Consider the following 57,421-nt stretch of genomic DNA (forward strand, 5'->3'; position numbering starts at 1 on the left):
GTTTGTGTCCAATCGATGGCCGCTTCTGCTTTCTCAATTTTGTGTGCATAAGTGACGCCTTCCAGCGCTTGCTTTTCGGGCTTGAATTGGCCCACTTGCTCAAGCGCTTTCACAATCAAGTGCGCACCCATTTCAGCCAACTTGTCGTGCAAGCTGGCCGTGGTGTCTTGCGCGCTGATAGCGCATGTTTCTGCCAACAACATGTCGCCGGTATCCAAGCCCGCATCCATTTGCATGATGGTCACGCCCGTTTGAGTGTCACCGGCTTCAATAGCGCGGTGAATGGGCGCAGCGCCCCGCCAGCGGGGGAGCAGTGAAGCGTGGATGTTCAGACAGCCATGACGAGGTGCATCTAGCACCCACTGAGGCAAGATGAGACCATAAGCCGCCACCACCATGACATCGGCTTGAGCAGCATCTGTGAATTCTTTGGCAAGCTTTGCGTCATCTGGATATTTACCATCCAACTTCAGACTTTGAGGCTGCACCACGGGCAAACCGTATTGCAGTGCCAATTGTTTCACGACAGAAGCTTGCAGCTTCATGCCTCTGCCAGCGGGTCTGTCGGGCTGTGTGAAAACACCCACGATGTCGTGGCCCGCCGCATGCAAAGCCGCCAATGCGCTGCGAGCAAATTCGGGCGTGCCCGCAAAAATCACGCGCATACAAGTTCTTTCAGTGAAGGTTTAAGCGTCTTCTCTTTGCGCTTTGAGCATTTTGGTCTTGATGCGATTGCGCTTCAAAGGCGATAAGTATTCAACAAAAACTTTGCCCATCAAGTGATCTAGCTCATGCTGCACACACACCGCCATGAGACCCTCTGCGTGCAACTCGCGAACTGTGCCATGTTCATCCGCTGCTTTGACTTTCACGGCCACGGCGCGCTCAACGCCATCGTAAATACCTGGCACGGACAAACAGCCTTCTTCGCCTTTCACCCGCTCTTCGCTGAACCAAGTGATTTCTGGATTCACCAGCACGGTGGGTTGGTTGTGCTCGTCTGTTGTGTCCATGACCACCACACGTTGGTGCACATCGACTTGCGTGGCAGCCAAGCCCACGCCTTGCGACTCGTACATGGTCTCGAGCATGTCAGCCACCAGCGCGCGCAGCTTGTCATCAAACTCCGTAACGGGTTTGGCCACCTTGTGCAGGCGGGGGTCGGGATAGCAAAGAATATTTAAAAGTGCCATGGTGATATGTATTCAGCAATACCTCTATTTTCGCCAATTTGAAGAAGCCTTGCCCAAGTCCTAGATCGTAACCAAAATCTGCACCCCAGCCATCGCTGCGGTGTGAAGGACAACAAATGGTTTCGACTCGAGAAAATCTCAATGCTTGGCTGCGTTTAAGCCTCACGCCTGGCGTGGGCAACATCACAGCTCGGTCTTTGCTGTTGGGGTTTGGCTTGCCTGAAGCCATCTTTGAGCGAAGCGCCCTCCAATTGCAAGCGCTTGTGAGTGAGGCAACCAGCCTGCAACTGTGCCGCATCCCGCCAGGCCTGGATGAAGCCGTAGAAACCACCTGGGCTTGGCTACACACTCAAACTCACTCGGGGTCTTCCAAGATCCTTCACAAGAGGCTGCTCACTTTGGCCGATCCTGACTATCCCAGTAGCCTCATGCTCACCCCCGACCCCCCTTGCTTGTTGTACGTTTTGGGACAAACACAGCACCTGCATTTGCTCAGTCCACCCACCGACCATGCACCACCGGCAATGGCTGTGGTGGGAAGCCGCAACCCAACACCGCAGGGTCGATTGAACGCGCACGATTTTTCAGCGCACTTGGCACAAGCCGGCCTGACGGTGGTGTCTGGCTTGGCCTTAGGCGTTGACACTGCGGCGCACCAAGGCGCTCTAAAAGGCGGCCATCCCAATCATCCGCTGCACACCATTGCTGTTGTGGGCACGGGGCTAGACCGCGTCTATCCCTACCAAAACCATGCATTGGCCCTCAAAATTGCGGCGAACGGCTTGTTGATCAGCGAGTACCCGCTCAACACGCCGCCCATCACCTCCAACTTTCCAAAGCGCAACCGACTCATTGCAGGTTTGTCGCAAGGCTGCCTGGTGGTGGAGGCCGCTACGCGCTCTGGCTCTTTAATTACCGCCAAGCAGGCCTTGGACTTGGGCAAAGAAGTGTTTGCCATTCCAGGCTCCATTCACACCACGGTGTCTAAGGGTTGCCACGATCTCATCAAGCAAGGCGCCAAATTGGTCGACTGCACACAAGATATTTTGGAAGAGTTAAAAAATTTGCCCAAGGTGCAAGTCTGCAAGACCAGCAGTTTGCCGCCCGATTTGTCAGACACAAGGTCTAACTTACTAGCACCATCCACCTTGCTTGAGCATCTTGGTCAAGACCCTGTGGGGTTGGATGAATTGCAAATCAGAAGCGGCTTGAGCGTTGCGCACTTGCAAGCTGAATTGTTTCAACTTGAATTGAATGGCGTACTCGGCCGCTTGCCAGGCGGCCTTTACCAACAACTCAAGCGAAAGATTTAGACCACAGCGCCAGAGTTGGGATCGTCTGGGTCTTCGTCTTTTTTGGGCGGCGCCTTAATCAGGTCTTCGCGGCTAATACCCAGCCACATGGCAATGGCCGCAGCCACAAACACCGATGAGTAAATGCCAAACAAAATACCAATGGTGAGCGCCATGGCAAAGTAGTGCAAAGTCTCGCCGCCAAACAACAACATGGAGAGCACCATGATTTGAGTGGAACCGTGCGTGATGATGGTTCGGCTGATGGTGGACGTGATGGCGTTGTCGATAATTTCCACCGTGCTCATCTTGCGATAACGGCGGAAGTTCTCGCGAATTCGGTCAAAAATCACCACCGATTCGTTCACCGAATAACCCAGCACCGCCAGCACCGCAGCCAGCACTGCCAAGGAAAATTCCCATTGGAAGTATGCAAAGAAGCCCAAAATAATGATGACGTCATGCAAGTTGGCAAGGATGGCTGCCACCGAAAACTTCCATTCAAAGCGTACCGCCAAATACAGCATGATGCCAACCACCACAAAAGCCAGCGCCTTCAAGCCGTCGGTGACCAACTCTTCGCCCACTTGTGGCCCCACAAACTCAGAGCGGCGTAAGGTCGCTTCTGCGTTTTGCGCTTTCAATGCCGTCATCAAGGCTTCGCTTTGTTGCGCAGAGCTCACGCCCTTTTGGGCAGGCAAGCGAATCATCACATCGCGCGCAGTGCCAAAGTTTTGAACCTGTACTTCGGTGTAGCCCAAGCTTGACACCACGCCACGCACCTTGGTGAGGTCGGCTGGCTGGCTGTAGCTCACTTCCATGACCGTGCCGCCAGTGAACTCCACCGACAAATGCAAACCACGGCTGAACAAAAAGAACACGGCCAACAAAAAAGTGATCAAGGAGATCGCGTTGAAAATCAACGCGTTCTTCATGAACGGGATGTCTTTGCGGATTTTGAAAAATTCCATGATGCTGTTCGCTTTATGCTTTGTGGTCAGGTGTCACTACAGGGGCTGCTGAACCATCAGGGCGCCATACCGTGCCAATTGACACTGACTTGAGTTTCTTCTGGCGGCCGTACCAAAGGTTAACCAAGCCGCGCGAGAAAAACACCGCCGAGAACATGCTGGTCAAAATGCCCAAGCAGTGCACCACGGCAAAGCCTCGCACGGGGCCAGAGCCAAATGCCAGCAAAGCAACGCCTGCAATCAGGGTGGTGATGTTGGAGTCAAAAATGGTGGCCCAAGCACGGTCGTAACCAGTGTGAATGGCGGCTTGTGGCGAAGCGCCCAAACGCAACTCTTCTCGCACACGCTCATTGATGAGCACGTTGGAGTCAATGGCCATGCCAAGCGCCAGCGCCATGGCAGCCATGCCTGGCAATGTGAGTGTGGCTTGCAACATGGAAAGCACCGCCACCAGCAACAACAAGTTGACGCCCAAAGCAATGCTTGAGAACACACCAAACACCATGTAGTAAATGCTCATGAAAGCAACAATTACCAAGAAACCCCAAATCACGCTGTTGAAACCTTTGGCAATGTTTTCAGCACCGAGGCTTGGGCCAATGGTGCGCTCTTCAATGATTTCCATGGGCGCCGCCAACGAGCCCGCACGCAATAGCAATGCTGTGTCATTGGCTTCGCTGGTGGTCATGCGACCCGAAATTTGAACACGGCCACCCCCAATTTCTGAGCGAATGACTGGGGCCGTGACCACTTCGCCTTTGCCTTTTTCAAACAGCAAAATGGCCATGCGCTTGCCCACGTTTTCTCGCGTGACATCTTTAAAGATGCGCGCGCCCTTGCCATCCAAGGACAAGTTGACCACGGGTTCTTGGGTTTGATTGTCAAAGCCAGGCTGGGCGTCGGTCAGGTTGTCGCCAGTCAGGATGACTTGCTTTTTGACAATCACGGGTTGACCGTTGCGTTCTAAATATCGCTCAGAACCAAACGGCACCATGCCATTGGTTTGCTCTGCCGATCGCGCTTCGCTGCTTTCATCGACCATGCGCACTTCCAAGGTGGCCGTGCGACCCAAAATATCTTTGGCCTTGGCGGTGTCTTGCACGCCTGGCAATTGCACCACGATGCGGTCCAAGCCTTGCTGCTGAATCACGGGTTCCGCCACGCCCAACTCATTGATTCGGTTGTGCAGGGTGGTGATGTTCTGCTTAAGGGCCTGCTCTTGAACACGTCGCGCAGCCTCGGGCTTGATGCTCGCAGTGATTTTGAACTCGCCTCCCTGGGCGGCCTCGGTCACTTGGAGGTCTGCAAATTGATCGGCCAACACTCGCTTGGCCGCTGCCACTTGCGCTTGATCACGCAAACGAATTTCGATGTTCGATTCGCTGCGAGAAATGCCACCATGTCGCACATCTTTTTCGCGCAATGTGGTGCGAATGTCACCTGCCAAGGAATCAATTTTTTGGGTCAATGCGGCTTTCATGTCGACTTGCAACATGAAGTGCACACCACCGCGTAAATCTAGACCCAAATACATGGGCGCAGCATGCAAGGCGGTAAGCCAAGCAGGCGAGCGTGACAGCAAATTCAAAGCCACCACATAACTATTGTCAGAACCTTCAGGGATGAGCGCTTTTTGAATGGCGTCTTTGGCCTTCAACTGCTGTTCGGTGCTCTCAAAACGGGCCTTGATGGAGTTACCCTCCAAGATGAGTCCCGCAATGGGTACATTGGCCGCTTCGATGGCGTCTGAAACACGTTTGAGCGTCGTCTCATCCACCTTGGCCGTGACCTTGGAAGAGGACACCTGAACAGCTGGCGCTTCGCCAAAAAAGTTAGGCAAGGTGTACACCACGCCTAGCAACAAAGCGACCACAATGATCGCAAATTTCCACACCGGATAACGGTTCATGATGGCAGCCGCTTCAAAGAAGAGAACAAATCGAAAGCGTTTTCACGCGACCCTAGCAAGCACTGACTTGGCGCAGTGCAAGAAGAGCAAAATTATTTCATTGAGCCCTTGGGCAAAACCTGAATAACGGCAGAGCGCTGCATTTGGACTTCAACACCACCGGCAATTTCAATGGTCAAAAAGCCGTCGCCCAACTTACTCACTCTGCCCACAAAACCTCCAGCAGTGATGATCTCATCGCCTTTGGCAAGTGCATCGATCATGGTTCTGTGCTCTTTTTGTTTTTTCATTTGCGGCCGAATCATGACGAAATACAGCACCAGAAACATCAAAAGCAGGGGCAGCATGCTCATCAAAGTAGATTGCATATCGCCACCAGAGGCGGCGGCTGGGGCAGTTTGGGCGAATGCGGATGAAATAAACATCAAAGAACTCCACGAATAAAATAAGGGGAACGACCTCAAAGCGGGCCTAAAACCGTTTTTTGAAGTCAACTCCCAATTGTAAGCGGGCTATGATGGCAACCAAAGACCTTGTCCAACTCGGGAGACGACCTTGAGCAGCCTATCCCATGACCATGACCATGACCATGACGATGACCATGACCATGCGCACCCCCACGATCACGTCCATTCCTCATTGAGCGACATGGAAGTGAGGGTTCGAGCCCTAGAAACCCTGCTGACTCAAAAAGGCTACATCGACCCCGCTGCCATAGACCGCATCATTGAAACCTACGAAACCGAAGTTGGCCCTCACAACGGCGCTCAAGTGGTGGCCAAAGCTTGGGCTGAGCCTGAATTCAAAGCTTGGCTGTTGAAAGATGCTACGGCCGCCATAGCCTCTTTGGGCTTTACGGGTCGACAAGGGGAGCACATGGTGGCTCTGGAAAACACCTCTGACCAGCACAATATGGTGGTTTGCACCCTGTGCAGCTGCTACCCCTGGCCAATTTTGGGCTTACCGCCCGTTTGGTACAAAAGCGCAGCCTATCGTTCACGCACGGTTCTTGAGCCTCGCAAAGTTTTGGCTGACTTTGGTGTGACTTTGCCTGAAAGTACCCGAATTCGCGTTTGGGACTCCACTGCCGAACTTCGCTATTTAGTCTTGCCCAAGCGCCCCGATGGCACCGAGCATCTGTCGCAAGCTGAACTCGCCAGCCTGGTCACCCGCGACGCCATGATTGGGACGGCCCTCGTATGAACGGTGTGCACGACATGGGGGGCCAACAGGGATTTGGTCCGGTCCTCATAGAAACCCACGAGCCCTTATTTCACGCGCCATGGGAAAGTCGAGCCATGGCGGTCACTGTGGCCATGGGCGCCAGCGGGCAATGGAACATCGACCTGAGTCGCGCGGCGCGCGAGTCCTTGCCGCCCGCCATCTACTTGTACAGTAGCTATTACGAGATTTGGATCCGCGCCCTTGAAAAACTCATGTTGGAACGCGGCATGGTGACGCATGCCGAACTCGCCACCGGTCAACAGAGCACCCTCCCCGTCCAAGTAAGCAAGGTTCTTACCAAAGAGAGCGTGGACGCTGCCTTGAAAGCAGGCAGCCCCACCGAGCGCCCCATTGATCAGCCCGCCTTGTTCAAAGTTGGCCAAAAAGTGCGCGCACGCAACATGCACCCACAGGGCCATACCCGATTACCGCGGTATGTGCGCGGCCATGTAGGCACCGTGGTCAGTTTGCATGGCGGTCATGTGTTTCCAGATGGCCACACTTTGCATGCCTCACCGCCTTTCAATGTGCCTGTGCAATGGCTTTACACCGTGGTCTTTGATGGCCCTACCCTGTGGGGCGAACACAGCGATCCCACTTTGGAGGTGACGGTAGACGCTTGGGAATCTTATTTAGAAGCAGTTGTCTAAAACCTTCCGAACGACAGCCATGCAAAACACCCACCTCACCCTCGAAGAAATTGCCCGGCATTGCGGCGGCCAAATGCCACTTCCCGTGCAAGACGGCAAGGGCACCGTCTTCGCAGAGCCTTGGCAAGCGCATGCTTTTGCCATGACCTTGCAGCTGCACGAAAAGGGTTTGTTCACATGGCCAGAGTGGGCCGCGGCACTCACTCAAGAAATTAGCAACGCGCAGCAGGCCGGCGATGCCGACACAGGTGCAACGTATTACTCCCACTGGCTGAATGCGCTAGAAGCCATGGTGTTGGCAAAGCAATGGGGCACGGCAGAACAAATACATGATTTAGAGCATGCGTGGGAAGATGCCGCCGCCCGCACACCACACGGCCAGCCCATTGTTTTAGAAATTCAAGGCTCTGGCGTGTCGGTGTCAAATTGACCGCGCATCAATTTCTGCTGCGCCAATTAGGCCCGCTATGATGCGCCCAGCTTTCGGAAATTAAAACTTGCGATTCCCCTTTCTTCCTGTAGCCGCCCTGATGGGCAGTTTGATCACGCTTTGTGCGGGCACCTCGCTGGCCAAAAGTTTGTTTCCTTTCGTGGGCGCAGAAGGCACCACCACTTACCGCCTGATTTTTTCGACCCTGTTGTTGATGGCCTTTTGGCGACCCTGGCGCCGCACTTGGACTTGGTCTGAAGCTCCCATACTCATTTTGTTCGGCGCTACCTTGGGCGTCATGAACTTGCTGTTTTACAACGCCCTGAAAACCGTGCCCTTTGGTTTGGCCATTGCCATTGAGTTCACAGGCCCACTGGCTGTGGCTTTGTGGTCCTCCAAAAAACCACTCGACTTTGTGTGGATTGTTTTGGCCGTGATTGGCATGGGTTTGATATTGCCATTGGGGCCGCAGGGTATAGACAATCCAGCGGCTCTTGATCCTGTTGGCATTGCTTACGCATTGGGCGCTGGCGTTTGCTGGGCCCTGTACATCGTCATTGGGCAACGCGTGGCCGATCGCATTGGCGCTTTTGCCACGCCCATGGGCATGTTGGTGGCAGCACTGGTGGTTACGCCATTTGGCATTGGTGTTGCAGGCTCGTCCTTGCTGAATATGGAATGGATGCTCATAGGCTTGGGCATTGCATTGCTCTCAAGCGCCATTCCCTACAGCTTGGAAATGTATTCGCTCAAACACTTGCCCAAACAAACCTTCAGCATCTTGCTCAGCTTGGAGCCTGCTGTAGGGGCATTGGCCGGCTGGTTGGTGTTATCAGAGCAACTCAACCTGCAACAACTGTGCGCCATCGGCTTGATCATGGCCGCTTCGATGGGAAGCGCCATGACCGCGGGTCAGCGCCAGATCACAAATTAGTGGGCTGCATCAAATATCGATGTTGCCCGCGCGCAGCGCGTTGCTTTCAATGAAGTTGCGACGTGGCTCCACCTCATCGCCCATCAGCATGGTGAACACGCGATCGGCTTCAATGGCATCGTCAATTTGCACACGCAACAAGCGGCGCACAGTGGGGTCCATGGTGGTTTCCCAAAGCTGAGCGGGGTTCATCTCGCCCAAGCCTTTGTAACGCTGACGGCTGGTAGTGCGCTCGGCTTCTCCGATGAGCCAATGCATGGCTTGGCGGAAATCGCTGGTTTTTTCTTCTTTTTGTCTTTCGCCTTCACCGCGCATGACCTTGGCACCTTCGCCCAGCAAGCCGCGGAAGGTATTGGCAGCCTCAGCCAAAGCGCCGTAGTCGGCACCGTGCACAAAGTCTTGCGTAATGACACTGCTCTTGATGTTGCCATGATGGCGACGGCTGATGCGCAGCAATGGTTTGTCGGTGCGGACGTCAAATTCGGCACTCACTTCGGCGGGGATGCCAGTGGTGTTGAGTTCGCGCAACTTGGCTTGCAAAGCAGGTGCACATTCAGCGGCGTTGTCGAGGTTGTCGAGGTTGAGGGCCACGCCATCGGCAATGGCGCGCAGTGCTTCGGCGTCCATGAAGTTGGACAAGCGGTGAATGACTGCCTCGGCCACTTGGTGCTTGCGCGCCAAAGACTCCAAGGTGTCGCCGCTCAAAACTTGAGGTGATGCACCACCGGTGGCAATGCTGGCCTCTTTCAAAGCAATGCGGAGCAAGAAGCTGTCGAGTGCGGGTGCATCTTTCAAATACAACTCTTCTTTGCCAGCTTTCACTTTGTAAAGCGGTGGCTGCGCAATGTAGATGTGGCCGCGCTCAACCAAGTCTGGCATTTGGCGATAGAAGAACGTAAGCAGCAAAGTGCGAATGTGCGCGCCGTCCACATCGGCGTCGGTCATGATGATGATGCGGTGGTAGCGCAGTTTGTCGACGTTGAAATCGTCGGTGCCGCTCTTGCCAGAATCGGCAGTGACCTTGCCAATGCCAGTACCGAGCGCAGTGATGAGCGTGACGATTTCGTTGCTGGTGAGCAATTTTTCGTAGCGTGCTTTTTCGACGTTCAAGATCTTGCCGCGCAGGGGCAAGATGGCTTGGAATTTGCGATCACGGCCCTGCTTGGCAGAGCCACCGGCGGAGTCACCCTCCACGATGTAAATTTCGCAAAGTGCGGGATCTTTTTCTTGGCAGTCGGCCAACTTGCCTGGCAAGCCCATGCCGTCGAGCACTCCTTTGCGGCGCGTCATTTCACGGGCTTTGCGCGCAGCTTCACGAGCGCGTGCAGCTTCAACAATTTTGCCGCACAAAATTTTGGCATCGTTGGGGCGCTCTTCCAAAAAGTCGCCCAGCGCTTTGGCCACAATGTCTTCAACGGGTGCGCGCACTTCGCTGGACACCAACTTGTCTTTGGTCTGGCTAGAGAATTTTGGCTCGGGCACTTTGACGCTCAAAACGCAGCACAAACCTTCGCGCATGTCGTCGCCACTCACTTCGACTTTTTGCTTTTTGGCAATTTCGTTTTTCTCAATGTACTTGCCAATGACACGCGTCATGGCTGCGCGCAAACCGGTGAGGTGAGTGCCACCGTCGCGCTGTGGAATATTGTTGGTGAAGCACAAAACGCTTTCGTTGTAACCATCGTTCCATTGCATGGCCACTTCGACACCAATGCTGGTGCCAGGAATGCCGCCGTATGAATCGGCAGGGCGCTCGCCCATGGCGATGAAGGCATTGGGGTGCAATACTTTTTTGTTGGCGTTGATGAAGTCGACAAAACCTTTGACACCACCGGCGCCAGAGAAGTCGTCTTCTTTGCCGCTGCGTTCGTCTTTCAGGCGAATGCGCACACCGTTGTTCAAGAAGCTGAGTTCGCGCAGACGCTTGGCCAAAATTTCGTAATGGAAATCGTGGTTCTGCGTGAAGATGTCGGTGTCGGGCAAGAAGTGCACTTCGGTGCCGCGTTTTTCTGTGGCGCCCGTAACTCGCATGGGCGATACTTCCACGCCGTCGACCGTTTCGAGCAAACGGTTTTGCACAAAGCCTTTGGCAAATTCAATTTGATGCACTTTGCCTTCGCGGCGCACCGTGAGGCGGAGCCACTTGCTGAGCGCGTTGACGCAGCTCACGCCCACGCCGTGTAAACCGCCCGATACCTTGTAGCTGTTTTGATTGAACTTGCCGCCTGCGTGCAATTCTGTGAGTGCAATTTCTGAAGCCGAGCGCTTGGGCTCGTGCTTGTCGTCCATCTTCACGCCGGTGGGAATGCCGCGGCCGTTGTCGGTGACGCTGATGGAGTTGTCGGTGTGAATGGTGACCACGATGTCATCGCAATGACCGGCCAATGATTCGTCGATGGAGTTGTCAACTACTTCAAACACCAAGTGGTGCAGGCCAGTGCCGTCGGACGTGTCGCCAATGTACATGCCAGGGCGTTTGCGAACGGCCTCCAAGCCTTCCAAAATTTGGATGGAGCCCTCGCCGTAACCCTCAGAGGCACCCGCTTGATTGGTATCAATGGTGGGTTGAAGCGTGGTGAACTCTTCTGCGGTGGGCTTGTTTTCTTCGGTCATTTTTACTTTTCTCAATCTCTTGAATGGCCGAAACCCGCGAATCAACGCGGGTTTCGAAAGGCTCTTCTTGGGGTGTTTTGATTCACCTTCAAGCAGTTCAAGCCTTAAATGCGCATGGGCATCACCACGTATTTGAACTGGTCGTTTTCTGGAATGGTGATGAGTGCAGAGCTGTTGGCATCGGCCAAATCAATGCGCACCATGTCTTGGCCCATGTTGGTGAGCACATCGATGATGTAGGTCACGTTGAAGCCAATCTCAATGCTGTCACCGCCGTAGTCAATGTCGAGTTCGTCCACGGCTTCTTCTTGCTCGGCGTTGGTAGACGCCACGCGCAAAGTACCAGGGTCCAAATTGAGGCGAACGCCTTTGAATTTGTCGCTGGTAAGAATGGCGGTGCGCTGCAAGCAAGACAACAAGGCTTGACGGCCCAGCGTGAGGTTATTGCGATGGCCTTTGGGAATGACACGGTTGTAATCGGGGAACTTGCCTTCAACGAGCTTGGTCACAAACTCCATGCCGCCAAAACTGAACTTGGCTTGGTTGTTGGCAAACTGCATGTCGATGGCGCCTTCGGCATCGCTGAGCAAACGTTGCATTTCGAGCACGGTTTTGCGGGGCAAGATCACTTCTTGTTTGTTGGGCACATCGGTGTCCAAGGTGGCAGAAGCAAAAGCCAAACGGTGACCATCGGTGGACACCAAAGACAACTGCTTGCCTTCGGCCACAAACAAAATACCATTGAGGTAGTAACGAATGTCGTGCACGGCCATGGCAAAAGACACTTGGCTGAGCAACTGCTTCAACGTTTTTTGCGGCACGCTGAACACAGGGCCAAAGCTGGCAGCTTCTTGCACCAAAGGAAAATCTTCGGCGGGCAATGTTTGCAATGTGAATTTGGATTTACCGCCCTTCAAAATCAGTTTGCTTTGGCTTGATTCCAAACTGACGGTTTGATCGGCAGGCATGGTGCGCAAAATGTCGATTAGTTTGCGAGCACCCACCGTGGTGGTGAAATCGCCGGCATCGCCATCCATTTCGGCGGTGGTGCGAATTTGAATTTCAAGATCGCTGGTGGTCAACTGCAATGCTTTGCCAGTTTTGCGAATCAGCACATTGGCCAAAACAGGCAATGTGTGACGCCGTTCGACAATGCCAGAAACGGATTGCAAAACAGACAGCAATTTGTCTTGGGTGGCCTTCAGTACGATCATGTCTTCCTCTGTTTTTTGGGGTCCCAATTTGGATTTTGGGAGCCTCTAGATTTTCGCTGATTTTTGGGCCCAAATTGCAGTTTTGCCACCCTTAATTCAGCATTCTTTTGGCTCAGCCTTTCAGCGTCTGCTCCAAGACGTGCAATTGCTGATTCAGCTCAGTCAATTGCTGGCGCTCGGCACTGATTTTGCGCACCGCATGCAACACGGTGGTATGGTCGCGGCCGCCAAACAACTCACCAATTTCTGGCAAGCTTTTTTGGGTCAACTCTTTGGCCAGGTACATGGCAATCTGGCGCGGTCGCGCAATGCTGGCGGGGCGTTTTTTGGAATACATGTCGGCAACCTTGATCTTGTAGTAATCGGCCACCGTTTTTTGGATGTTTTCAACGCTGATCTGGCGGTTTTGAATGGACAGCAGGTCGCGCAGGGCTTCGCGAGCCAGTTGGATGGAAATTTCCTTCTGGTTAAAGCGCGAATACGCCAAAATTTTGCGCAAGGCGCCTTCGAGTTCGCGCACGTTGGAGCGCACGTTTTTGGCCACAAAGAAAGCCACTTCTTCGGGCATGACGGTGCCTTCGCTGATGGCTTTGTTGATCAGAATGGCCACGCGCATTTCAAGCTCTGGGGGCTCAATGGCCACCGTGAGGCCCGAGTCAAAGCGCGACACGAGGCGCTCATGAATGTCAGCCAATCCTTTGGGATAGGTGTCGCTGGTCATCACAATGTGCGACTTTTTGGCCAGCAATGCTTCAAAGGCGTTGAAAAATTCTTCTTGGGTACGATCTTTGTTGGCAAAGAACTGCACATCGTCAATGAGCAGCAAATCGAGGGAGTGATAACGGTGCTTGAATTCGTCAAAGGTCTTGCGCTGATAGGCTTTAACCACATCCGAGACAAACTGCTCTGCATGAATGTAGAGAACTTTGGCGTCGGGCCTGTCGGCCAGCAATTTGTTGCCAACCGCATGCACCAAGTGGGTCTTGCCCAAACCCACACCACCATAAATAAACAGGGGGTTGTAAAGGTGACCTGGCATGGTGGCCACATGCATGGCAGCAGCGCGCGCCATGCGGTTGGCCGAGCCTTCTACCAAGGTGTCAAATGTGAGGGCCGTGTTCAAACGATGGCGATGCCCATCTGCCGGCAATTCATCGGGTGCATCAGCAACTTCTGGTCGAGCCTCTAATGCGGCCTTTGCCATTGAAAACGCAGTTTTTTCTTGTGCTTCTCTGGTAGCAAGCGCTAACTCAATTTGAATTTTTTGGCCATGCAAGCGAGATAAAACGTCAGCCAGTTTGGCGCTGTATTGCGCTCGAATCCAGTCGAGTTTGAATCGATTGGCCACAAACAAAGTGACCTTGGAGAGGTCGTCCGAAACTTGCGCTGTGAGGGGTTTGATCCAGGTGTTGAACTGCTGTTCAGGCATTTCCTGGGCCAGCTCATCGAGGCAAACTTTCCACAAAGCTTGTCCTGCTTCATCGGCATCGGAGGGGTGCTGTCCGTTGCTCATTGGCAGGCGCCTTGGGTGTGGACAGTTGCTGGTTTCATTCGACTCAAAAGTAACTTTATCAAGAGTTTATCCACATGCGAGGTGGACATGTTGCGGCCATCATAAACCAGAATTTTCAAACTGGCGCCTGGTTTTTTCAGGAGATTCCCCTATGCGGGTTTGCCAGCCCCCAGAAAGTTTGCGATAATCGCGGGTTCCCCCCAAAACAACCATGTGGTATGGGGGATCCGATACTTGGGATGACTCAAAATGAAACGCACTTACCAACCTTCTAAAACACGCCGCGCCCGTACACACGGCTTTTTGGTCCGCATGAAAACACGTGGTGGCCGCGCTGTGATCAATGCGCGCCGTGCCAAGGGCCGCAAGCGTCTGGCCGCCTAAGCTCAGACATTGCGCCCAGACTTTGCGCCCAAACTTTGTGACGGCAATTTCCACGCCTCATAGCGCATTGTCTTTCCTGCCCGATTGCCAATTTGCCTGTGTCAAACCGCTTGGCAGTTGAGCAATCCCAACTTGGCAGTGGTGTGCAGCGACTCAAAACCCGCCCCCAATTTCAAGCTGCCCTCGCTGGTGGCATGGTCTCGCGCACCCCGCATTTCGCTTTGCACCGACTTAATTTGCCAGATACCACCGTCACGGCCTCAAGCGCTCTGGCTGATGGGTTGGTTGTTGGGTCAGCAGAGTCTCTGTTTCAGCCCAAAGCGGTATGGTTAGGTGCCATGGTGCCCAAACGATGGGCCAGACGTGCCGTCACGCGCAATGCCATCAAAAGACAAATTTATGTCATCAGCGCGCAGTACGAAGTTCGCATGCCATGTGCTGCCCATGTGGTTCGACTGCGTGCTGGGTTTGATCGCACGCAATTTATCAGCGCCACTTCTACCCTTCTTAAGCAAGCCGTCCGACTTGAACTAGAACAATTGTTCGAACGCGCAGCGAGGCCCGCATGATTCAACAGCTGTTCATCGGCATTGTGAAAGGTTATCGCCTTTTGCTCAGCCCTTGGTTAGGATCGGCATGTCGGTTTGAGCCCACCTGCTCCGCCTATGCCTTGGATGCTTTAAAGCAGCATGGCGCTGGCGCTGGCAGTTATCTCACCCTCAAACGCCTAGGCCGTTGCCACCCATGGTGTGATGGCGGTCATGATCCGGTGCCAGACCAGGCGCCTCAATGGCTTTCGCGTCTATTGCATCACCCCTTAACTCACCCCTCTTCGAAAAAGTCTCCATGAACGATATTCGCCGCACCTTTTTATGGGTCATTTTTGGCTTCTCCATGGTTCTACTCTGGGACCAATGGCAAATTTACAACGGAAACAAAGCCACGTTCTTCCCTGCGCCGCCTGCCGCAACGGCTGAGAAACCAGTTACAGCCCCAGCCTCAGCAGCCAAAGACTTGCCCGTTGCATCGGTGGCCAATCCAGCGGCCAACACAACGGCCGGCCCCTCACAAGTGCCCAGCTCTGCAACCATGCCAGTGGCCACGGCTCAACAACGCATTGAGGTGAGCACCGATGTTCTCAAACTCAGCTTTGACACAGAAGGTGGCTCGCTGGTGCGCTCTGAATTCTTGAAATTTGGCGACACCATTGACCAGCAAAAACCTTTTGTGCTGCTCGACGAAAGCAAAGCGCGGGTCTATTTGGCACAAACTGGCCTGATCGGTGGCCCTTTTGCTTCTCACAAAACACCCATGCAGTTCACTGGCGAGCGCGAGCTCAAAGCAGGTCAGAATGAATTGAACTTGACATTTGAGTCTGCCGACACGGGCGGCTTGAAGCTGATCAAAACATACACCTTGACGCGCGGCAGCTACGCCATCAAGGTTTCTCACAAAGTCGTTAACACAGGCACAGCGCCCGCGGCTCCACAGCTGTATGTTCAGCTTGTGCGCGATGGCAACAAGCCCGAAGGTGAGTCGGCTTTTTACATGACCTTCACTGGCCCCGCTATTTACACAGATGCTAAAAAATTCCAGAAGATTGAATTTAGCGACATCGAGAAAAGCAAAGCCGAGTTTGAAAAGACAACCCAACAAGGCTATGTGGCCATGGTGCAGCACTACTTTGCTTCTGCTTGGTTGTTGCCTGAAAACACATACCGCGAAAACTTTGCACGCAAGGTCGATACCAACTTGTATGCCGTTGGCATGATCACCCCCTTGAATGAGGTTGCACCTGGGCAGAGCAAGTCAATGGACGTCACTCTCTTTGTGGGACCTCAAGAAGAGAAAATGTTGGAGTCATTGGCACCAGGCTTGGAGTTGGTCAAAGACTATGGCTGGCTTACCGTTTTGGCAAAACCACTTTATTGGTTACTTGATCGCCTGTTCAGCATCTTGCAAAACTGGGGTTGGGCCATTGTGGCGCTGGTGTTCTTGATCAAGCTGGCCTTCTATTGGCTCAATGCCAAGGCTTATTCCAGCATGGCCAAGATGAAAGCCATCAACCCTCGCATCATGGAAATGCGCGAGCGTCTCAAAGACAATCCTCAGCAAATGCAACAAGAGATGATGCGCATTTACCGCGAAGAGAAGGTCAACCCTATGGGCGGTTGCTTCCCCATCATGGTTCAGATTCCCGTGTTCATTGCTTTGTACTGGGTGCTCTTGTCTTCCGTTGAAATGCGCAACGCGCCATGGATTGGCTGGATTCATGATTTGTCAGCGCCCGATCCTTACTTCATCTTGCCCGTCATCATGACGCTGTCTACTTTGCTGCAAACGGCACTCAACCCAGCGCCACCCGATCCCCTTCAAGCCAAGTTGATGTGGTTCATGCCACTCATCTTTAGCGTGATGTTTTTCTTCTTCCCATCGGGCCTGGTGCTGTATTGGATTACCAACAACATCTTGTCTATTGCACAGCAGTGGATGATCAATACCAGAATGGGTGTACCGCCGCAGTTCAATCTGCCAAAATTCAAGTGAGTGCCCGTCTCACCAACACAGGATTGAATGTCCTGCTTTGAAATGACGCCAACAGGGCCGCTCTAGCGGCCCTGATGCTTTGATCGATTGCCTTTTAAATCCAATTCATCCTTATAAGTTCCAATAAGCTCCATTAGATTGCTGCCATGTTGTCTCGCCACCAAGATCCCATCATTGCAATTGCCACAGCACCTGGCAGGGGCGCGGTGGGCATCGTGCGTGTGTCAGGCCCTCAGCTGAAAGTTTGGGCAGAGGCGTTTTGTGGCAAGCCTCTTCAGGCGCGCCAAGCGCACTACTTGCCAATCAACGATGCCAAGGGCGAGCCCATTGATCAAGGTCTGGCCATTTTCTTTCCGGGTCCCCATTCCTACACGGGAGAGGATGTGCTCGAGTTACAAGCCCATGGCGGGCCGGTGGTCTTGCAGCTGCTTTTGGCCAGGTGCATCGAGTTGGCACAAACGCCCCACCCCCACACTGGCCAAGCCCTGCTTCCAGAACTGCGCTTGGCGCAACCCGGCGAGTTCACACAGCGCGCTTTTCTCAACGACAAAATTGACTTGGCACAGGCCGAGGCCATTGCCGACTTGATAGACGCTTCGACCAGTGCCGCAGCACGCAGCGCCAGCCGTTCGTTGGCTGGCGATTTCTCCAAAGAAATTCACACCCTGCGTGACGGCTTGGTGCACTTGCGCATGTTGGTAGAGGCCACTTTAGATTTTCCCGAAGAGGAAATTGATTTTTTACAAAAGGCCGATGCACAAGGACAGCTTGAGCGACTTCAAGCACAGCTCAACAAGGTCTTGTTGCGAACACAACAAGGGGCCTTGTTGCGTGAGGGCATCAAGGTGGTGATTGCCGGGCAGCCCAATGCCGGCAAAAGCTCTTTGCTCAATGCCTTGGCGGGCGCTGAGTTGGCCATCGTGACGCCCATTGCAGGCACCACGCGCGATGTGGTGCAGCAAACCATTCAAATTGAAGGTGTGCCTGTTCACATCATTGACACAGCGGGACTGCGCGAAGGCGAGGGCATTGATGAGGTTGAACAAATTGGCATTCAGCGCGCATGGGCCCAAATTGCAGATGCCGATGCTGTACTGTTTTTGCATGACCTCACTCGCCAGACTGCGCCAGCTTATGTTCAAGCCGATCAACAAATTCAAGATAGCCTGTCTCAGCAGTTACCCAAGAGCGTCGCTTTGTTGCATGTCTGGAACAAATTTGACTTGGCACCGTCTGCTCAAAACTCAGCTGAGTTGGGTAGTCAGGCGCATCCAAGCCATGATGTTTTTCTGTCTGCCAAAACCGGTCACGGCATTGAACAGCTTCGAGCCAAGCTGCTTCAAACAGCAGGCTGGCAACCTGCCAACGAAGGTTTGTACTTGGCTCGAGAACGGCATGTTCAAGCGCTTCAACGCGTGCAATCTCACCTTGAAATAGCCGATGGCCATTTGCGTACACAGGCGCAATCTTTGGATTTGTTGGCCGAAGAGTTGCGGTTGTCGCAAACGGCATTGAATGAAATCACAGGCGAGTTCAACGCTGACGATTTGCTGGGCGTAATTTTTTCCAGCTTTTGTATCGGAAAATAAAAGATGGCCAAGTCACCCGCAATCGATCGTCCCGCCCCCAAGAGTCCCAAGTCTTTGAGTGGGCTGTTGCCTTTTTTAAAACCCTATCGATTGCAAATTGGCCTGGCCATGGTGTTTTTGGTGTTGGCTGCCGCTTCCACCTTGGTGTTTCCAATTGCGCTGCGGCAATTGATCGACAACGGTTTGCAACACCCCGATCCTGGCGAGCAAGCCATGGCGCTGCGCGGCAATTTCATGATGTTGTTTGGCGTGGCCGTGGCATTGGGTTTGTTTTCGGCCGCACGATTTTTCACCGTGAGTTGGCTGGGTGAACGTGTCACCACCGATTTGCGCAATGCGGTTTACAGCCACGTGCTGGAACAAAGTCCTGCATTTTTTGAGACCACCCCCACGGGTGAAGTCATTAGCCGACTGGTCGCAGACACCACCTTGGTGCAAACCGTGGTGGGCAGCTCTTTGTCGATGGGACTTCGCAACGCAGTGATGGGCGTTGGTGCTTTGGCCATGCTGGTGTGGGCGCACCCCACGGTCATGTTGCAATTGGTGGTCACCGTGGTGCTGGTGGTTTGGCCGGCCACACTTTATGGCCGAAGAGTTCGGCGCTTGTCGCGTGCCAGCCAAGACCGGGTGGCCGATGCCAGCAGCATTGCCACTGAAGTTTTGAATGCCATGTCGGTGGTGAAAAGCTACACCGCCGAAACTCGCGAAGCAAAGCGCTTTTCAAGCGCGACGGAGCAAGGCTTTCAAACGGCCATCCGCCGCACACGTGCTCGCTCTGTACTGGTTGCCTTCATCATCATTGCCAACGCCGCCTTCTTGCTGTGGGGCTTGTATCAGGGCACGCAAGCTGTTTTGGCTGGCGAGCTTTCTGCTGGCCAGCTGGGTCAGGCTGTTTTGTACGTCATTATTTTTGCAGGCGCCGTGGCGGTTCTGGGCGAAACCTATGGCGACTTGCTGCGCGCTGCAGGGGCCACTGAGCGGCTCATGGAGTTATTGGGCAGCACATCGCCCGTTCAATCGCCAAACAAACCCGTGACGTCAACGCCGCCCACAACGGGCAGCACTTTGGCATTCCAATCGATCCAGTTTCATTACCCTTCAAGGCCCTCCCAGTTGGCACTTCAAGACTTCTCGGTAGACATCGCGGCAGGTCAAACAGTGGCATTGGTTGGCCCCAGTGGAGCCGGCAAAACCACACTCTTTGCTTTGCTGCTGCGCTACTACGACCCCCAACTTGGTCAGATTGTGTTGGACGGTGTGCCCATCCAAAACCTCAGCCTGCACGACCTTCGACAACGCATTGGCATCGTGCCCCAAGAACCTGTGCTTTTTTCAAGCAGTGCCATGGACAACATCCGATACGGCAAGCCAGACGCCACCGACGAAGAGGTTCGCGCTGCCGCTGTGGCGGCCTTTGCAGATGAATTCATCGTTGACTTGCCAGACGGCTACAACACGTTCTTGGGTGAGCGCGGCGTGCGCTTGTCGGGTGGCCAGCGACAACGCATTGCCATCGCACGTGCCATGCTCAAAAATCCACCGCTCTTGTTACTGGATGAAGCCACCAGCGCCTTGGACGCACACAGTGAGCGCATGGTTCAAGCGGCGTTGGAGTCTGCCATGCGCGGCCGTACCACCTTGGTCATTGCGCACCGACTTGCCACCGTTCAAAAGGCGGATCAAATTTTGGTGCTTGAGCATGGCCGCCTTGTCGAGCAGGGCAAGCACTTGGAACTGGTTGCCATGGGCGGCATTTATGCGGGCTTGGCCGCACTTCAGTTCAACGCTTGAAAGTTTTGATTGCCACAGAGACTGCGGGTCAATGTCCCTCAAAATTCACCAAAGTGAACAAGGGCAAACCAGCCTCCAGCAGTTTTTGCGAGCCGCCTAGTTCGGGCAAATCGACAATGGCAGCACCCTCAATTACTTCTGCGCCCAGTTTTTCGAGCAGCTTCATGCCTGCCATCATGGTGCCACCTGTTGCAATCAAGTCATCAATCAGTAGCACCCTTTGTCCAGGCTTGACGGCATCGGTGTGCAACTCAACGGTGGCCGTGCCATATTCGAGTTCGTAGGTTTCTTCTACCGTGGTGAAAGGCAACTTGCCTTTCTTGCGGATAGGCACAAAACCAACATTCAATTCGTAGGCCACCACGGCCCCCAAAATAAATCCACGCGCATCCAAACCGGCCACCACATCGGGCCGCATGGAAGGCGCCATGTACCGATGGACAAAGGCGTCAATCAATACTCGAAAGACTCGGGGGTTTTGAAGCAAGGGCGTGATGTCGCGAAACTGCACGCCTGCCACTGTCCAATCTGGCACAGTTCGGATGTTATTTTTCAAATAGTCATTCACTGACAAAGCCATCTCGTCAGAAGCACCCACAGCATTTCTGCCCGAAACTGAACCCGTCCTCAATCCTTGACTCATTGCCGCCACTCCACGTTCAAACCAACATCATAGTCACGCTTGGGCCATCCATCGCTAAAATAGTGCCATGTCATTTAACCCAGACCAAGCCCTCCAACTCGCCCGCGAGACTTTGGACATCGAGGCACAGGCCCTGATGGGCCTCAAATCTCGTTTGGACTCACGCTTTGCGCAAGCTGTTCAAATGATGCTCAACGTCAAGGGCCGAGTGGTGGTCACCGGCATGGGCAAGAGCGGCCACATTGGCTCCAAAATAGCAGCCACGCTGGCCTCCACAGGCACGCCCGCCATGTTTGTGCACCCCGGCGAAGCCAGCCACGGCGACCTGGGCATGATCAAAGCCGTCGACGTGGTTCTGGCCATTTCCAACAGCGGAGAAAGCGACGAGCTGGTCTCCATCCTGCCCGTCTTAAAAAGACTGGGCGTTCCCCTCATTGCCATGACAGGCGGCATGAGCTCTGCGCTGGCCAAACATGCAGATGTGGTTCTAGACAGCAGCGTCGACAAAGAAGCCTGCCCCCTCAATTTGGCCCCTACGGCCAGCACCACCGCGCAATTGGCTTTGGGCGATGCGTTGGCTGTGGCCTTGCTAGACGCGCGCGGCTTCAAAGCAGAAGACTTTGCGCGCTCGCATCCTGGCGGCTCTTTGGGTCGGCGCTTGCTCACGCATGTGGGCGATGTGATGCGCAAAGACGGCGATGTGCCAGCTGTTTTGCCTGAAGCCAGCTTTTCTGATCTCATGCGCGAAATGAGCCACAAAGGCTTGGGCGCATCGGCCATTGTGGATGCCAATCACCAAGTCCTCGGCATTTTCACCGATGGCGATTTAAGGCGCCTGATCGAAAAAGGGGTCGACCTGCGAGCCCTTCAGGCCAAAGATGTGATGCACGCCAAGCCCCGAACCGTGCAACAAGACGCCTTGGCAGTCGATGCCGCAGAGCTCATGGAGCAATTCAAAATCACCAGCGTTTTGGTGGTCAATGCCTCTGGCACTTTGTGCGGCGCACTCAACAGCAATGACTTGATGCGCGCCAAAGTCATCTAAGCCACTGGCACGCACCCTTCACCGTCATCGCACTCAAAACCCACACCATGCAAACCATTCAGCCTGCCTTGCAATTTGCACCCGAACTGCTGCTGCAAGCACAGGGCATCAAAGTGGTCTTTTTTGATGTGGATGGTGTGCTAACCGATGGTGGTTTGTATTTTTCTGAACATGGCGAAACGCTGAAGCGTTTCAACACCTTGGATGGCCACGGCCTCAAGCTGTTAAAGCACGCAGGCATCACTCCCGTGATCATCACAGGCCGAGACTCAGCGCCGCTCAGAGTGAGGCTCAAAGCCCTTGGCATTGAGCATGCTCGGTTTGGCACCGAAGACAAGCTGCCAGCTGCTGAAGATTATTTGAAGCAACTTGGCTTAGGTTGGCATCAAGCCGCCGCCATGGGCGATGATTGGCCCGACCTGCCCATGATGCAAAGGGCAGCCATGGCCTGTGCGCCCCTCAACGCCCATGCCCAAGCATTGGCCTTGGCTCACTTTGTCACAAGCCGCCCCGGTGGATCTGGCGCCGTGCGAGATTTTTGTGATTTGTTGGTGGTTGCAAGTGGGCACTACGCACAATTGCTTTCACGCGTTGGAACGTCATCGGCCGCATGATGAACCGATTGAGACTTGCCATTGATCGCTTGGCCCTTTATTTGCCGGCAGTGCTCATGGCAATTTTTGCTTTAGGCAGTTGGTGGCTGGTTCGCAGTCTGCCCACTTTCTTCAATGAAGCCGCCCCCAAACCAGTTCGCCAAGAACCAGACTATTACTTAAAGAGTTTTTCAGTCAAATCTTTTGACAGCCATGGCCGCTTGTTGCGCGAGCTCAGTGGCGATCAAGCTCAGCACTTCCCCAACACCGACACCTTAGACATTCGCAATGTGCAACTGCGTGGACAAAGTTTGGAAGGCCAGCGTGTCAATGCTTCGGCTGATCGAGCTCTTGCCAAAGGCGATGGCAGCTTGATCACCTTGTCAGGCAACGTGCAAATCACGCAAATCCCGAGCACCGCCAAGGGTCTGCAAACGCCCACGGTCATGCGCAGTCAAGAAATCAAGGCCTACTTGGATGAAGAGCGCTTGGTAAGCGACGTGCCCATCGAAATTCGGCGTGGTTCAGATGCATTTTCTGCCCAAGCCATGAAAATGAACAGCAAAACGGGTGACTATGAATTGAGCGGCAAAGTCCGCGGCGTGGTTCACCCCGACAAGCGCTGATCGCCATTGGTTCAGCACCCCTCACATTAGAAAGACATACATGCGCCCATTGGTTTTCATCACGGGTGCCTCTAGCGGCATTGGTCAGGCACTTGCGCTTCGCTACCACCAAGCCGGCTGGCGGCTTGCCTTGGTGGCTCGAAGAGTTGCAGACATGCAGGCTTGGCTCAATGACCAAGGTATTTCCGCTGAAGAGGCCAGGTGCTATGGGGCCGATGTGAGCGATGCCAACAGCATCATTGACGCAGCCAAGGCTTGCCTGGCTGCGCAAGGTGTGCCCACCGTGGTGATAGCCAATGCGGGCATCAGCATTGGCATGGACACCCAAGTGCGCGAAGATTTAGAAGTGATGCAGAAGGTGATGCAGACCAATGTGATGGGCATGGCTGCCACCTTTCACCCCTTTTTGGAGGCCATGAAAGCGCAGGCTGCCAACCCAACATCGCCCCAAAAAGCGGGCACCTTGGTTGGCATTGCCAGTGTGGCCGGCATTCGCGGCATGCCAGGTCATGCGGCCTATTGCGCCAGCAAGGCCGCCGCCATCAGCTACTGCGAAAGTCTGCGCGGCGAGCTCAAGTCGCAAGGACTTCGAGTCGTTACTTTGGCGCCCGGCTATATTCAAACGCCCTTAACTCAAAAAAATAAATTCCCAATGCCTTTTTTAATGACCGCAGACGACTTTGCATCTGAAGCCTTCAAAGCCATTGAAAAAGGTGTCAGCTTTAAGGTAATTCCTGCACCCATGGCTTGGGTTGCCCGCATTTTGCGCATCTTGCCCGATGTCTTTTTTGACCGCCTGTTTAAAAATCAGCCCAGAAAGCACCGCGCCAACCATTGAATTTCTGTGTCGCGTCTTAGCAAAAAAGGCCAGACATGAAAAAAGCCCTGCATGCAGGGCTTCTTTTTTGACTCACACCCTCAGGTGTGAGTGTGCAGGTATTGCGAGCGATTAATAACCGCCGCCGCCTTCGCGACGACCGCCACCACCGTTACCGCCACCGCCACGAGGGCCTGAGCCGTAAGGGCTGCGGAAACCAGATTCGCCGCCACCTTCGCGACGACCACCGCCACCGCCGTAGCCGCCACCACCACCGCCGCCGTAGCCACCGCCACCGCCGCCGCCATAACCGCCGCCGCCTTCACGACGACCGCCACCACCAAAGCCACCACCACCGGAACGGGGAGGACGCTCTTCCATGGGACGTGCTTCGTTGACAACAACACTGCGACCGCCCAAAGGCTGACCGTTCATGCCGCTGATAGCAGATTGAGCTTCTTCATCAGAACCCATTTCCACAAAGCCGAAGCCTTTGGAGCGACCTGTGTCGCGTTCCATCATGACTTTAGCGCTGGTTACGGAACCGAACTGGCCGAAGGCCTGCTCTAAATCGCCGTCACGAACCGAGTACGGCAGATTGCCGACGTATAGTTTTTTGCCCATTGAAAGGGACTCCTCTAAACACAGAAACAAAAGCGATGGAGCCCCAAAAACGCATCAACAAACCCAAAAACCTCGGAAGGAAGCGAAACTGACACCTGTACACCGCGAAATAGGCACACGACCTTTGGACGTGTGCTAACCCATTATGGGCCACAAAACAAAGGCTTTGGCAAGTTAATTCTCTGAAAGGCCTTTAAATACTTGGGATTAGACGTTTTTTTGTCTCATTATTTGTTTGCTCACCAGCTGGCTTCGCGGTCAGGCGTCGCACTGATTTTGTGAACGCTTAAATCTGCGCCCTCGTATTCCTCTTCAGGTGTCATCTTCAATCCCATGGTCAGCTTCAAAATGCCGTAAACCACGACACCTCCCAACAAGGCCCACGTCACACCCATCAAGGTACCGATCAGTTGGGCTTGGAAACTCACGCCACCCAGGCCACCAAAAGACTGCAAACCAAAAATACCTGCGGCAATACCGCCCCAAGCGCCACAGATGCCATGCAATGGCCAAACCCCCAGCACATCATCAATTTGCCATTTGTTTTGCGTGAGCGTGAACATGACCACAAACAAAGCACCCGCTACCGCTCCCGCAGCCAAAGCGCCAAAGGGGTGCATGAGGTCAGAGCCTGCACACACGGCCACCAAGCCCGCCAAAGGACCATTGTGAACAAAGCCTGGGTCGTTTTTACCCAGCAACAAAGCCGCCAAAGTGCCGCCCACCATGGCCATCAAAGAATTGACCGCCACCAAACCTGAAATCTTGTCGAGTGTTTGTGCGCTCATGACATTGAACCCGAACCAGCCGACGATCAAGATCCAAGCGCCCAAAGCCAAGAAAGGAATATTCGAAGGTGGGTGCGCAGAGATAGCCCCATCTTTGCGGTATCGGTTGTAGCGCGCACCCAGCAGCAGAACGGCTGGTAAAGCAATCCATCCACCCATGGCGTGCACCACCACAGAGCCCGCAAAATCATGAAACTCTTCACCTGTAGTAGCCTTGATCCAGGCTTGAACACCAAAGTGCTGGTTCCACACAATGCCTTCGAAGAAAGGGTAAACAAAACCCACGAGACAGGCCGTGGCGATCAGTTGTGGCCAAAACTTGGCTCGCTCGGCAATGCCCCCAGACACAATGGCTGGAATGGCTGCAGCGAAGGTTAGCAAGAAGAAGAATTTGACCAAGTCATAGCCATTTTTGGCAGCCAATTGCTCTGCACCCACAAAAAAGCTGGTGCCATACGCAACGCTGTAGCCCACCACAAAATAAACCACCGTGGACACCGAAAAATCGACCAAAATTTTGACCAAAGCATTAACCTGGTTTTTCTTGCGCACTGTGCCCAACTCTAAAAAGGCAAATCCAGCGTGCATGGCCAGCACCATGATGCCACCCAACAAAATAAAGAGCGCATCCGCGCCCTGTTTTAGTGCTTCCATGTTGATCTCTATTTGTTTTTGAATTAATTTGGTGCACAAAAACCATATTTGTGCGTTTCGCACCAAAATCAAGCAAAAAGCAGGCCTAACCAGATTTGGGGCTTGGCTATGATGCGTCCATGGAAGCTTTTCTCATCTCAACAGGGATCGTTGCCTTGGCTGAAATGGGTGACAAAACTCAACTTTTGTCGCTGGTTTTAGCGGCTCGGTTTCGCAAACCTTGGCCCATTGTGTGGGGCATTTTGGTTGCCACCTTGGTCAACCATGGCTTGGCTGGCGCTCTTGGCAGCTGGGTCACCACACAGCTTGGACCTGAAGCTTTGCGCTGGGTACTGGGCGGCTCCTTTTTGGCCATGGCAGTTTGGATTTTGGTGCCCGACAAGCTAGACAATGAGGCAAACGACAAGGGGCCAAGGTTTGGCGTTTTTGCAACCACCGTGGTGGCCTTCTTCTTTGCCGAGATGGGCGACAAAACACAGGTGGCCACCGTGATGTTGGCCGCTCAATTCAACAGCTGGTTTTGGGTGGTAACCGGCACCACCCTTGGCATGATTCTGGCCAATGCCCCCGTGGTGTGGCTAGGTGACGCCATCACCCGCAAAATTTCACTTAAATGGGTTCACCGAATATCTGCTGTGGTGTTTGCGGTGCTTGGCGGCTTGGCTTTGTGGGGCGGCCCCTCAAATGCAAAAAACCATGAAACGCCTATTGAGGCACCCCAAAAGGTCATCGCCAATGAGGCTGCGCCCGCGAAGCTTTAATGCACCGATAATTGGGCAAACCGCTTTTTTGGGTTAAACCCTTCATGCCATTGATCGCCACGCCTCAGTCGATGTTTTTTGAAGCGCCGCTTGCCTTGCAAAGTGGCGCCACCATCCGCGCCTATCACTTGGCCTACGAAACTTACGGCCAGCTCAACGCCGACAAATCCAATGCCGTTCTCATTTGCCATGCACTCAACGCATCGCACCATGTGGCCGGCATTTACGAAGGTCAGGCCAAAAGTGAAGGCTGGTGGGACAACATGATTGGCCCCGGCAAGCCGGTCGATACCAATCGATTTTTTGTCATTGGCGTCAACAACCTGGGCTCTTGCTTTGGCTCTACCGGCCCCATGCATGCACACCCTGACACCGGTGAAATTTATGGCGCCGATTTTCCGGTTGTCACGGTCGAAGACTGGGTCGATGCGCAGGCCAGGCTGCTAGATGCTTTGGGCATTCAAACTTTAGCAGCCGTCATGGGCGGCAGCTTGGGTGGTATGCAGGCTTTGTCATGGACATTGCGTTATCCCGATCGCGTGACCCATGCGGTGGTGGTGGCCAGTGCGCCCAACCTCACAGCAGAAAACATCGCCTTCAATGAAGTGGCAAGGCGCGCCATCGTGACCGATCCAGACTTTCATGGCGGCCACTTTTACAAACACGGCGTGGTGCCGCAACGCGGTTTGCGCATTGCCCGCATGATTGGTCACATCACCTATTTGAGCGACGATGTGATGAACGAAAAGTTTGGCCGCGAACTGCGCGATGCCGTGACACACAATGCCACCGGCTACCGCTATTCAACCCAAGATGTTGAGTTTCAAATCGAAAGCTACTTGCGCCATCAGGGCGACAAGTTCAGCGAATACTTTGATGCCAACACCTACCTTTTGATCACTCGCGCGCTTGATTATTTTGATCCCGCTCGCACCTTGGGTGGCAACCTCACCCGTGCATTGTCCAAAGCCACTTGCAAATTTTTATTGGTAAGTTTCACCACCGACTGGCGTTTCTCGCCAGCGCGCAGTCGTGAAATGGTTCGCGCTTTGCTCGACAACAAGCGAGATGTGAGCTACGCAGAAATTGATGCGCCGCATGGTCATGACGCCTTTTTGTTGAACGACGAGCGTTATCTGAATGTGGTGCGCTCTTACTTTGACAACATGGCGCAGGCGCTTCATGCCGGAGGCACCGCATGAGTGAGCATGTCAACTTGAAAGCCATTGCGCGATTGGTGCCCGAAGGTTCGCGGGTCTTGGACCTGGGCTGTGGCGATGGTGCCTTGCTAGATTATTTGCAAAAAAACCGCGCCTGCTCAGGCTATGGCGTTGAGATTGACGACCTCAATATTCAAGCGTGTGTCAAACGCGGCGTCAATGTCATTCAGTTGAATTTGGATGAAGGCCTCAGCATGTTTGCAGACCAATCCTTTGATGTGGTTTTGCAAATTGACACCCTTCAACATTTGCGCAATGCTGAAGTGATGCTGCGCGAGACGGTTCGTGTAGGCCGCACAGGTATTTTGGCGTTTCCAAATTTTGCGCACTGGCCCAACCGCCTAAGCATTTTGAAAGGCCGGATGCCCGTCACCAAACGATTGCCTTTCCAGTGGTACGACACGCCCAACATTCGAGTTGGCACCTTTGCCGATTTCGCTCAACTGGCCTTGCAAAATCATTTGAAAATCATCGATAGCTTTGGTTTGCAAGAAGGCCAAGAGGTCAGGTCTTGGCCCAACCTGATGGCAGGCACCGCTGTCTTCAAATTGCAACGCTAATTTGCTCACCAAACCCTCTTCAGAAAGAACACCATGTCGCTCCCTCACACCATGCATTTTGTTGACCATGGCACCGGCGGAGGACCAGAGGTTTTAAAGCCCAGTACCTGCGCAACACCCACGCTCAAAGCGGGTGAAGTCTTGGTCAAAGTTGCATACGCTGGCGTCAATCGCCCAGACTGTTTGCAACGCAGCGGCCGTTACCCGCCGCCGCCTGGCGCTTCAACCATCGCTGGCCTCGAGGTTTCAGGTGAAGTGGTGGCCTTGGGGGAGGGCGTGACCCAATGGCGTTTGGGCGACAAGCTGTGCGCTCTCACCAATGGCGGCGCTTATGCAGAGTTTGTGGCAGTGCCTGAAGGTCAGGCCTTGCCCATTCCCAAAGGCTTTTCGATGTTGCAGGCAGCGGCATTGCCTGAAAACTTTTTCACCGTTTGGACCAATGTTTTTCAACGTGGAAAATTGAAATCGGGCGAGACCATTTTGGTTCATGGCGGCTCTTCTGGCATTGGCTTAACGGCCATTCAACTGGCCCATGCTTTTGATGCCAAAGTATTTTGCACCGTTGGCAATTCAGACAAAGTGGCTGCCTGCTTGAAAGCGGGTGCGCACACAGCCATCAATTACAACACCCAAGATTTTGTAGAAGAAGTGCTCCAACTCACTGAGCAAAAAGGTGTCAATGCCATTTTGGACATGGTGGGTGGCAGCTACATGCAACGCAATTTGCGTGCACTGGCCATTGAAGGCCGCTTGTTGCAAATTGCCTTCTTGCAGCCCTCCAAGGTTGAAGTCGATTGGGTCTCCCTCATGACCAAACGCCTCACGTTCACGGGCTCCACCTTGCGACCACGCAGCGCACAAGACAAGGCGCAAATTGCGTCCGAGTTGCATGCGCAAGTTTGGCCCTTGCTGGAGGCAGGCAAGGTGAAGCCCATCATTCACCAAGTTTTCGATTTGAAAGACGCCGCTCAAGCGCACGCGCTCATGGAGACGTCACAACACATCGGAAAAATCATGCTCACGGTTGCAGGAGAGTAAATTCATGTCGTCCCATTTATCAGTTGGCGTCATTGGCTTAGGTGCCATGGGCATGGGCATGGCGCAATCTTTGCGCCGTGCAGGGCATGTTGTGAATGTGTTTGATGTTCGCTCTGAAGTCGCGCAGAAGTTTGCTGCAGAAGGCGGCTTGGCATGCGCTTCTTTAGAAGCCATTGCAGCAGCCTCTGACGTTTTGATCTCAGTGGTTGTCAATGCGGTACAAACCGAGTCTGTGCTGTTTGGTGATGGCTCGCCACAGTCTGGTTGTGCGCATCACCTCAAGCCTGGCAGCGTTTTTGTCATGTGCTCTACGGTCGATCCTGCTTTCTCAGTGGCCCTGGAAAAAAAGTTAAACGACAAGGGTCTTCTCTACATTGATGCACCTATTTCTGGTGGCGCGGCCAAAGCAGCCTCTGGTCAAATGACCATGATGACGGCAGGTCGGCCTGATGCCTATGCCAAGGCAGAGCCATTCCTTAACGCCATGGCCGCCAAGGTTTATAAGTTAGGCGACAGCGCGGGCGGAGGCAGCAAAGTCAAAATCATCAATCAATTGCTGGCCGGTGTGCACATTGCCGCTGCCGCAGAAGCCATGGCCTTGGGCCTGCGTGAGGGGGTTGATCCCGACGCACTTTATGAAGTGATCACGCACAGCGCCGGCAACAGTTGGATGTTTGAAAATCGCATGGCTCACGTGCTGGCTGCTGACTACACGCCCTTGTCTGCGGTCGATATTTTTGTCAAAGACTTGGGGCTGGTATTGGACATGGCACGCGCCAGCAAATTCCCGCTGCCTCTTTCTAGTACGGCGCATCAAATGTTCATGCAGGCAAGCACGGCCGGCTTTGCCAAAGAAGATGACAGCGCTGTGATCAAAATTTTCCCGGGCATCGAATTGCCAAAAGCCAAGTAAGCTGCTTTCTCAAGGTTCATCGAATTGCAGTTTGAGCTGAGTCCAAAATAAAAAAGTGAGACAACATGAAACTGGGTTGCATTGCAGACGACTTCACCGGCGCCACCGACTTGGCCAACAACTTGGTCAGATCTGGCATGCGGGTGATGCAGACATTTGGCGTGCCCCAAGCAGCGCTTTCTTCCGATGTCGATGCGGTGGTGGTGGCCTTGAAAACACGCACCATCCCTGCCAGCCAAGCCATTGCCCAATCGCTTGAAGCGCTGCACTGGCTTAAAGCGCAAGGCGCAGAGCAAATTTATTTCAAATACTGCTCGACCTTTGACAGCACACCCGCAGGCAACATCGGCCCCGTCACAGAAGCCTTGATGGGCGCGCTGGATTGCAAATTCACCATTGCCACGCCCGCGTTTCCCGACAACGGCCGCACCGTGTTCAAAGGCTATTTGTTTGCAGGCGCCGTTCTCTTGAATGAAAGCGGCATGCAAAACCATCCGCTCACACCCATGACCGATGCCAATTTGGTGCGCGTCATGCAAGCGCAAACTCAGCGCAAAGTAGGCCTGATCGATCACACAGTGATGGCCAAAGGCACAGCCGCCATCAGCGCAAAAATCGAACAGCTGCAAGCCGATGGTGTGGGTGTGGCCATTGTGGATGCCACCAGCAATGAAGATTTGAAAACCCTTGGTCCCGCCTTGAAAAATATGCCATTGCTGACCGCCGGTTCTGGCGTCGCCATTGGCTTGCCTGCCAACTGGAATTTGCAGGCATCGGCGCAGGCCGCCGCACTGCCCAAAGCCACAGGCTATCAAGCCATTGTCTCTGGCAGCTGCTCCATTGCCACGCAAGGGCAAGTGGCGCATTACCAAAGCTTGGGCTTGCCCAGTTGGCAATTCAAACCTTTAAGTTGGTCTCACCACGATGTGCCCGCGCAAATCAAATCAGAGGTGGCGCAAGCGCTGGCTTGGGCGCAGCCATTGTTAAGTAAAGGGCCTGTGCTCATTTATGCCACCACCGATGCCGACACTTTGCAAAAAGTACAGGCTCAGTTTGGGCGCGAACAGGCGGGCGAATGGATGGAGTCTGCGTTGGCGCAAGTCAGCGCAGGCTTGTTGCAAATGGGCGTGAAGCAGTGGGTCATTGCTGGCGGTGAAACTTCCGGCGCCTGCGTTCAAGCTTTGAATATTTCGCAAATGCAAATTGGCCCTCAAATTGACCCCGGCGTGCCATGGTGTTTTGCCCCGCAACATGCGGCGGGTCACCTCACGCTCAAGTCAGGCAACTTTGGAACCCCCGACTTCTTTACCAAAGCCTTGAAGCACTTGTCGGAGGCTTCAGCATGAGGGGTCAACACCATCAAATTCCTCACCTCACCGAAGCTCAAGCCCGCGAAGAGATTTGCCGTGTTGGACAAAGCTTGTTTGACAGAGGCTATGTGCATGCCACTGCGGGCAACATCAGTGTGCGACTTGAGCATGGCTTTTTGATCACGCCCACCGATGCGTGTTTGGGCTACTTAGAACCCGCCGACTTGGCGCTGTTAGATGCACAGGGCCAGCAATTGAGTGGCAAGCGCGCCAGCAAAACCATGGCACTGCATCGCAAAATTTATGAGGCCACAGACCATGCGCCTGGCAGTTGGCCTGCGCAATGCGTGATTCACACACACAGCACACATTGTGTGTCATTGAGTTTGCATGCCAAAGGCCACGAACTGTTGCCACCCATCACGCCCTACTTTGTCATGAAAGTAGGCCACGTGCCATTGATTCCCTATTTTCGGCCCGGCGACCCCTTGGCGGCCGATGCCGTTGCCGATGCCATTCTCTTCTACGCCAAGCAAGACACGCCCATCCGCGCTGTGATGTTGTCCAAGCTAGGCCCCAATGTTTGGCATCAAGATTTGAGCAGCGCCATGGCTGCACTTGAAGAGCTAGAAGAAACCGCCAAGCTTGTGCAATTGGCGCAACCCGACTCACTCGAAATTTTGTCAGATGCGCAGATTGATGAACTGCGTCAAGTTTTTGATGCGGCTTGGTGATCTCTGCTGCCGCTTTGTAGCTTCATTTTTGCAATCGCCTTCCCTTCGACACCTGAAAGTTGAACATGCCTCAATTTGCCGCCAATCTTTCCATGATGTACCCCGACATGGATTTCCTAGATCGCTTCGAAGCCGCGGCCAAAGATGGCTTCAAGGCCGTTGAGTATTTGTTCCCCTATGCCTATGCTGCTGAGGAATTGGCGGCTCGACTCAAAGGCAATGGTCTTCAACAGGTTTTGTTCAACATGCCGCCAGGTGGCATTGACGATGCCAGCACATTGAGCGCGTGGGAAAAGGGCGATCGCGGTACAGCTTGCTCACCCGGCCGTGAAGCCGAATACAAAGCAGGCGTGACACGCGCCATGCGTTATGCAGAGACCTTGGGCTGCCCTCGCATTCACTCCATGGCAGGTGTGTTGCCCGCTGGCGTTTCGCGCGAGCAAGCCCAAAGCACCTTGGTGGCCAATTTGAAGTGGGCTTGCCATCAAATGCAGCCGCATGGCATTGACGTTTTACTAGAGCCCATAAATTTGCGCGGTATCCCAGGATTTTTTTTCAACCGCCAAGACCACGCTCACGAAATAGTGGCCCAAGTGAACGAGCCCAATTTGAAAATTCAAATGGACTTGTTTCACTGCCAAATTGTGGAGGGCGATGTCACCACCAAGTTAGAGCGCTACTTACCAACTGGCAAAGTAGGTCACCTTCAAATTGCCGATGTGCCACTGCGTCACGAACCAGGCACAGGTGAGTTAAATTGGCCTTATCTGTTTGACTTGATCGATCGTCTGTCTGCAGAATGTGGCTGGAAAGGATGGATCGGTTGTGAGTACATTCCTGCAGACACCTCGTCTGGCGGCACTTCTCGCGGCTTGTCTTGGCTGAAATCAAACTGAATTTTTGGAGATCATCATGAATGCACCCATTCACAAAGAACTGCCTGCACACCTCTTGAATGCTGAGAAAGCTTTGCGCGATGTCACGCAATCGTGGGACGCCAGCATTTTGAAAGAACTCACCCAGTACATTGAGATTCCAGCCAAGTCGCCCTCCTTTGACAGCAACTGGGAAGCCAACGGTTATCTCGATACCGTGCTCAGACAAACAGCAGAATGGATTGAGGCGCAAAAGGTAGCGGGCCTTCGCTTGGAAATTTTGCGCTTGCCTGGCCGCACACCTGTTTTGTTTTTTGACATTCCCGCCACGCGTGCTGCGTCGGAAGGTTCGGGTCAAACGGTGCTGATGTATGGCCACTTAGACAAGCAACCAGAGTTCAGTGGCTGGCGCAATGACTTAGGTCCATGGACGCCCAAGTATGAAAACGGCAAGCTGTATGGCCGCGGCGGCGCCGACGATGGCTATGCCGCCTACGCCAGCATCGCGGCGGTACAGGCTCTGAAAAATCAAAACACGCCACACCCTCGCATTGTGGGCTTGATTGAAACCTGTGAAGAGTCTGGCTCCTACGATTTATTGCCTTACATCGATTCTCTGCGCCCTCGCTTGGGCGATGTGGGCTTGGTCATTTGTTTAGACAGTGGTGCAGGCAACTACGATCAGCTTTGGCTGACCACCAGTTTGCGCGGCATGGCCAGCGGCACTTTGAAGGTTGAAATTTTGACAGAAGGCATTCACTCGGGTGATGCCTCTGGCTTGGTGCCCTCTAGCTTTCGCATCATGCGCCAAGTTCTCGATCGTTTAGAGGACAGCAAGTCAGGGCGTCTTTTGCCAGCCAGCTTCCACTGCGAAGTGCCTGCCGATCGACTGGCACAGGCCAAAGCCACGGCCAGCATTTTGGGCGAAGAAATTTACAAGCGCTTTCCTTGGGCACACTACGACTGCGGGGGCTCCACCACCTTTGCCTTGCCCACCACCACCGATCCTTTGCAAGCTTTGCTCAATCGCACCTGGACACCCACATTGAGTGTGACGGGCGCAGAAGGCTTTCCCACTTTAGAAAATGCCGGCAATGTGCTGCGGCCCTATACCGCCTTCAAGCTCAGCCTGCGTCTACCGCCTTTGGTGGATGCAGCTCAAGCAGTTGCAGAGATGAAAGCATTGCTCGAAGACAACGCGCCCTATCAAGCGCGGGTGACATTTGAGTCCAAAGGTGGCGCCACGGGCTGGAATGCGCCAAGTAGCACACCTTGGTTTGAAAACGCCCTGCAAAGCGCCAGCCAATCGCACTTTGGCGCCTCTGTGGGCTATATCGGACAAGGCGGCACCATTCCGCTCATGAACATGTTGAGCCAAGGCTTTCCGACGGCGCAAATGATGGTCTGCGGTGTGTTGGGTCCAAAGAGCAACGCCCACGGCCCCAACGAATTTTTGCATGTGCCTTATGCCAAAAAGTTGACGGCCTCGGTGGCCGAGGTCATGGCATCAATGCCCTGAAATTGAGTCCCTCAAATGTGATGTCAGGCTGCGGTCTGGTTCTTGCGAACCCAGACCAGCCACATCAAGGCAATGCCAGTAAGTGCCACCGGCACCACCGAGCCATAGTTCAGCCATGTCCAGCCTTGCGTGGTCACCAAAGCGCCCGAGGCAAACGAGGTGATGGCCATGGTGGCAAACACACAGAAATTGATGGCGGCTTGACCGCGGTCTTTCTCTTCAGGCCGCCAAGCTGTCATGGCAAGGGTGGTGCTGCCTGTAAAAACAAAGTTCCAACCGACGCCCAGAATAAACAAGGCCAACACAAATTGATGCAAGTCAGTGCCCGAGAGGGCGATACCGATGCAGACAAAATTCAGCAGCACACCCACCGCCATGATTTGCAGGACACCAAATTTCTTGATCAGGTGACCTGTGAAAAAACCAGGCGCAAACATGCCAATGACGTGCCACTCTAAAACCAAGGCCGCATCGCTGAACGGATAGCCACACACCTGCATGGCCAGCGGTGTGGCGGCCATCAACAAATTCATCACACCAAAGCTGAGCGCTGCAGCGGCTGCAGACACAATGAACACCGGCTGTTTCATGATCTCGCGCAAGGGGCGACCTTCGGAGCTACCGCTGACTTTCTCAACGAGCGGCGGGAACTTCACAAAATGCATCAGCACCATGCCCAAAACAGCCACAGCGGTAAGTGCCACGTAGGCACCCATGAAGGGCGTTTCAAACCAGCCTTTGCTTTGAGAGGCCAAATTGGGACCCACGATGGCGCCAATCAGGCCCCCGGCCATCACCCATGAAACGGCCTTCTCTTTGAAAGAAGCTTCTGCCAACTCGGCAGCGGCAAATCGGTAAAGCTGTCCATTGGCACTGTAATAACCAGCCACCATGGTGGCCATCACCAGCAGTTCAAAGTTGTGCGTGTGCGCTGCATAAGCGCACAAAATGGCAGACAACAAGCCCACCAACAAACCCAACTGAAATGAAACCCTGCGGCCCCACTTGGCTTGTGACTTGGCCACCAAGCCCGTTGACAAAGCGCCGCCCACCACATACCCCATGACCGGCAGTGTGGCCATCCACCCCACGGGTGCCAGGCTTAAACCCACCAAACCATTGATGGCAATGAAGGTGACGTTGTTGGTGAGAAACAAGCCTTGGCACAAGGCCAGAAAAAAGAGGTTGGAGTTCATACACCTGAGTGTATCTACTGCAAGCACCCCACAGCAGACAAAACGGCGACAGGGGCTGTTTCCGCGCGCAACACCCTGTTCCCTAAGCTCACAGGCAGAAAGCCAGCAGCGATGGCTTGTGCCTCCTCCGCTGGACTCAAGCCACCCTCTGGCCCACTCAACACAATGATCTCTGTTGGCCGGGTGGCGTCATGGTCATGGGTGGATCGAATGGTTTGAATCATTTCATGAAGCAAGCGGGTGCCAGGCGATAAAGACAAAACCCAGCGAGCCGCTTGTGATGGTGCTTGTGCGGCCGACAACTGCTCAAGGGCTTGCTCCAGCGTCCTTGCTTGGCCAACTTGCAAAACTCGATTGCGGCCACACTGCTCACTTGAGGCCACGGCAATGGCTTGCCAATGCGCTAATTTTTTGTCTGCACGCTCACCCTTGAGTTTCAACACACTGCGCTCAGCAGTGATGGGCAGCAGTGTGGCGGCGCCCAGCTCGGTGGCTTTTTCAAGCAACCAATCCATGCGCTCATTGGCCGTGATGCCAGACCACAAATGAACTTGAATGCTGAGCTCACGCTCAACGGGGTGGTGTTCACCCACGCGCACCGACACTTCGCTTCGACCCATGTGCATTACAACGGCCTTGAACTCTCCGCCCTGGCCATTGAAAAGAGTGATCTCATCGTTGGGCTGCAGCCTGAGAACTTGCACGTGCCTGGCCGTTCCAGCAGGCAAGCTCAATTCGGCACCGGTATCGAGCGCAGATGGACAGTAAAAGCGTGGCAGATTTGACATCAATGGCTCACCTGAAGTGCTTACATGCGCCCAAACGCAAAACCCGTCACACCATCCTGGCCTTCAACCTCTTCAATCAGGCGCAGCAGGGGTCTGAGTTCAATGTACCTGGCGGCCGTTGCACGAATATAGGCAATGAAGCGTGGTGCATCGGCCAAGTATTTTTCTTTCCCATCACGCAACGTCAGGCGCGCAAAAATACCAGCTACTTTCAAATGACGTTGCAAACCCATCCACTCCACGGCACGGTAAAAAGCACCAAAGTCTTGGTGCCAATCTTCATAATTGAGAAGGCCCACTTTGCGCGCTTTCTCCCAGTAACGGATGGTGACGTCGAGTACAAAATCTTCTTCCCACGTGAGAAAGGCGTCGCGCATCAAGCTGGCTACGTCGTAGGTGACGGGGCCATACACAGCGTCCTGAAAATCCAACACGCCCAAAGCAGCCTCAGCGCCTGTGGGCATCATCAAATTGCGCGGCATGAAATCGCGGTGGACAAACACCGAGGGGCTGGCCAAGTTATGCGCCACCAGCATTTTGAAGGTGCTGTCCAAGGTGCTGCGCATCTTGCCTTGAACTTCCAATTGACGGTGCTTCGTCAGGTACCAGTCTGGAAACAAACTGAGCTCTCTTTGCAGCAGGGCCTCATCGTAGGGCGGCAATACACCAGGCTTGGAAGACAACTGCCAATCAATGAGCGCATCGATGGCTTGCATGTAAAGCGCGTGATTGGCTTGCGGATTGTTCGCATCGATGGCCGACATCATGGTGCGATCGCCCAAGTCTGTGAGCAGCATGAAGCCTTGCGGCGCGTCCCACGCCAAAACCTCGGGGGCTTTCAGCCCCGCCAGCTTCATGAGTTGGGCGACCTTGACAAAGGGTTCACAATTTTCTTTGTCGGGCGGCGCGTCCATCACGATCAGGCTGGCACCCGAAATTGTGTTGACACGCAAATAACGTCTGAAACTGGCATCGGCCGACGCAATTCGCAAGCTTTCAGGCATCAGGCCATGCGTGGTGGCCAATTCAGAAAGCCATTTTTCACAAGCCGTCTGGCGCTGCGGGTCTGCCCAGACCACATTTGAAATTTGTTCAGAATTCAAGTTCTTGTTCCAAGTCAAAACACCCAGAGATGCTACCCGACCTCTTGTAGAAGTCACGCAAGGCAGCACTCATGGATAATCCATTCTACAAACACCCGACAACCTGGACGACAGCCCTTTGCAGAACCGCCCCTCATTTCAGACAGCCCAGCTTGTTCAAGCCCTGAGCTTGGGCGGCCTGTTGCTGTGCCAAGTGCCTAGCTTGGCCCAAGGAAATGGCGAGCTACCCGTAAGTGCAGCATCTGAAAAAGCATCAAGCCAACCAGCATTGATCCTTCAAAACAGCCTTCGCTTGGAAGAAAAAATATCAGAGATTGAGCGCAAGCAGTCGCCCTTGTTTGTATCAGGCCAGCGCTTGCTTGGACGACCCGATCTAGACTTGGTCATTGACGGAGGCGCCTTGCTTCGCAAACAGGGCCTGACAGTGAGGGCGCAGCGGATTGAATACGACCAGTCTCAGAACACCCTGAGTGCAGAGGGCGGCGTGAAGATCACGCGAGAAGGCAATACCTTCCAAGGCCCTTCTTTGAGTTTGCAAGCAGACTCTTTTCAAGGCAAGTTTTTAAAACCTGAATACACGCTGCTCAAAGGTGGCGGGCATGGTGAGGCCTCAGAAATAGAGTTTGTTGACGCGCAGCGCGCCATCATCCGCAATGCCACTTACACCACCTGTAGCCGCATTCAAGGCCCCAGTTGGCTGCCCGAATGGATTTTGAAAGCGGCCAGCCTGCAAATCAATGAAGAAGACAACAGCGTTCAGGCCAAAGACCTGCAACTTCGCTTCAAAAATGTACCCATCTTGGCTGCGCCCTCTCTCACTTTTCCGCTCAACAATGAACGCCAATCTGGGTTTTTGGCCCCTCTGGTTGGCATTGATACTGTCAGCGGCATTGAATTAACTTCGCCTTACTACTGGAATATTGCACCCAACCGAGATGCCACACTCAGCACCACCCTCATGAGCAAACGGGGCGTGGCTCTCGATTCTGAATTCCGCTATCTTGAGACCGACAGCCAAGGCCAAGTGCGCTTGAACCTCATGCCCAATGACTCCTTGAGACAACAATCTCGTTGGGGCGTGTCGGCGCAGCATTCGGGTGGCATTGAGACGGGCAACTCGGTGTTGGGCCGCCTGGGTGTCAATGTCAATTTGAACAGGGTCAGCGATGACAATTACTGGCGAGACTTTCCGCGCTCTGGTTTGTCACTGACCCAGCGATTGTTGCCTGCCTCAGGTAGCTTGCATTGGGCACAAGGCGACTGGTCCATGATGACCCGTGTGCAGCAATTCCAAACCCTGCAGGACGTCAGCTCCCCCATCACGCCGCCTTATGATCGATCGCCTCAAATTGTGGCTCAATACAACAAGTGGGACTTGAATGGCTTTGATGTCGGATTCACGGCCGACACCACCCGTTTTGAAGCCGATTACAGCCGCATCCCTGGGGGTAGTCGCACCGTTTTGAGAAATGGTCAGCGCAGTTTTGCAGTTGCACAAGTCAGCCATCCCTGGCGCAAACCTTGGGGATTTGTGGTTCCCAAAATTCAATTGCACGGCACTCGCTATCAATTAGACACCGCACTTGACAATGGTCAACTTGATGCCAATCGCTTGTTGCCTACTTACAGCCTTGACACGGGTTTGATTTACGAACGCGACGCTGCCTACTTTGGCCGGCAGCTTCGGCAAACGCTTGAGCCTCGCGCTTTTTTTGTGCGCACACCTTATAAAGACCAAAGTCTGCTGCCCAGCTATGACAGTGGCGTCACCGACTTCAATCTGACCACCATTTACGCCGAGAACCCTTATGTGGGCCAAGACAGAATTGCCGACTCCAATTTGGTCACGCTGGGTGTCAACAGCCGTTTCTTTGATGCCAATAGCGGCGCAGAATTGGCTCGCTTGGGCATCGCCCAAAGGTATCGCTTTTCAGACCAATTGGTGCGCTTACCAGGCGAGTTGCCCGTTGCGTCGGGCTTCAGTGACATCTTGTTAGGGGCAGGGGTCCGCTGGGACAGCCGTTGGAGTGTTGACTCGACCCTTCAATTTGACGCCCAAACCCACCGCACCACACGCACCACACTCACCACGCGCTTCAACCCCACCCCCTATCGGGTGTTCAATACAGCTTACCGACTCTCGCGCGATCAAAGTGAGCAAATTGATGTGGGGTGGCAATGGCCGCTGCGCGATTTCACCTTTGAGCGCGGCAACCCTGCCGAAGGCAACCCCTACCTCACTCCCGGTCAGGGCTTGGGCGCCGATCGTTGGTACAGTGTAGGACGCATGAACTTCAGCCTGAAGGACCGAAAAATGGTCGATACTTTGTTGGGCTTTGAATATGATGCAGGTTGTTGGCTCGGCCGCGTGGTTTATGAACGCCTGCAAAGCACCACCACCACGTCTCGAAGTCGCATTTTGTTTCAACTTGAATTTGTAGGATTGGCTCGCGTTGGCTCTAGTCCGTTGAAGACATTGCGCGACAATATCCCCCGTTATCAATATCTTCGCGAAGATTTGGCGCCCACCAGCAGATTCAACTCCTATGACTAATTTATTTGCTCTGAATTCCACTCACGTTCTCGCTGGCATCCGCGCACTCTTGAGCGTTGGAAAACCATTTGAAAAGAAGCGAAATTTGGGTGTTACCCTCGCGTTGTGCACTGCGCTTGCAGTTCCTGGCTGGGCTCAAGCGCAAAGCAATGTGCAAGCTAGGCCTGCAGACTACATTGTGGCCGTGGTCAATTCAGAGCCCATCACCAACAAAGAAGTGCAAAACCTCAAGCTGCGCTTGCAAAAACAATTGCCGCCTGGCGCGCCCAGCCTCAGCCCTCAAGCTTTAACGCAACAAGCGCTCGATCAATTGATCAATGAAAGAGCTCAGTTGCAACAAGCACAAGAAAACGGTATTCGCGTTGATGACAATGAGGTAGAACAAACAGCGTTAAGCATTGCTCGACAAAACCAAATTTCGATAGAAGATCTTTATAAACGTCTTGCTATAGATGGTGTGAGCGTGTCTGGCTTTCGCGATCAATTGCGCAAACAACTCATCATCAGCCGTTTGCGAGAACGTGATGTCGACAACAGAGCCCGCGTTTCCGACGCTGAAGTCGAGCAACAAATTCAAAGTGAACAAGCCGGTCAGGCTGGCTCGGCCAGGCCCATTGATTTGAACTTGGCCATGATTTTGATTGCTGTTCCCGAAAACAGTTCTGACAAAGAAGTGGCTGAATTGAAAGTCAAAGCGCAGCAGGTTGCGCAACGCGCCAAAGCTGGCGAAAGCTTTGCAGCGCTGGCGCTTTCATTTTCACAAGCCTTGGACAGAGGTGCCAATGGTGGTGAGATGGGCTTGCGGGCTGCCGATCGTTACCCCAGCCTGTTTGTTGAAAGCACACAAAATCTCAGGCCAGGAGAAATTTCAGAGCCCGTTCAATCTGGCGCAGGTTTTCACATTTTGAAGGTTTTAGACAAGAAGCAAAGCGAGATGAGCAGCGCCATGCTGGTTCAAACTCGCGCTCGACACATCTTGCTGCGCATTGGCAATGAGCTCACTGAAGCGGCTGCAAGAAGCCGTCTTCTCAACTACAAACAACAAATTCAAGCAGGTACAGACTTTGCAACCTTAGCGCGTCAGTTTTCACAAGATGGCAGCGCGAGTGAGGGGGGTGATTTAGGCTGGGCAAGCCCCGGTCAATTTGTGCCAGAGTTTGAACAGGTCATGGCACGCCTGCGCCCTGGACAAGTCTCAGACCCCCTCGTTTCGCGCTTTGGCGTGCACCTGATTCAAGTGATGGAAAGGCGAGAAGCACCCATGACCGTGCGTGAGCAACGCGAAATGGTGCGCAATCAATTGCGTGAAAAAAAATTAGAAGAGTTGTACGCCAATTGGGTGACCGAGCTGCGTGGCCGCGCCTACGTTGAGTTGCGCGAACCACCTCAATGAAGCACATCCCACGCAAGCGCTTCGGCCAACACTTTTTATCCGACGGCGGCATCATTGATGGCATTGTCGATGCCATTCATCCGCAAGCCGGTCAAGCCATGGTTGAAATTGGGCCGGGTCTTGCCGCGCTCACGCAACCCTTGGTTGAACGCTTGGGTCACCTGACGGTCATTGAGCTCGATCGTGACTTGGCGCTTCGCCTTCGACTTCACAAGCAATTGACCGTGGTCGAATCGGATGTTCTGCGTGTCGACTTTACGGCTTTGGCGGCTGGGCAAAAAATCAGGGTAGTGGGCAACTTGCCTTACAACATTTCCACCCCTATTTTGTTTCACCTGCTCGCACACGTGAATGCCATTGAAGATCAACACTTCATGCTTCAAAAAGAAGTCATTGATCGGATGGTGGCTGCACCAGCAACTTCTGACTATGGCCGCTTGTCGGTCATGTTGCAGTGGCGCTATGCCATGGAGAATGTGCTGTTTGTACCGCCCGAAAGTTTTGATCCACCGCCGCGAGTTGACAGTGCGGTGGTGCGCATGGTGCCTCACGCAGAGCCAGCCAACATCGATGTCAAGCTCCTAGAAAAAATGGTGCAAGTGGCGTTCAGCCAACGTCGCAAGTTGTTGCGCCACACTTTGGGCGCGTGGCTCACTGAAAGAAATTTTGCGGGCCACTTTGATGTGCAGCGGCGTGCAGAAGAGGTAAGCGTTCAAGAGTACCTGCAACTGGCAATAGCTTTGAACACTGAAATTTGAATGAAAAAAAGTGCAAGGGCAATGAAGCCTTTGCACTTTTTGAAACTGCGCTAGCAGCTTGTGAATGGGTCAGGCAGCTGCGAGCCAATAACCTGCATTGAATGGGCTGCTCATGCGCAGCGCCAATGGCGATACATCGACCAATTTGTCGGTTGGCATTTTCTCGCCCTCTTCAGTGACCATCTCTACGCCGTCTGCATCCAACTCTGGGGTGACATCAGCCAGCTTTTCAGAGCCCGCTGTTGCAGCACGCGCCACTGAGAAAGAATAAAAGCAGCGGAAGGGCACTTTGCGATCGCCCCAATAGTCGGCGGTGTCGCGGAAAATGTCGAGCAACTGTTCGCGAGCTTCTTTATCAAACTTGGAGTTGGCAGGAATATGCTCCAACACCACAACAAAGCCAGGCTGCGGGCCAGACTTGTGAAGGGGGTCGGTCATGCTGTCGTAGAGCGCGTCAAAGTTTTTACCGAAGTGCGAAGGCAGCGTGAACTGGGCTGCGATCAAATCGAGCACGTCTTGTTTGCTTTGCGCCTTCGACAAATTGGCGTACAAAAAGTGTTGACCCAAACCGCCTGCCGCTTCCTGCAAATCGCTCACGCGAAAAGCACGAATTGACTGGACGATGTTTGCACGTACACCCTTTAAAGGTGTTTCTTGGTCCTGCCGAATTGGCTTGTCCATCGCCGTTCTCACTCTCTAATTTTTAAAACCAGCCTTTTGGGCTTTTGTTTGACACATTGCGAATGCTCTTTTAAGAACACTCTTCACTTCGTTCATGACCTACTGTGGCTTGACGCTTTTTTAAGGCGTATTCACAATTTCCCGAAAACTTGCGTAATGGTCTTGCGTGTAAAAACACTTTTTGGGCAAGCGGGGCTCATCCCCTCCACACACAATTCTTCGAGCGCCACGGGTTTTTTCACCTGGGGTTCTGACGGTGTATTCGCGATAAAAACCGCGGCTCGCTGGAGGCAAAAGCCGTTCACGATTGCCAAAAACAACCCCATCTTTTTCGTAACGAAACGGCCCACCCTGGCGGATGAGCAGATAGGTTTCTTGGCCCTCTTTGGGCAAGTCCTGTAAAGCGATGGGTGCTGTAACAACTGCTTCGGAAACTGATTTTGCCTGCACCAAATTAGTGCAAGACGCAAAAAAGAGCCCTAAACAGACGGCAATCCCAGCAAAACCAAGCGTTTTTGAGCGCATGTCATTCCTGTGAAATTAAGCCGCACACCCACTGACAACCTTCAAAATCCACGGGTAAACCCCGAAATTCGAAGGCGCTAGTGTGCCGCAATGTGCTAAAAAAAGCAAGTACTTTCCCCAAGGCTGGGGATTTTCTCGCAGAAATTATCGAACAGCGTTGGCGTCGGCGACGGTCAGCGCCGTCATGTTCACAATTCGACGCACCGTGGCACTGGGCGTGAGGATGTGAACTGGTTTGGCAGCTCCCAGCAAAACGGGGCCAATGGCAATGTTGCCACCTGCTGCCGTTTTGAGCAGGTTGTAAGAAATATTGGCCGCATCGATATTGGGCAAGACCAATAAATTGGCGTCGCCTTGCAATGTGCCATTTGGCATTTGTAAGGCGCGGGCATGGCCATCTAGGGCAATGTCGCCATGCATTTCACCATCGACCTCTAGCCACGGTGCATCTTTCTGCAGCAAGGCCAAAGTGTTACGCATTTTCACGGCACTCGGTTCATTGGATGTACCAAAGTTGGAGTGCGACAACAAAGCCACCTTGGGTCGAATGCCAAAGCGCTGCATTTCATGGGCAGCCATGACCGTGATTTCCGCCAATTGCTCTGCACTGGGGTCGTAATTGACATGCGTATCGACCAAGAAAACTTGGCGGTTGGGCAACATCAAACCGTTCATGCATGCGAAAGTGTTCACGCCAGCGCGCTTGCCGATCACTTGTTCTATGTAGGGCAGATGCGTAGCGTTGGTGCCCCAAGTGCCGCAGATCAGGCCATCTACATCGTCTTTGTGCAGAAGCATGGCGCCAATCAATGACAAGCGGCGGCGCATTTCAATTTTGGCAACCTGCACCGTAATGCCCTTGCGCTCCGTCATGCGATGGTAGGTTTGCCAGAAGTCACGATAGCGGTGATCGTCCTCGACATTGACCACTTCGTAATCCAAGCCTTCTTTCAATCGCAAGCCGAATTTGACAATGCGCTCGGCAATCACGGCCGGACGGCCGATGAGAGTGGGGCGCGCCAAGCCTTCGTCGGCCACAATTTGTGCTGCGCGCAAGACCCGCTCTTCTTCACCTTCGCTGTAGGCCACACGCTTTTTCAAGCCGCGCTTGGCGGCGGTGTAAATGGGCTTCATGGTGGTGCCAGAGGCATACACAAAGCTTTGCAAACGCTCACGGTAGGCTTCCATGTCGGTGATTGGCCTTGAAGCCACACCACTGTCGGCGGCAGCCTGCGCCACTGCGGGCGCAATTTTGATCATCAAGCGTGGGTCGAAGGGCTTGGGAATGAGGTAGTCCGGCCCAAACACCAGTGGCTGCCCGGCATAAGCCGCTGCCACCACTTCGCTTTGCTCGGCTTGCGCCAAGTCGGCAATGGCATACACCGCTGCAATTTCCATCTCTTGCGTGATGGTGGTTGCACCGCAGTCCAAAGCGCCCCTGAAAATGTAGGGGAAGCACAAAACGTTGTTGACCTGATTTGGGAAGTCAGTACGGCCCGTGGCCATGATGGCGTCATCGCGTACCGCTTTGACATCGTCGGGCAAGATTTCGGGGTTGGGGTTGGCCAATGCAAAGATCAAGGGCTTGGCCGCCATTCTTTTCACCATGTCTTGTTTCAAGACACCACCCGCAGACAAACCCAAGAATACGTCGGCACCGTCAATGGCTTCGGCCAATGTGCGCTGGTCTGTTTTTTGGGAAAACTGAATCTTGTCTTCGTCCATCAATTCTGTGCGGCCTTCGTAAACCAAGCCCGCCAAGTCGGTAACCCAAATGTTTTCCCGGCGAATGCCAAGTTTGAGCAACAAGCCCAAGCAAGCCAATGCTGCCGCTCCCGCGCCTGAAGTGACCAACTTAACTTGGCTTGGGTCTTTGCCCACCACTTTGAGGCCATTCAAAATTGCCGCACCCACTGTGATCGCAGTGCCGTGCTGATCGTCGTGGAAAACGGGAATCTTCATGCGCTCGCGCAATTTGCGCTCGACATAAAAACAATCGGGGGCTTTGATGTCTTCTAGGTTGATACCACCAAAAGTGGGCTCGAGTGCTGCAATGATTTCAACCAGTTTTTCGGGGTCCTTCTCATTGATCTCAATGTCAAACACATCGATGCCAGAGAATTTTTTAAACAAGACGGCTTTGCCCTCCATGACGGGCTTGCTAGCCAAAGGGCCAATGTCGCCCAAGCCTAAAACTGCCGTGCCGTTGGTGACAACGCCCACCAAATTGCCGCGACTGGTGTATTTGAATGCGGCCGCGGGGTCTTTGACAATTTCTTCGCAAGGTGCGGCCACGCCAGGCGTATAAGCCAAGGCCAAGTCGTGCTGATTCACCAACTGCTTGGTGGCACTGACTGCAATTTTTCCAGGTGTGGGGAACTCGTGGTACTCAAGCGCCGCTCGGCGCAATTGAGCGCGGCGCTCTTCAGCATTGACTTTCGCCATGTGTTGTCTCCTTTAGGGCACGAACCGCCCGCTCAACGAGTGAGGGGCTTAAGCTCTGCATCATCCCATTTTAGACGCCAGTTCATTGGCGGCCTTTGTGGAAAGCCGCATACAAAGTAGGCAGACTTTTGACTTCAAAGCAAAAGTGAAACGCAGATGCTGCTGAGCTTGGCCTGCTTAACCGCGCATCAAAGCCTCAATTTCATCGGCTTTTACCGGCACGCCGCGGGTCATCAATTCGCAGCCATTGGCCGTCACAACCGCATCGTCTTCAATGCGAATGCCGATGTTGTGAAAGCGCTCTGGCACACCCGGTGCGGGTCGAACATAAATACCCGGCTCGATGGTCAGTACCATGCCGGGCCGCAAGACCCGACTGGGTCGGTCTTTAATAAGTTCGCCGCTCAAGGGGTCTTTGCGTTCACTGAATGTGCCCACTTCTGAGGGCTCGACATAGCTACCGCAGTCGTGCACATCCATGCCAAGCCAATGGCCTGTGCGGTGCATGTAAAACTGAAAATAATTTCGATTGGCGATCACATCTTGCACATGGCCCACTTTGTTGGCATCCAACAGGCCAACATCTAACATGCCTTGAGCCAAGACCTTCACGGTGGCTTCGTGGGGATCGACAAAACGCGCGCCCTCGCGCGTGGCCGCCACTGCCGCATCTTGAGAGGCCAGCACCAAGTCGTAGAGCTCGCGCTGTGCGGCGCTGAATTTGCCATTGGCAGGAAAGGTTCGCGTGATGTCGCTGGCATAGCCGTCGAGCTCGCAGCCTGCATCAATCAGAACCAAATCACCACTCAAAATAGGCCCCGCATCGGCGCGGTAGTGGAGCACACACGCATTGGCACCACCCGCTACGATGGAGCCATAGGCGGGGTATTGCGAGCCGTGTTGGCGAAACTCGTGCAACAGTTCGGCGTCTAAATGGTATTCACGGACCTCTTGTCCGGCACGCAGCATGGCGGCAGAGCGCTTCATGGCGCGAATGTGTGCGCCAGCACTGATTTGCGAAGCGCGTCGCATGATGTTCAATTCGTGTTCGTCTTTGACCAAGCGCATTTCGTCCAACAGGTCGCACACATCGCGCTGTTGGGTAGGGCACAAAGCGCCATACCTGACCCGAGCACGCACGGCATTCAGGCCGGCTTCAATGCGGGCTGACAAATCGGAGTGGGTTGCAAACGGATACCAAACGGCCGCTTTGTTTTCTAGCAGGGCGGGTAATTTGGCATCCAACACAGCGCTTGGCCAAGCTTCATGGACAGCCAACTGCTTGATTGCGGCATCTGGCCCCAAGCGCACACCATCCCAAATTTCACGCTCCATGTCTTTGGGCTGACAAAACAAAGTTGACCGGCCATCGGCGCTTAAAACCAAACAAGCATTGGGCTCTGTGAAACCCGTTAAGTAATAAAAGTAACTGTCATGCCGGAACAAAAAGTCGCTGTCGCGGTTGCGTTGGCGCTCGGGCGCAGTGGGGATGATGGCAATGCTGTTGGGCGATTGCGCGGCCATGAGGGCTGCCAATTTGGCACGGCGTGCTGCGTACAAGTTGGGGTCAAATGTCATCTTGAGGTCGTTTTCTAGAGGGTGGGTTTTGAATGCGCCGAGTTGGTTTGATTGAGTTCATGCAGGCGCTCTGGTGTGCCAACATCGGTCCAGGCTCCGGTATATAGGCTAGCACTTACTTGCCCGCGATCCATTGCGGATCTTAGCAAGGGCGCCAAAGGCGCTGCTTTTCCTTGAGGATTGCCCAAGGGCATGCCTGTGATGGCCGGGTCGAAAAATTCTTTTTTGTACAAGGCGAATGTGCTGAAAGTGAAGAGGCTAGCAGGCTTTGGCAGATTCAGTGCCAAGCCCTCTTCAGACAAGCCAAAATCGCCTGCTGGATTGTGCGGGGGATTGGGAACCAACCAAATGTGGGCCAATTGAGGGCTGTTCTGAAATGTTGTTTTGTGTTCAACCGAGAATTTGAAATCGGGAGCAAAAATATCGCCTGCCAACACCCAAAATACTGGGGCCAAGGAGGGCAAGGCCCGCACAATACCGCCAGCTGTTTCTAAGGCATAGCCAAAATCTTTGCCCTCATGGGAATACTTTAAACGCACACGGCCAACCTCTGGCAGGTCTGGGTTGAGTCCAAAGTGCGATTCAATTTGCGGGCCCAGCCAAGCCGTGTTGATCAGCATGTCATGCTGCCCCGCCGCCGCCAGCGCTTCCATGTGCCACTGCATGAGGGGTTTGCCGTGTACCAACAGCATGGGTTTGGGCGTATGGTCTGTGAGTGGTCTCATGCGCTCGCCTCGACCTGCTGCTAAAACCATGGCGGTTGCCAAGGTCTCGGCAGACGTGCCGCGCCAATCATTTGCAGCCGATGGCTCTAAATTGGAATCCAAGGTATTCAAACGCATCCCGCTATGTTGCCACGGTGTCGGGCTTGCGGGCACTCTTGGACAGTAAAATATCGGGCTAACTTGTGAAATTGACACGACTATCTTTTTGGAGCCCCCATGGCAATCACCCAACCCGCAGCTCATCAAATGGCCAACGCAATTCGTGCCCTGGCCATGGACGCTGTTCAACAAGCCAATTCGGGTCACCCAGGTGCGCCCATGGGCATGGCCGATATGGCGGTAGCTTTGTGGGGCGAGCATTTGCAACACAACCCCAAAAATCCTCATTGGGCCAACCGAGACCGCTTCGTTTTGTCCAACGGTCATGGCTCCATGCTGATTTATGCCTTGCTGCACCTCACTGGCTACCCTTTGCCCATGACGGAGTTGAAAAACTTCCGCCAGCTGCACAGCAAAACCGCCGGTCACCCCGAAGTTGGCATCACCCCTGGCGTTGAAACCACCACAGGTCCTTTGGGACAAGGCATTACCAATGCCGTAGGCATGGCCTTGGCCGAAAAATTGTTGGCCACCGAATTCAATCAGCCTGGTCACCCCATCGTCGACCATCACACCTATGTGTTCATGGGCGATGGTTGCTTGATGGAAGGCATCAGCCACGAGGCTTGCGCATTGGCGGGTGCATGGAAGCTCAACAAGCTGATCGCCATGTACGACGACAACGGCATCTCCATTGACGGCCAAGTGGCCCCTTGGTTCATTGACAACACCCCTCAGCGATTTGCCGCTTATGGCTGGAATGTGATTGATGCCGTAGACGGGCATGATGCAGCGGCTGTGAGCAAAGCCATTGCCGACGCCAAAAACAGCGCTGACAAGCCCACTCTGATTGTTTGCAAAACATCTATTGGCAAAGGCAGCCCCAACCGCGCCAATACGTCTAAAGCTCACGGCGAACCATTGGGGGCAGAAGAAATCAAACTCACACGCGAAGCATTGGGTTGGACCACCGAGCCCTTCGTCATTCCCAAAGACGTTTATGCCCACTGGGATGCCAAGCAAAGTGGTGCAGCTCGCGAAGCCGAGTGGAACAAAGCGTTTGCCGCCTACAAAGCAGCCCACCCCGCATTGGCCAAAGAGTTTGTACGTCGCATGAAAGGCGACTTGCCCAAGAACTTTGCACAAACAGCTGTCGACGCTGTCATTGCAGCGCACACCAAAGCCGAAACGGTGGCCAGTCGCAAAGCCAGCCAATTGGCTTTGGAAGCTTTCACAGCTGCCTTGCCTGAAATGTTGGGCGGCTCTGCTGACCTCACGGGTTCCAACCTCACCAACACTTCTTCCACGCCTGCACTGCGAATGAACTTGGCAGGCGATGTGGTGAAGAACGACAAAGGCCAAATTGGCCGTCACATCAATTACGGTGTGCGCGAATTTGGCATGGCCGCCATCATGAATGGCGTTACTTTGCACGGTGGCTTCATCCCTTACGGCGGCACCTTCCTCACATTCAGCGATTACTCGCGCAATGCCATCCGCATGGCCGCGCTCATGAAGCAGCGCGTCATTCATGTGTTCACGCACGACTCCATTGGTTTGGGCGAAGACGGCCCCACACACCAGTCTATTGAGCACGCGGCCAGCTTGCGTTTGATTCCTGGCCTTGATGTGTGGCGTCCTGCCGATACCGCAGAGACCACTGTGGCATGGGCCGTGGCTTTGGAAAACAAAGACCGCCCCACAGCTTTGTTGTTGTCACGTCAAAACTTGCCTTACGCACCCAAATCTGATTTGGGCGAAATCAGCCGCGGCGCTTATGTGTTGGCTGAAGCCTCACGCTTGGGCATTAAAAAGACCAAGGCCGTCATCATTGCCACAGGCTCTGAAGTTCAATTGGCGCTGAAAGCCCAAGAGTTGTTGGCCGCTAAAAACATTGGTGTGCGCGTAGTGTCAATGCCCAGCACCACCACCTTCGATCGTCAAACCAGCAGCTACAAATCTGAAGTCTTGCCGGCAGGCTTGCCTCGCGTGGCGGTAGAGATGGGCAGCACCGATGGCTGGTGGAAATATGGTGTGGCCGCAGTGGTGGGTATCGACACCTATGGCGAATCAGCGCCAGCACCTGTGCTCTTTAAACACTTTGGCTTCACGGCAGAAAACGTGGCCGAGACCGTGCAAGCGGCACTGCAGAAGAAATAAATTCAAATAACTTTAAAGGAAATAGATCATGGCGATCAAAGTAGGTATCAACGGTTTTGGCCGCATCGGCCGCATGGTGTTTCGAGCCGCCGTTCAAAATTTTTCTGACATCGAAGTGGTTGGCATCAACGACTTGCTCGAGCCTGACTACTTGGCTTACATGCTCAAGTACGACAGCGTGCACGGCCGCTTCAAAGGTGAAGTGTCTGTCGATGGCAACAACCTGATCGTGAACGGCCGCAAAATCCGTTTGACCCAAGAGCGCGACCCTTCTGCCCTCAAGTGGAACGAAGTCGGTGCCGACATCGTGATCGAGGCCACCGGTTTGTTCTTGGACAAAGCTTCTGCCGAAAAACACTTGGCCGCTGGCGCTAAAAAAGTGCTCATGTCTGCACCTTCCAAAGACGACACCCCCATGTTCGTGTTTGGTGTGAACGACAAAACTTATGCCGGTCAAGCCATTGTGTCCAACGCCTCTTGCACCACCAACTGCTTGGCTCCTGTGGCCAAAGTGTTGAACGACAAGTGGGGCATCAAGCGCGGTTTGATGACCACTGTGCACGCAGCCACTGCCACACAAAAAACTGTGGACGGCCCTAGCAACAAAGACTGGCGCGGCGGCCGCGGCATCTTGGAAAACATCATTCCTTCCAGCACTGGCGCTGCCAAGGCTGTGGGCGTGGTCATTCCCGAGTTGAACAAGAAGCTCACCGGCATGTCTTTCCGCGTGCCTACTTCTGACGTGTCTGTGGTTGACCTCACTGTTGAACTCAACAAAGAAGCCACCTACGCAGAAATTTGCGCAGAAATGAAAGCTCAATCACAAGGCGCTTTGAAAGGCATCTTGGGTTACACCGAAGACAAAGTAGTGGCCACCGATTTCCGCGGCGAACCTTGCACCAGCGTGTTTGATGCTGATGCAGGTTTGGCTTTGGACACTACCTTTGTCAAAATTGTCAGCTGGTATGACAACGAGTGGGGCTACTCCAACAAGTGCTTGGAAATGGTTCGCGTGATTTCAAAGTAATCAAGACAAATGCTTGCCAATTAACCCAGCCAATTCAAACATGGTGATTTGATCTTTGCCAAACACCGGTTTGAGTTTGGCGTCGGCATTGATGGCGCGCTTGTTGGTGGGGTCTTGCAAGCCTTGCGCCTTGATGTAATCCCACAACTTTTTCACCACTTCTGTGCGTGCCACTTTGTCGGGGCCAATCACGGCGGCCAAGTCGGCGCTGGGTGTGAGGTTGCCCACCGAGGCTTTGCGGGGAGTTTTGGCTGCTGCTGTTTTCTTAGCAGCTGCTTTTTTGGCAGGGGCTTTAGTGGTTTTACCGGCAGTCTTGGCTGCAGCTTTGCCCGCGGCCGTTTTTGCGCCAGCTGCATATTTAGCAGGTGTCTTGCGCGGTGGGAACTTGCTGGTGCGCGGCTCAAACTCAAACACCACTTTGTCTTCCTCTGCGTTCCAAGACAAGAAAGCTTTGAAAGCACGGCGAGTGCGATTGCTCACAAACTTTTCTAACAAGTCTGTTTTGCCGGTGCTGAGCAACTTGGCAATTTGCTCGCGCTCCACCACTTGTTGCAACACAATTTTGCCGCTCTTGAAGTTGCAAGTGGGTGTTGGCTGGCCTTCAGTGGGCACGGCTTTTTCACAAACATAGTTGCTACCGTGCTCATGCACAGCGCCACCGCATTTGGGGCAAGCGCCCAAAGACTCACTGCCCGTCAGGTCGACAATCTCGCCGGTCTCTTCGGCGTTTTTGTCATTGCCAAAGTCAAACTCGAGCTTCCAGTTTTTCTCTTCTTCGTTGTACTTCAGTGCAATTTCAGAAGTGAATGGCCAACCCGCTTTGGAGCGGAAACCTTCCAGCGGGCCAATCTTTTTGTCGCGCAAGAATTGCTCAACTTCAGCCTGCTCAAAGGTTCGGCCAGCGGGTGTTTTGCCAAATGAGAAGCCGCACCCTGCAGCAGCCGTGTCATCTGTTGCAGCATCTTTGCCCACGCAGGCATAGCGGCGATAGTTCTCTTTCACAATGCCACCGCAGGTAGGGCAGGGTGTACTCAAAGTAGCGTAGTCACCCGGAATGGTGTCGCGGTCGTACTCTTTGGCCTTCTTGACGATGTGCTCGGTCATGTTGGCAATTTGTTGCATGAAGTCTTCGCGGCTGAGTTTGCCTTGCTCCATTTGCGACAGCTTGTATTCCCATTCGCCCGTCAGTTCGGGCTTAGACAATTCCTCCACACCCAAACCGCGCAACAAGGTCATCAATTGGAAAGCTTTGGCGGTAGGAATCATTTCGCGGCCATCGCGCAAAATGTATTTCTCGTTGATGAGGCCCTCAATGATGGCCGCCCGCGTGGCTGGCGTGCCCAAACCTTTTTCCTGCATGGCTTCACGCAATTCGTCGTCGTCCACCATCTTGCCTGCGCCTTCCATGGCACCCAGCAAAGTGGCTTCTGAATATCGAGCGGGTGGCCGGGTTTTGAGTGGCTTGCTTTCAACTTCGCCCACGCCCACTTTTTCACCGGGCGCCACCGCCACCAAGTTTTGGCCCTTGTCGCCTTCTTTGGCGTCGTCCACCTCATTGGCGGCCTCTTTGCCGTAGATGGCCAACCAGCCTGGTTTGACCAAGACTTTGCCTTCGGTTTTGAAACTGTGCCCTGCCGCCGTGCTGATGCGGGTGGTCACCATGTACTCTGCGCTGGGGAAAAACACCGCCATAAAGCGACGCACCACCAAGTCGTAAAGCTTTTGTTCGGCATCAGACAGGCCAGAAGGGGCCTGCAAGGTCGGAATGATCGCAAAGTGATCGCTGACCTTGGCGTTGTCGAAAATACGCTTAGAAGGCTTGATATAGCCGTTGTTGAGCGCTGTGAGGGCATGCGGCGCCAGATGCTTCATGCCGCTGTCGGCCAACATGTTGAAGGTGTCCTTGGCCACGGGCAGGTAGTCTTCGGGCAAAGCGCGCGAATCGGTACGCGGGTAGGTGAGGGCTTTGTGGCGCTCATACAAAGACTGCGCCAGAGACAAAGTGGTTTTGGCCGAGAAGCCAAACTTGCCGTTGGCCTCACGTTGAAGCGAGGTTAAGTCAAACAACAAGGGGCTGGCCTGCGTGGTGGGCTTGGCCTCCTCTGTGACGGTGGCCTTGGCGCCTTTAACGGCCTGCACAATGGCCTCAGCCTCGGCAGCTGTCCAAACGCGATCGGCTTTCTTTTCAGCGTCTTCGACGTCTTTCTTCCAGGCTGTATTGAACCACTTACCAGGATAGGTGCCGGCAGCGGCATCAAACTGTGCATGCACTTCCCAATAGTCGCGGCTGATGAACTTGCGAATTTGCTCTTCACGCTCAACCACCACGGCCAAGGTTGGCGTTTGGACACGGCCCACAGTGGTTAGAAAGAAACCGCCATCGCGTGAATTGAAGGCCGTCATGGCACGAGTGCCATTGATGCCCACCAGCCAATCGGCTTCGGAGCGGCTGCGCGCCGCATCGGCCAGGCCTTGCATTTGTTGGTTAGAGCGCAGCTTGTCAAAGCCATCGCGAATGGCTTGCGGCGTCATGCTCTGCAGCCACAGGCGCTGCACCGGCTTGCCCAAAGGAATGGTATGCCCCGCCTTTTGCGTGCCGGCGTATTGTTCAATGAGGCGGAAGATCAACTCACCCTCTCGCCCCGCGTCACAGGCGTTGACCAAGGCGCCCACGTCTTTGCGCTTGGCCTGTTTGACCACGGCATTCAGGCGCGTTTTGGTCTTGTCCACGGGCTTGAGGTCGAAATAGGGCGGGATAACCGGCAAGTGGGCAAAGCTCCACTTGCCGCGTTTCACGTCAAATTTCTCGGGCGCCTGAATTTCCACCAAGTGGCCCACCGCGCTGGTGACCACATAGGTTTCACTCTCAAAGTGGTCCTCGTGTTTCTCAAATTTACCCGCAATCGGCGTCAAAGCACGCACGATGTCTTGAGCCACCGAAGGCTTCTCTGCAATAACCAATGTTTTCATCTCATACAATCCGGTCTCGCGTGCGCGCATGCGCACGTGTACACACACGGGCACGCGCACACGCGCGCCCACATGTTTTCACCATAACAAATTTTTAACGCCGTGGTCAAAAATAATCTCGCGTCGACAAAATCGACTTCAAAGCCTGCCACCCAGCCTCGCGCCAAATCAAAGGCGCTACCGGCGTCAGGCCGCCGCGTGCAAGTTCGCCGCTCTGGCGTCCACGGCAAAGGTGTGTTTGCCTTGCAAGACCTTGCAGAAGGCGAGACCTTGTTTGAGTATGTGGGTGAAATCATCAGCTGGGACGAAGCGCAAGACCGCCACCCGCACGACCCGTCTGACCCCAATCACACCTTCTATTTTCATGTGAACGAAGACAAGGTGATTGACGCCCTGCACGGCGGGAACTCCTCGCGTTGGATCAACCACAGCTGCAACCCCAACTGTGAAGCCGATGAAGACAACGATCGCATTTACATCAAGGCCCTGCGCAACATCAAGGCCGGTGAAGAACTCAATTACGACTACGGCTTGATCATTGACGAGCCCTACACGCCCAAATTGAAGGCGGAATACCCTTGCTGGTGTGGCAGCCCCAATTGCCGCAAAACATTGTTGGCGCCCAAGCGCAGGCCCGCAACGCCCAAAATTCCAAGCCAAATCAAAAAGATTGAAAAGAAAATCAAGAAGCTCAAAAAAGAGCTGAAGCAAGTCAAAAAGAAAGCTTGAGCAAATCTGGCTTCAACGCCATTCACTGATAAAGGTCAAACTTGAGCGATTGGACACCTGTTCACCGCTGGCCAGCTGAAGCCATTTGGGAGGCGGTTGTTGGGCAACTGCCTGGCTTTAGCATTGAAATTTTGCCGGAAATAGATTCCAGCAATACCGAACTCATGCGGCGAGCCAGAGCCGGGCGGCATGAGCCCATCTTGCTGGTGGCTGAACGTCAAACAGCGGGCCGCGGCCGACAAGGCCGCACATGGGCAGGCGAGCTTGGTGACGCCCTTACTTTTTCAATCGGACTTCCGTATCAACCCAGCAATTGGTCAGGGCTTTCTTTGGCTGTGGGCCTGAGCTTGGCAGAATCGCTGGGGCCTGAAGTCCAATTGAAGTGGCCCAACGATTTGTGGTGCCATCAAAGAAAGCTTGGCGGCATCTTGGTTGAAGCTGCCAGCCAAGGCGGCCAAAGCTATGTGGTGGTCGGTGTGGGCTTGAACATCCGCCTACCCGTCGAGCGCAACCTGAGAACGCCCGCCGCGTCTATCGACGAGTTTTGGGAAGGCGTTAACGCACCAGCCGCGCTTGAACGCATCACACAGCCCTTAATTGCCTCGCTTCTCAAATTTGAGACGGACGGCTTTGCACAATTGCAAGCTCGCTTCAATGCGCGCGACGCCATCAAAGGTCTTGAGGTGACAAGCAGTGATGGTCACCAAGGCAAGTGCGAGGGCGTTGATTCAGATGGCGTATTGCAAATTCAAACACCCCAAGGCTTGGTCAAAATCAACAGCTCAGAAGTCAGTGTGAGGCCTGTATGAAACTTCTAAAGCTGCGTTGGCTGATACTGGTTTTGCTGTTCCTGAACGGCCTGTTCTACATTTGGCAAGAAGGTGCCTTCAAGGCTTGGGGGTGGGCGCCGCCCAGCGCACGCGAGCCTGAACGAACCACTCAGCAGATCAATCCCGATCACATTGAAATCAAAAGGAAAACACCATGAGTTTGAAGCTTTATTTTTCGCCAGGCGCCTGCTCTTTTGTGCCGCACAGCCTGTTACAAGTGACGGGTGCAAGCTTTGAGCCCATCATGGTCAAATTGCACAAAGGTGAACAAAACGGTGACGAGTACAAGGCGATCAACCCGCGGGGTCAAGTGCCCGTGCTCATCGACAACGGCCAAGTGATTACCCAAATTCTGGCCATCATTTTGTACCTTGATCAAAAGTTTCCGGCGTGCCAGTTTTTACCCACTGAGCCCGTTGCACGCGCCAAGGCAATTGAAACTTTGGCATGGATGAACAACACCATTCATCCCACCTTCACGCACATTTTCATGCCGCACAAATTCAGCGATCAGGCAGACGTACAAGCCAATCTGAAAGTGTTCAACACGCAAATCTACAAAGGGCTGTTGTCTGAGTTAGAGGCCTTGGTGCAGTCGTCAACATCGCCTTGGTTGTTTGGCGACAACATCGGGCCTGTTGATGCTTATGCGCTAACGCTCACTCGGTGGGGCTCGATTGCCGGCATCGACCCAAGCACTTACCCTGCATTGTGGGCACATGTGCAAAAAGTATCTGCCAATGAGGCCATCAGCGTGGTCATTGAGCGCGAGCGACTTCAACTGAACTTGTACAAGCCAAGTTAAGCTGCTGGCGCAAATCGGATGGTGAAGCACGCACCAGGCAATGCTTGTCCAGGGTGCGCTACTTCCACCGTCACGCTGGCG

Annotated in this window: 53 protein-coding genes and 1 pseudogene (2 of these 54 only partly in view); 33 read left to right on the forward strand and 21 right to left on the reverse strand. The window is 53.9% G+C overall.

Going from position 1 to position 57,421, the window contains the following annotated elements:
- Both fmt and def read right to left on the reverse strand, forming a co-directional pair.
- A protein-coding gene (gene fmt / locus B9Z32_RS00770) for a methionyl-tRNA formyltransferase (RefSeq protein ID WP_108419515.1) crosses the window boundary here: on the reverse strand, positions 1-665 show its 5' portion. 298 nt of this gene lie to the left of the window's left edge; the window shows 665 of its 963 coding nt (coding positions 1-665); it begins with the start codon at positions 663-665; the stop codon falls past the left edge of the window.
- Positions 666-686: 21 nt separating this feature from the next.
- Positions 687-1,193, reverse strand: a complete 507-nt coding sequence (gene def, locus B9Z32_RS00775; RefSeq protein WP_108419516.1) for a peptide deformylase — start codon at positions 1,191-1,193, stop codon at positions 687-689.
- A 116-nt stretch (positions 1,194-1,309) separates the two neighbouring features.
- On the opposite strand from def, the gene dprA reads away from it, so the two are divergent.
- On the forward strand, positions 1,310-2,506 hold the full coding sequence (gene dprA / locus B9Z32_RS00780; RefSeq protein WP_108419517.1) for a DNA-processing protein DprA: 1,197 nt from the start codon (positions 1,310-1,312) through the stop codon (positions 2,504-2,506).
- On the opposite strand, the gene secF is transcribed toward dprA, so the two are convergent.
- The 3 genes from secF to yajC form a co-directional block, all read right to left on the reverse strand.
- A complete protein-coding gene (secF, locus tag B9Z32_RS00785; protein ID WP_108419518.1) occupies positions 2,503-3,456 on the reverse strand; it encodes a protein translocase subunit SecF in 954 nt (317 codons plus the stop codon). The two genes, dprA and secF, sit on opposite strands and share 4 nt — an antisense overlap.
- 13 nt (positions 3,457-3,469) lie before the next feature.
- Positions 3,470-5,365, reverse strand: a complete 1,896-nt coding sequence (secD, locus tag B9Z32_RS00790; protein ID WP_108419519.1) for a protein translocase subunit SecD — start codon at positions 5,363-5,365, stop codon at positions 3,470-3,472.
- 92 nt (positions 5,366-5,457) lie between these two features.
- A complete protein-coding gene (gene yajC / locus B9Z32_RS00795) occupies positions 5,458-5,790 on the reverse strand; it encodes a preprotein translocase subunit YajC (protein ID WP_108419520.1) in 333 nt (110 codons plus the stop codon).
- 223 nt (positions 5,791-6,013) lie between these two features.
- Here yajC and nthA point away from each other — a divergent pair, with 223 nt between their 5' ends.
- The 4 genes from nthA (at position 6,014) to B9Z32_RS00815 (ending at position 8,603) form a co-directional block, all read left to right on the forward strand.
- Positions 6,014-6,568, forward strand: a complete 555-nt coding sequence (gene nthA / locus B9Z32_RS00800) for a nitrile hydratase subunit alpha (RefSeq protein ID WP_108419521.1) — start codon at positions 6,014-6,016, stop codon at positions 6,566-6,568.
- Positions 6,565-7,239 (forward strand): nitrile hydratase subunit beta, encoded by a 675-nt coding sequence (gene nthB / locus B9Z32_RS00805; RefSeq protein ID WP_108419522.1) that lies wholly within the window; start codon positions 6,565-6,567, stop codon positions 7,237-7,239. Before nthA ends, nthB begins: the two co-directional genes overlap by 4 nt.
- A 19-nt stretch (positions 7,240-7,258) precedes the next feature.
- Positions 7,259-7,669, forward strand: coding sequence for a nitrile hydratase accessory protein (locus tag B9Z32_RS00810; RefSeq protein ID WP_233248010.1), 411 nt, complete (start codon positions 7,259-7,261; stop codon positions 7,667-7,669).
- A gap of 67 nt (positions 7,670-7,736) precedes the next feature.
- Positions 7,737-8,603 (forward strand): DMT family transporter, encoded by an 867-nt coding sequence (locus B9Z32_RS00815; protein WP_369909228.1) that lies wholly within the window; start codon positions 7,737-7,739, stop codon positions 8,601-8,603.
- A gap of 9 nt (positions 8,604-8,612) precedes the next feature.
- On the opposite strand, the gene gyrB is transcribed toward B9Z32_RS00815, so the two are convergent.
- From gyrB to dnaA, 3 genes are all read right to left on the reverse strand, one after another.
- Entirely contained in the window at positions 8,613-11,216 is a 2,604-nt protein-coding gene (gene gyrB, locus B9Z32_RS00820) for a DNA topoisomerase (ATP-hydrolyzing) subunit B (protein WP_108419524.1), read from the reverse strand.
- A 104-nt stretch (positions 11,217-11,320) separates the two neighbouring features.
- Positions 11,321-12,430, reverse strand: coding sequence for a DNA polymerase III subunit beta (gene dnaN / locus B9Z32_RS00825; protein ID WP_108419525.1), 1,110 nt, complete (start codon positions 12,428-12,430; stop codon positions 11,321-11,323).
- A gap of 112 nt (positions 12,431-12,542) precedes the next feature.
- The gene (dnaA, locus tag B9Z32_RS00830; RefSeq protein WP_108419526.1) at positions 12,543-13,943 is read right to left on the reverse strand and encodes a chromosomal replication initiator protein DnaA; all 1,401 of its coding nucleotides are present in this window, start codon (positions 13,941-13,943) and stop codon (positions 12,543-12,545) included.
- Between the two features lie 249 nt (positions 13,944-14,192).
- Here dnaA and rpmH point away from each other — a divergent pair, with 249 nt between their 5' ends.
- The 6 genes from rpmH to B9Z32_RS00860 all read left to right on the forward strand — a co-directional run bounded on the left by rpmH (position 14,193) and on the right by B9Z32_RS00860 (position 20,254).
- Complete coding sequence (gene rpmH / locus B9Z32_RS00835; protein WP_028820859.1) at positions 14,193-14,327, forward strand: 50S ribosomal protein L34; 135 nt, start codon at positions 14,193-14,195, stop codon at positions 14,325-14,327.
- Positions 14,328-14,470: 143 nt separating this feature from the next.
- The gene (locus B9Z32_RS00840) at positions 14,471-14,896 is read left to right on the forward strand and encodes a ribonuclease P protein component (protein WP_108420896.1); all 426 of its coding nucleotides are present in this window, start codon (positions 14,471-14,473) and stop codon (positions 14,894-14,896) included.
- On the forward strand, positions 14,893-15,177 hold the full coding sequence (yidD, locus tag B9Z32_RS00845) for a membrane protein insertion efficiency factor YidD (protein ID WP_108419527.1): 285 nt from the start codon (positions 14,893-14,895) through the stop codon (positions 15,175-15,177). Before B9Z32_RS00840 ends, yidD begins: the two co-directional genes overlap by 4 nt.
- Complete coding sequence (gene yidC, locus B9Z32_RS00850; protein ID WP_108419528.1) at positions 15,174-16,874, forward strand: membrane protein insertase YidC; 1,701 nt, start codon at positions 15,174-15,176, stop codon at positions 16,872-16,874. Before yidD ends, yidC begins: the two co-directional genes overlap by 4 nt.
- A gap of 146 nt (positions 16,875-17,020) precedes the next feature.
- Complete coding sequence (mnmE, locus tag B9Z32_RS00855) at positions 17,021-18,463, forward strand: tRNA uridine-5-carboxymethylaminomethyl(34) synthesis GTPase MnmE (protein ID WP_108419529.1); 1,443 nt, start codon at positions 17,021-17,023, stop codon at positions 18,461-18,463.
- 3 nt (positions 18,464-18,466) lie between these two features.
- Positions 18,467-20,254: an ABC transporter transmembrane domain-containing protein gene (locus tag B9Z32_RS00860; RefSeq protein WP_108419530.1), complete on the forward strand. Its 1,788-nt coding sequence runs from the start codon at positions 18,467-18,469 to the stop codon at positions 20,252-20,254.
- A 28-nt stretch (positions 20,255-20,282) separates the two neighbouring features.
- Here the strand turns inward: B9Z32_RS00860 and B9Z32_RS00865 are convergent, their stop codons facing one another.
- The gene (locus tag B9Z32_RS00865) at positions 20,283-20,834 is read right to left on the reverse strand and encodes an adenine phosphoribosyltransferase (RefSeq protein ID WP_108420897.1); all 552 of its coding nucleotides are present in this window, start codon (positions 20,832-20,834) and stop codon (positions 20,283-20,285) included.
- A gap of 130 nt (positions 20,835-20,964) precedes the next feature.
- Here B9Z32_RS00865 and B9Z32_RS00870 point away from each other — a divergent pair, with 130 nt between their 5' ends.
- Genes B9Z32_RS00870 through B9Z32_RS00885 form a run of 4 tightly spaced genes read left to right on the forward strand, consistent with a single transcriptional unit; the run spans position 20,965 to position 23,999 of the window.
- Positions 20,965-21,942 (forward strand): SIS domain-containing protein, encoded by a 978-nt coding sequence (locus B9Z32_RS00870; protein WP_108419531.1) that lies wholly within the window; start codon positions 20,965-20,967, stop codon positions 21,940-21,942.
- Between the two features lie 47 nt (positions 21,943-21,989).
- Positions 21,990-22,556: an HAD family hydrolase gene (locus B9Z32_RS00875; RefSeq protein WP_108419532.1), complete on the forward strand. Its 567-nt coding sequence runs from the start codon at positions 21,990-21,992 to the stop codon at positions 22,554-22,556.
- The gene (lptC, locus tag B9Z32_RS00880) at positions 22,553-23,161 is read left to right on the forward strand and encodes an LPS export ABC transporter periplasmic protein LptC (RefSeq protein ID WP_108419533.1); all 609 of its coding nucleotides are present in this window, start codon (positions 22,553-22,555) and stop codon (positions 23,159-23,161) included. The genes B9Z32_RS00875 and lptC overlap by 4 nt, the downstream gene beginning before the upstream one ends.
- A gap of 40 nt (positions 23,162-23,201) precedes the next feature.
- A complete protein-coding gene (locus B9Z32_RS00885) occupies positions 23,202-23,999 on the forward strand; it encodes an SDR family oxidoreductase (protein WP_108419534.1) in 798 nt (265 codons plus the stop codon).
- Positions 24,000-24,110: 111 nt separating this feature from the next.
- Here the strand turns inward: B9Z32_RS00885 and B9Z32_RS00890 are convergent, their stop codons facing one another.
- Both B9Z32_RS00890 and B9Z32_RS00895 read right to left on the reverse strand, forming a co-directional pair.
- A complete protein-coding gene (locus B9Z32_RS00890; protein ID WP_108419535.1) occupies positions 24,111-24,602 on the reverse strand; it encodes an RNA-binding protein in 492 nt (163 codons plus the stop codon).
- A gap of 239 nt (positions 24,603-24,841) precedes the next feature.
- Positions 24,842-26,044 carry an ammonium transporter gene (locus B9Z32_RS00895; RefSeq protein ID WP_108420898.1) on the reverse strand — a complete coding sequence of 401 codons (1,203 nt, stop codon included), beginning with the start codon at positions 26,042-26,044 and terminating at the stop codon, positions 24,842-24,844.
- 119 nt (positions 26,045-26,163) lie between these two features.
- Between B9Z32_RS00895 and B9Z32_RS00900 the strand changes: the two genes are divergently transcribed.
- From B9Z32_RS00900 to B9Z32_RS00940, 9 genes are all read left to right on the forward strand, one after another.
- On the forward strand, positions 26,164-26,805 hold the full coding sequence (locus tag B9Z32_RS00900) for a TMEM165/GDT1 family protein (RefSeq protein WP_108419536.1): 642 nt from the start codon (positions 26,164-26,166) through the stop codon (positions 26,803-26,805).
- A 44-nt stretch (positions 26,806-26,849) separates the two neighbouring features.
- On the forward strand, positions 26,850-28,007 hold the full coding sequence (locus B9Z32_RS00905) for a homoserine O-acetyltransferase (RefSeq protein WP_108420899.1): 1,158 nt from the start codon (positions 26,850-26,852) through the stop codon (positions 28,005-28,007).
- Positions 28,004-28,585: a methionine biosynthesis protein MetW gene (gene metW, locus B9Z32_RS00910; RefSeq protein ID WP_108419537.1), complete on the forward strand. Its 582-nt coding sequence runs from the start codon at positions 28,004-28,006 to the stop codon at positions 28,583-28,585. Before B9Z32_RS00905 ends, metW begins: the two co-directional genes overlap by 4 nt.
- Before the next feature lie 33 nt (positions 28,586-28,618).
- Complete coding sequence (locus tag B9Z32_RS00915) at positions 28,619-29,623, forward strand: NAD(P)H-quinone oxidoreductase (protein ID WP_108419538.1); 1,005 nt, start codon at positions 28,619-28,621, stop codon at positions 29,621-29,623.
- Positions 29,624-29,627: 4 nt separating this feature from the next.
- Entirely contained in the window at positions 29,628-30,536 is a 909-nt protein-coding gene (gene ltnD / locus B9Z32_RS00920) for an L-threonate dehydrogenase (protein ID WP_108419539.1), read from the forward strand.
- A gap of 65 nt (positions 30,537-30,601) precedes the next feature.
- Positions 30,602-31,882, forward strand: coding sequence for a 3-oxo-tetronate kinase (otnK, locus tag B9Z32_RS00925; RefSeq protein WP_108419540.1), 1,281 nt, complete (start codon positions 30,602-30,604; stop codon positions 31,880-31,882).
- Positions 31,879-32,580: an aldolase gene (locus B9Z32_RS00930; RefSeq protein ID WP_108419541.1), complete on the forward strand. Its 702-nt coding sequence runs from the start codon at positions 31,879-31,881 to the stop codon at positions 32,578-32,580. Before otnK ends, B9Z32_RS00930 begins: the two co-directional genes overlap by 4 nt.
- A 65-nt stretch (positions 32,581-32,645) precedes the next feature.
- Entirely contained in the window at positions 32,646-33,476 is an 831-nt protein-coding gene (otnI, locus tag B9Z32_RS00935) for a 2-oxo-tetronate isomerase (RefSeq protein ID WP_108419542.1), read from the forward strand.
- A gap of 16 nt (positions 33,477-33,492) precedes the next feature.
- Complete coding sequence (locus B9Z32_RS00940) at positions 33,493-34,974, forward strand: M20 family metallopeptidase (RefSeq protein ID WP_108419543.1); 1,482 nt, start codon at positions 33,493-33,495, stop codon at positions 34,972-34,974.
- Positions 34,975-34,997: 23 nt separating this feature from the next.
- Here the strand turns inward: B9Z32_RS00940 and B9Z32_RS00945 are convergent, their stop codons facing one another.
- From B9Z32_RS00945 to B9Z32_RS00955, 3 genes are read right to left on the reverse strand one after another with little or no spacing between them, the layout of a single operon-like run.
- A complete protein-coding gene (locus tag B9Z32_RS00945) occupies positions 34,998-36,170 on the reverse strand; it encodes an MFS transporter (protein ID WP_108419544.1) in 1,173 nt (390 codons plus the stop codon).
- Positions 36,171-36,184: 14 nt separating this feature from the next.
- Positions 36,185-36,949, reverse strand: coding sequence for a 16S rRNA (uracil(1498)-N(3))-methyltransferase (locus B9Z32_RS00950; RefSeq protein ID WP_108420900.1), 765 nt, complete (start codon positions 36,947-36,949; stop codon positions 36,185-36,187).
- Between the two features lie 29 nt (positions 36,950-36,978).
- On the reverse strand, positions 36,979-38,061 hold the full coding sequence (locus B9Z32_RS00955) for an aminoglycoside phosphotransferase family protein (RefSeq protein WP_233248011.1): 1,083 nt from the start codon (positions 38,059-38,061) through the stop codon (positions 36,979-36,981).
- A gap of 118 nt (positions 38,062-38,179) precedes the next feature.
- Here B9Z32_RS00955 and B9Z32_RS00960 point away from each other — a divergent pair, with 118 nt between their 5' ends.
- From B9Z32_RS00960 to rsmA, 3 genes are read left to right on the forward strand one after another with little or no spacing between them, the layout of a single operon-like run.
- Positions 38,180-40,615, forward strand: a complete 2,436-nt coding sequence (locus tag B9Z32_RS00960) for an LPS-assembly protein LptD (protein ID WP_233248012.1) — start codon at positions 38,180-38,182, stop codon at positions 40,613-40,615.
- Positions 40,608-42,008: a peptidylprolyl isomerase gene (locus tag B9Z32_RS00965; RefSeq protein ID WP_233248013.1), complete on the forward strand. Its 1,401-nt coding sequence runs from the start codon at positions 40,608-40,610 to the stop codon at positions 42,006-42,008. Before B9Z32_RS00960 ends, B9Z32_RS00965 begins: the two co-directional genes overlap by 8 nt.
- Complete coding sequence (gene rsmA / locus B9Z32_RS00970; RefSeq protein WP_108419545.1) at positions 42,005-42,766, forward strand: 16S rRNA (adenine(1518)-N(6)/adenine(1519)-N(6))-dimethyltransferase RsmA; 762 nt, start codon at positions 42,005-42,007, stop codon at positions 42,764-42,766. The genes B9Z32_RS00965 and rsmA overlap by 4 nt, the downstream gene beginning before the upstream one ends.
- A gap of 261 nt (positions 42,767-43,027) precedes the next feature.
- Here the strand turns inward: rsmA and B9Z32_RS00975 are convergent.
- The 5 genes and pseudogenes from B9Z32_RS00975 to B9Z32_RS00995 all read right to left on the reverse strand — a co-directional run.
- Positions 43,028-43,447 (reverse strand): annotated as a pseudogene (locus B9Z32_RS00975) (barstar family protein); the annotation flags it as partial.
- A 120-nt stretch (positions 43,448-43,567) separates the two neighbouring features.
- Positions 43,568-43,972, reverse strand: coding sequence for a ribonuclease domain-containing protein (locus B9Z32_RS00980; protein WP_108419547.1), 405 nt, complete (start codon positions 43,970-43,972; stop codon positions 43,568-43,570).
- A gap of 144 nt (positions 43,973-44,116) precedes the next feature.
- Positions 44,117-46,417, reverse strand: coding sequence for an NADP-dependent malic enzyme (locus B9Z32_RS00985; RefSeq protein ID WP_108419548.1), 2,301 nt, complete (start codon positions 46,415-46,417; stop codon positions 44,117-44,119).
- A gap of 177 nt (positions 46,418-46,594) precedes the next feature.
- A complete protein-coding gene (locus B9Z32_RS00990) occupies positions 46,595-47,995 on the reverse strand; it encodes an aminopeptidase P N-terminal domain-containing protein (RefSeq protein ID WP_108419549.1) in 1,401 nt (466 codons plus the stop codon).
- A 14-nt stretch (positions 47,996-48,009) separates the two neighbouring features.
- Entirely contained in the window at positions 48,010-48,750 is a 741-nt protein-coding gene (locus B9Z32_RS00995; RefSeq protein WP_108420904.1) for a nucleotidyltransferase family protein, read from the reverse strand.
- Positions 48,751-48,936: 186 nt separating this feature from the next.
- Between B9Z32_RS00995 and tkt the strand changes: the two genes are divergently transcribed.
- Both tkt and gap read left to right on the forward strand, forming a co-directional pair.
- Positions 48,937-50,979 carry a transketolase gene (gene tkt / locus B9Z32_RS01000; RefSeq protein ID WP_108419550.1) on the forward strand — a complete coding sequence of 681 codons (2,043 nt, stop codon included), beginning with the start codon at positions 48,937-48,939 and terminating at the stop codon, positions 50,977-50,979.
- A gap of 28 nt (positions 50,980-51,007) precedes the next feature.
- Positions 51,008-52,006 (forward strand): type I glyceraldehyde-3-phosphate dehydrogenase, encoded by a 999-nt coding sequence (gene gap / locus B9Z32_RS01005; protein WP_108419551.1) that lies wholly within the window; start codon positions 51,008-51,010, stop codon positions 52,004-52,006.
- On the opposite strand, the gene B9Z32_RS01010 is transcribed toward gap, so the two are convergent.
- Positions 52,007-54,976, reverse strand: coding sequence for a DNA topoisomerase III (locus tag B9Z32_RS01010; RefSeq protein WP_108420905.1), 2,970 nt, complete (start codon positions 54,974-54,976; stop codon positions 52,007-52,009).
- A gap of 198 nt (positions 54,977-55,174) precedes the next feature.
- Between B9Z32_RS01010 and B9Z32_RS01015 the strand changes: the two genes are divergently transcribed.
- From B9Z32_RS01015 to B9Z32_RS01030, 4 genes are read left to right on the forward strand one after another with little or no spacing between them, the layout of a single operon-like run.
- Positions 55,175-55,705, forward strand: a complete 531-nt coding sequence (locus tag B9Z32_RS01015; RefSeq protein ID WP_233248163.1) for an SET domain-containing protein — start codon at positions 55,175-55,177, stop codon at positions 55,703-55,705.
- 41 nt (positions 55,706-55,746) lie between these two features.
- On the forward strand, positions 55,747-56,514 hold the full coding sequence (locus B9Z32_RS01020) for a biotin--[acetyl-CoA-carboxylase] ligase (RefSeq protein WP_108419553.1): 768 nt from the start codon (positions 55,747-55,749) through the stop codon (positions 56,512-56,514).
- Positions 56,511-56,693 (forward strand): hypothetical protein, encoded by a 183-nt coding sequence (locus B9Z32_RS01025; RefSeq protein WP_108419554.1) that lies wholly within the window; start codon positions 56,511-56,513, stop codon positions 56,691-56,693. The genes B9Z32_RS01020 and B9Z32_RS01025 overlap by 4 nt, the downstream gene beginning before the upstream one ends.
- Positions 56,690-57,340 (forward strand): glutathione S-transferase family protein, encoded by a 651-nt coding sequence (locus B9Z32_RS01030; RefSeq protein WP_108419555.1) that lies wholly within the window; start codon positions 56,690-56,692, stop codon positions 57,338-57,340. The genes B9Z32_RS01025 and B9Z32_RS01030 overlap by 4 nt, the downstream gene beginning before the upstream one ends.
- Here B9Z32_RS01030 and B9Z32_RS01035 read toward each other — a convergent pair.
- On the reverse strand, positions 57,337-57,421 hold the end of the coding sequence (locus B9Z32_RS01035) for a sensor histidine kinase (protein ID WP_108420906.1). 1,373 nt of this gene lie beyond the right edge of the window; the window shows 85 of its 1,458 coding nt (coding positions 1,374-1,458); its start codon lies off the right edge, out of view — the gene reads right to left on this strand; the stop codon is at positions 57,337-57,339. The genes B9Z32_RS01030 and B9Z32_RS01035 overlap by 4 nt on opposite strands.

The sequence above is a fragment of the Limnohabitans sp. MMS-10A-178 genome (genome assembly GCF_003063375.1).
Classification (GTDB): domain Bacteria; phylum Pseudomonadota; class Gammaproteobacteria; order Burkholderiales; family Burkholderiaceae_C; genus Limnohabitans_A.

Coding starts and splice junctions, on each gene's coding strand:
- B9Z32_RS00965 (WP_233248013.1), top strand. CDS start 40,608: ATGACTAATTTATTTGCTCTGAATTCCACTCACGTTCTCGCTGGCATC.
- B9Z32_RS00930 (WP_108419541.1), top strand. CDS start 31,879: ATGAGGGGTCAACACCATCAAATTCCTCACCTCACCGAAGCTCAAGCC.
- B9Z32_RS01030 (WP_108419555.1), top strand. CDS start 56,690: ATGAGTTTGAAGCTTTATTTTTCGCCAGGCGCCTGCTCTTTTGTGCCG.
- B9Z32_RS00945 (WP_108419544.1), bottom strand. CDS start 36,170: ATGAACTCCAACCTCTTTTTTCTGGCCTTGTGCCAAGGCTTGTTTCTC.
- lptC (WP_108419533.1), top strand. CDS start 22,553: ATGATGAACCGATTGAGACTTGCCATTGATCGCTTGGCCCTTTATTTG.
- B9Z32_RS00990 (WP_108419549.1), bottom strand. CDS start 47,995: ATGACATTTGACCCCAACTTGTACGCAGCACGCCGTGCCAAATTGGCA.
- B9Z32_RS00810 (WP_233248010.1), top strand. CDS start 7,259: ATGCAAAACACCCACCTCACCCTCGAAGAAATTGCCCGGCATTGCGGC.
- B9Z32_RS00860 (WP_108419530.1), top strand. CDS start 18,467: ATGGCCAAGTCACCCGCAATCGATCGTCCCGCCCCCAAGAGTCCCAAG.
- gyrB (WP_108419524.1), bottom strand. CDS start 11,216: ATGACCGAAGAAAACAAGCCCACCGCAGAAGAGTTCACCACGCTTCAA.
- yajC (WP_108419520.1), bottom strand. CDS start 5,790: ATGTTTATTTCATCCGCATTCGCCCAAACTGCCCCAGCCGCCGCCTCT.
- otnI (WP_108419542.1), top strand. CDS start 32,646: ATGCCTCAATTTGCCGCCAATCTTTCCATGATGTACCCCGACATGGAT.
- B9Z32_RS00940 (WP_108419543.1), top strand. CDS start 33,493: ATGAATGCACCCATTCACAAAGAACTGCCTGCACACCTCTTGAATGCT.
- ltnD (WP_108419539.1), top strand. CDS start 29,628: ATGTCGTCCCATTTATCAGTTGGCGTCATTGGCTTAGGTGCCATGGGC.
- yidC (WP_108419528.1), top strand. CDS start 15,174: ATGAACGATATTCGCCGCACCTTTTTATGGGTCATTTTTGGCTTCTCC.
- B9Z32_RS00995 (WP_108420904.1), bottom strand. CDS start 48,750: ATGGTTTTAGCAGCAGGTCGAGGCGAGCGCATGAGACCACTCACAGAC.
- B9Z32_RS00915 (WP_108419538.1), top strand. CDS start 28,619: ATGTCGCTCCCTCACACCATGCATTTTGTTGACCATGGCACCGGCGGA.
- B9Z32_RS00865 (WP_108420897.1), bottom strand. CDS start 20,834: ATGGCTTTGTCAGTGAATGACTATTTGAAAAATAACATCCGAACTGTG.
- secF (WP_108419518.1), bottom strand. CDS start 3,456: ATGGAATTTTTCAAAATCCGCAAAGACATCCCGTTCATGAAGAACGCG.
- B9Z32_RS01010 (WP_108420905.1), bottom strand. CDS start 54,976: ATGAAAACATTGGTTATTGCAGAGAAGCCTTCGGTGGCTCAAGACATC.
- B9Z32_RS00890 (WP_108419535.1), bottom strand. CDS start 24,602: ATGGGCAAAAAACTATACGTCGGCAATCTGCCGTACTCGGTTCGTGAC.
- rsmA (WP_108419545.1), top strand. CDS start 42,005: ATGAAGCACATCCCACGCAAGCGCTTCGGCCAACACTTTTTATCCGAC.
- secD (WP_108419519.1), bottom strand. CDS start 5,365: ATGAACCGTTATCCGGTGTGGAAATTTGCGATCATTGTGGTCGCTTTG.
- def (WP_108419516.1), bottom strand. CDS start 1,193: ATGGCACTTTTAAATATTCTTTGCTATCCCGACCCCCGCCTGCACAAG.
- gap (WP_108419551.1), top strand. CDS start 51,008: ATGGCGATCAAAGTAGGTATCAACGGTTTTGGCCGCATCGGCCGCATG.
- dnaN (WP_108419525.1), bottom strand. CDS start 12,430: ATGATCGTACTGAAGGCCACCCAAGACAAATTGCTGTCTGTTTTGCAA.
- tkt (WP_108419550.1), top strand. CDS start 48,937: ATGGCAATCACCCAACCCGCAGCTCATCAAATGGCCAACGCAATTCGT.
- rpmH (WP_028820859.1), top strand. CDS start 14,193: ATGAAACGCACTTACCAACCTTCTAAAACACGCCGCGCCCGTACACAC.
- B9Z32_RS00980 (WP_108419547.1), bottom strand. CDS start 43,972: ATGCGCTCAAAAACGCTTGGTTTTGCTGGGATTGCCGTCTGTTTAGGG.
- B9Z32_RS00870 (WP_108419531.1), top strand. CDS start 20,965: ATGTCATTTAACCCAGACCAAGCCCTCCAACTCGCCCGCGAGACTTTG.
- nthB (WP_108419522.1), top strand. CDS start 6,565: ATGAACGGTGTGCACGACATGGGGGGCCAACAGGGATTTGGTCCGGTC.
- B9Z32_RS00895 (WP_108420898.1), bottom strand. CDS start 26,044: ATGGAAGCACTAAAACAGGGCGCGGATGCGCTCTTTATTTTGTTGGGT.
- otnK (WP_108419540.1), top strand. CDS start 30,602: ATGAAACTGGGTTGCATTGCAGACGACTTCACCGGCGCCACCGACTTG.
- B9Z32_RS00885 (WP_108419534.1), top strand. CDS start 23,202: ATGCGCCCATTGGTTTTCATCACGGGTGCCTCTAGCGGCATTGGTCAG.
- dprA (WP_108419517.1), top strand. CDS start 1,310: ATGGTTTCGACTCGAGAAAATCTCAATGCTTGGCTGCGTTTAAGCCTC.
- B9Z32_RS00985 (WP_108419548.1), bottom strand. CDS start 46,417: ATGGCGAAAGTCAATGCTGAAGAGCGCCGCGCTCAATTGCGCCGAGCG.
- nthA (WP_108419521.1), top strand. CDS start 6,014: ATGGAAGTGAGGGTTCGAGCCCTAGAAACCCTGCTGACTCAAAAAGGC.
- B9Z32_RS01025 (WP_108419554.1), top strand. CDS start 56,511: ATGAAACTTCTAAAGCTGCGTTGGCTGATACTGGTTTTGCTGTTCCTG.
- metW (WP_108419537.1), top strand. CDS start 28,004: ATGAGTGAGCATGTCAACTTGAAAGCCATTGCGCGATTGGTGCCCGAA.
- dnaA (WP_108419526.1), bottom strand. CDS start 13,943: ATGAGCAACGGACAGCACCCCTCCGATGCCGATGAAGCAGGACAAGCT.
- yidD (WP_108419527.1), top strand. CDS start 14,893: ATGATTCAACAGCTGTTCATCGGCATTGTGAAAGGTTATCGCCTTTTG.
- mnmE (WP_108419529.1), top strand. CDS start 17,021: ATGTTGTCTCGCCACCAAGATCCCATCATTGCAATTGCCACAGCACCT.
- B9Z32_RS00875 (WP_108419532.1), top strand. CDS start 21,990: ATGCAAACCATTCAGCCTGCCTTGCAATTTGCACCCGAACTGCTGCTG.
- B9Z32_RS00905 (WP_108420899.1), top strand. CDS start 26,850: ATGCCATTGATCGCCACGCCTCAGTCGATGTTTTTTGAAGCGCCGCTT.
- B9Z32_RS00900 (WP_108419536.1), top strand. CDS start 26,164: ATGGAAGCTTTTCTCATCTCAACAGGGATCGTTGCCTTGGCTGAAATG.